This window comes from Actinomycetota bacterium (assembly GCA_030776625.1).
Taxonomy (GTDB): Bacteria; Actinomycetota; CADDZG01; order CADDZG01; family WHSQ01; genus MB1-2.
The window spans coordinates 56,901-111,246 of record JALYHL010000005.1; the positions used below are offsets into that span (position 1 = coordinate 56,901).

The 54,346-nt window shown below is 65.8% G+C and carries 69 protein-coding genes (2 of these 69 only partly in view); 59 read left to right on the top strand and 10 right to left on the bottom strand.

The features are described from left to right. The 38 genes from rpsL to rpsI all read left to right on the top strand — a co-directional run. Positions 1–24, top strand: partial view of a 30S ribosomal protein S12 gene (rpsL, locus tag M3N53_09325; GenBank protein MDP9068522.1) — the end only. The gene continues 351 nt to the left of window position 1, outside the view; 24 of the gene's 375 nt are visible here — the last part of the coding sequence; its start codon lies off the left edge, out of view; it ends in the stop codon at positions 22–24. A 6-nt stretch (positions 25–30) separates the two neighbouring features. After that, the gene (gene rpsG / locus M3N53_09330) at positions 31–501 is read left to right on the top strand and encodes a 30S ribosomal protein S7 (protein MDP9068523.1); all 471 of its coding nucleotides are present in this window, start codon (positions 31–33) and stop codon (positions 499–501) included. A gap of 128 nt (positions 502–629) precedes the next feature. Continuing rightward, positions 630–2,681 carry an elongation factor G gene (fusA, locus tag M3N53_09335; GenBank protein ID MDP9068524.1) on the top strand — a complete coding sequence of 684 codons (2,052 nt, stop codon included), beginning with the start codon at positions 630–632 and terminating at the stop codon, positions 2,679–2,681. Positions 2,682–2,695: 14 nt separating this feature from the next. Next, on the top strand, positions 2,696–3,886 hold the full coding sequence (gene tuf, locus M3N53_09340; GenBank protein MDP9068525.1) for an elongation factor Tu: 1,191 nt from the start codon (positions 2,696–2,698) through the stop codon (positions 3,884–3,886). 29 nt (positions 3,887–3,915) lie between these two features. Further along, positions 3,916–4,227, top strand: coding sequence for a 30S ribosomal protein S10 (rpsJ, locus tag M3N53_09345; protein MDP9068526.1), 312 nt, complete (start codon positions 3,916–3,918; stop codon positions 4,225–4,227). Positions 4,228–4,244: 17 nt separating this feature from the next. Further along, entirely contained in the window at positions 4,245–4,904 is a 660-nt protein-coding gene (gene rplC / locus M3N53_09350) for a 50S ribosomal protein L3 (GenBank protein ID MDP9068527.1), read from the top strand. Further along, positions 4,904–5,548 (top strand): 50S ribosomal protein L4, encoded by a 645-nt coding sequence (rplD, locus tag M3N53_09355; GenBank protein ID MDP9068528.1) that lies wholly within the window; start codon positions 4,904–4,906, stop codon positions 5,546–5,548. Before rplC ends, rplD begins: the two co-directional genes overlap by 1 nt. Continuing rightward, the gene (gene rplW / locus M3N53_09360) at positions 5,545–5,844 is read left to right on the top strand and encodes a 50S ribosomal protein L23 (GenBank protein MDP9068529.1); all 300 of its coding nucleotides are present in this window, start codon (positions 5,545–5,547) and stop codon (positions 5,842–5,844) included. Before rplD ends, rplW begins: the two co-directional genes overlap by 4 nt. A gap of 10 nt (positions 5,845–5,854) precedes the next feature. Then, on the top strand, positions 5,855–6,688 hold the full coding sequence (rplB, locus tag M3N53_09365; GenBank protein MDP9068530.1) for a 50S ribosomal protein L2: 834 nt from the start codon (positions 5,855–5,857) through the stop codon (positions 6,686–6,688). After that, the gene (rpsS, locus tag M3N53_09370) at positions 6,688–6,972 is read left to right on the top strand and encodes a 30S ribosomal protein S19 (protein MDP9068531.1); all 285 of its coding nucleotides are present in this window, start codon (positions 6,688–6,690) and stop codon (positions 6,970–6,972) included. The genes rplB and rpsS overlap by 1 nt, the downstream gene beginning before the upstream one ends. Then, entirely contained in the window at positions 6,972–7,529 is a 558-nt protein-coding gene (gene rplV / locus M3N53_09375) for a 50S ribosomal protein L22 (protein ID MDP9068532.1), read from the top strand. The genes rpsS and rplV overlap by 1 nt, the downstream gene beginning before the upstream one ends. After that, positions 7,529–8,533, top strand: coding sequence for a 30S ribosomal protein S3 (gene rpsC / locus M3N53_09380; GenBank protein MDP9068533.1), 1,005 nt, complete (start codon positions 7,529–7,531; stop codon positions 8,531–8,533). The genes rplV and rpsC overlap by 1 nt, the downstream gene beginning before the upstream one ends. Continuing rightward, the gene (gene rplP, locus M3N53_09385; GenBank protein ID MDP9068534.1) at positions 8,533–8,958 is read left to right on the top strand and encodes a 50S ribosomal protein L16; all 426 of its coding nucleotides are present in this window, start codon (positions 8,533–8,535) and stop codon (positions 8,956–8,958) included. Before rpsC ends, rplP begins: the two co-directional genes overlap by 1 nt. Further along, entirely contained in the window at positions 8,958–9,170 is a 213-nt protein-coding gene (rpmC, locus tag M3N53_09390; GenBank protein MDP9068535.1) for a 50S ribosomal protein L29, read from the top strand. Before rplP ends, rpmC begins: the two co-directional genes overlap by 1 nt. Next, positions 9,167–9,442, top strand: a complete 276-nt coding sequence (gene rpsQ / locus M3N53_09395; GenBank protein ID MDP9068536.1) for a 30S ribosomal protein S17 — start codon at positions 9,167–9,169, stop codon at positions 9,440–9,442. Before rpmC ends, rpsQ begins: the two co-directional genes overlap by 4 nt. After that, positions 9,439–9,807 (top strand): 50S ribosomal protein L14, encoded by a 369-nt coding sequence (rplN, locus tag M3N53_09400; GenBank protein MDP9068537.1) that lies wholly within the window; start codon positions 9,439–9,441, stop codon positions 9,805–9,807. The genes rpsQ and rplN overlap by 4 nt, the downstream gene beginning before the upstream one ends. Next, entirely contained in the window at positions 9,808–10,131 is a 324-nt protein-coding gene (gene rplX, locus M3N53_09405; protein MDP9068538.1) for a 50S ribosomal protein L24, read from the top strand. Continuing rightward, a complete protein-coding gene (gene rplE, locus M3N53_09410) occupies positions 10,132–10,704 on the top strand; it encodes a 50S ribosomal protein L5 (protein MDP9068539.1) in 573 nt (190 codons plus the stop codon). Positions 10,705–10,716: 12 nt separating this feature from the next. Further along, on the top strand, positions 10,717–10,902 hold the full coding sequence (locus M3N53_09415; protein MDP9068540.1) for a type Z 30S ribosomal protein S14: 186 nt from the start codon (positions 10,717–10,719) through the stop codon (positions 10,900–10,902). A gap of 13 nt (positions 10,903–10,915) precedes the next feature. Next, positions 10,916–11,314 (top strand): 30S ribosomal protein S8, encoded by a 399-nt coding sequence (gene rpsH, locus M3N53_09420; protein ID MDP9068541.1) that lies wholly within the window; start codon positions 10,916–10,918, stop codon positions 11,312–11,314. 13 nt (positions 11,315–11,327) lie between these two features. Then, positions 11,328–11,873 carry a 50S ribosomal protein L6 gene (rplF, locus tag M3N53_09425; GenBank protein MDP9068542.1) on the top strand — a complete coding sequence of 182 codons (546 nt, stop codon included), beginning with the start codon at positions 11,328–11,330 and terminating at the stop codon, positions 11,871–11,873. Between the two features lies 1 nt (position 11,874). Further along, entirely contained in the window at positions 11,875–12,231 is a 357-nt protein-coding gene (rplR, locus tag M3N53_09430) for a 50S ribosomal protein L18 (protein MDP9068543.1), read from the top strand. 25 nt (positions 12,232–12,256) lie between these two features. Next, complete coding sequence (gene rpsE, locus M3N53_09435) at positions 12,257–12,814, top strand: 30S ribosomal protein S5 (GenBank protein ID MDP9068544.1); 558 nt, start codon at positions 12,257–12,259, stop codon at positions 12,812–12,814. A 20-nt stretch (positions 12,815–12,834) separates the two neighbouring features. Beyond that, complete coding sequence (gene rpmD, locus M3N53_09440) at positions 12,835–13,014, top strand: 50S ribosomal protein L30 (protein ID MDP9068545.1); 180 nt, start codon at positions 12,835–12,837, stop codon at positions 13,012–13,014. Further along, the gene (gene rplO / locus M3N53_09445; protein MDP9068546.1) at positions 13,014–13,490 is read left to right on the top strand and encodes a 50S ribosomal protein L15; all 477 of its coding nucleotides are present in this window, start codon (positions 13,014–13,016) and stop codon (positions 13,488–13,490) included. The genes rpmD and rplO overlap by 1 nt, the downstream gene beginning before the upstream one ends. Next, the gene (secY, locus tag M3N53_09450; protein MDP9068547.1) at positions 13,487–14,782 is read left to right on the top strand and encodes a preprotein translocase subunit SecY; all 1,296 of its coding nucleotides are present in this window, start codon (positions 13,487–13,489) and stop codon (positions 14,780–14,782) included. Before rplO ends, secY begins: the two co-directional genes overlap by 4 nt. Before the next feature lie 11 nt (positions 14,783–14,793). Continuing rightward, positions 14,794–15,432: an adenylate kinase gene (locus tag M3N53_09455; GenBank protein ID MDP9068548.1), complete on the top strand. Its 639-nt coding sequence runs from the start codon at positions 14,794–14,796 to the stop codon at positions 15,430–15,432. Between the two features lie 16 nt (positions 15,433–15,448). After that, positions 15,449–16,204 carry a type I methionyl aminopeptidase gene (gene map, locus M3N53_09460; protein ID MDP9068549.1) on the top strand — a complete coding sequence of 252 codons (756 nt, stop codon included), beginning with the start codon at positions 15,449–15,451 and terminating at the stop codon, positions 16,202–16,204. A 196-nt stretch (positions 16,205–16,400) separates the two neighbouring features. Then, complete coding sequence (gene infA / locus M3N53_09465; protein ID MDP9068550.1) at positions 16,401–16,628, top strand: translation initiation factor IF-1; 228 nt, start codon at positions 16,401–16,403, stop codon at positions 16,626–16,628. Between the two features lie 11 nt (positions 16,629–16,639). Beyond that, positions 16,640–16,753: a 50S ribosomal protein L36 gene (gene rpmJ, locus M3N53_09470; GenBank protein MDP9068551.1), complete on the top strand. Its 114-nt coding sequence runs from the start codon at positions 16,640–16,642 to the stop codon at positions 16,751–16,753. A gap of 15 nt (positions 16,754–16,768) precedes the next feature. Beyond that, positions 16,769–17,152 (top strand): 30S ribosomal protein S13, encoded by a 384-nt coding sequence (rpsM, locus tag M3N53_09475; protein ID MDP9068552.1) that lies wholly within the window; start codon positions 16,769–16,771, stop codon positions 17,150–17,152. 17 nt (positions 17,153–17,169) lie between these two features. Continuing rightward, complete coding sequence (gene rpsK, locus M3N53_09480; protein ID MDP9068553.1) at positions 17,170–17,565, top strand: 30S ribosomal protein S11; 396 nt, start codon at positions 17,170–17,172, stop codon at positions 17,563–17,565. A gap of 58 nt (positions 17,566–17,623) precedes the next feature. Then, positions 17,624–18,250: a 30S ribosomal protein S4 gene (rpsD, locus tag M3N53_09485; GenBank protein MDP9068554.1), complete on the top strand. Its 627-nt coding sequence runs from the start codon at positions 17,624–17,626 to the stop codon at positions 18,248–18,250. Positions 18,251–18,321: 71 nt separating this feature from the next. Then, positions 18,322–19,254 carry a DNA-directed RNA polymerase subunit alpha gene (locus M3N53_09490; GenBank protein MDP9068555.1) on the top strand — a complete coding sequence of 311 codons (933 nt, stop codon included), beginning with the start codon at positions 18,322–18,324 and terminating at the stop codon, positions 19,252–19,254. Beyond that, the gene (gene rplQ, locus M3N53_09495) at positions 19,254–19,940 is read left to right on the top strand and encodes a 50S ribosomal protein L17 (GenBank protein MDP9068556.1); all 687 of its coding nucleotides are present in this window, start codon (positions 19,254–19,256) and stop codon (positions 19,938–19,940) included. The genes M3N53_09490 and rplQ overlap by 1 nt, the downstream gene beginning before the upstream one ends. A 20-nt stretch (positions 19,941–19,960) precedes the next feature. Further along, positions 19,961–20,740 (top strand): tRNA pseudouridine(38-40) synthase TruA, encoded by a 780-nt coding sequence (gene truA / locus M3N53_09500; protein MDP9068557.1) that lies wholly within the window; start codon positions 19,961–19,963, stop codon positions 20,738–20,740. A gap of 73 nt (positions 20,741–20,813) precedes the next feature. Further along, complete coding sequence (gene rplM, locus M3N53_09505) at positions 20,814–21,299, top strand: 50S ribosomal protein L13 (protein MDP9068558.1); 486 nt, start codon at positions 20,814–20,816, stop codon at positions 21,297–21,299. A 2-nt stretch (positions 21,300–21,301) separates the two neighbouring features. Continuing rightward, positions 21,302–21,694, top strand: a complete 393-nt coding sequence (gene rpsI, locus M3N53_09510; protein ID MDP9068559.1) for a 30S ribosomal protein S9 — start codon at positions 21,302–21,304, stop codon at positions 21,692–21,694. A gap of 79 nt (positions 21,695–21,773) precedes the next feature. Here rpsI and M3N53_09515 read toward each other — a convergent pair whose 3' ends face one another. Genes M3N53_09515 through M3N53_09555 form a run of 9 tightly spaced genes read right to left on the bottom strand, consistent with a single transcriptional unit; the run spans position 21,774 to position 31,615 of the window. Next, positions 21,774–22,622, bottom strand: a complete 849-nt coding sequence (locus M3N53_09515; protein MDP9068560.1) for a maleylpyruvate isomerase N-terminal domain-containing protein — start codon at positions 22,620–22,622, stop codon at positions 21,774–21,776. Then, positions 22,619–23,053: a VOC family protein gene (locus M3N53_09520; protein ID MDP9068561.1), complete on the bottom strand. Its 435-nt coding sequence runs from the start codon at positions 23,051–23,053 to the stop codon at positions 22,619–22,621. The genes M3N53_09515 and M3N53_09520 overlap by 4 nt, the downstream gene beginning before the upstream one ends. Further along, positions 23,053–25,824 carry an aconitate hydratase AcnA gene (acnA, locus tag M3N53_09525; protein ID MDP9068562.1) on the bottom strand — a complete coding sequence of 924 codons (2,772 nt, stop codon included), beginning with the start codon at positions 25,822–25,824 and terminating at the stop codon, positions 23,053–23,055. Before acnA ends, M3N53_09520 begins: the two co-directional genes overlap by 1 nt. A gap of 8 nt (positions 25,825–25,832) precedes the next feature. Further along, positions 25,833–26,951, bottom strand: coding sequence for a hypothetical protein (locus tag M3N53_09530; GenBank protein MDP9068563.1), 1,119 nt, complete (start codon positions 26,949–26,951; stop codon positions 25,833–25,835). Between the two features lie 10 nt (positions 26,952–26,961). Then, complete coding sequence (locus M3N53_09535) at positions 26,962–27,627, bottom strand: chlorite dismutase family protein (protein ID MDP9068564.1); 666 nt, start codon at positions 27,625–27,627, stop codon at positions 26,962–26,964. 30 nt (positions 27,628–27,657) lie between these two features. Next, entirely contained in the window at positions 27,658–29,031 is a 1,374-nt protein-coding gene (gene hemG, locus M3N53_09540) for a protoporphyrinogen oxidase (protein ID MDP9068565.1), read from the bottom strand. Next, positions 29,031–29,942, bottom strand: coding sequence for a ferrochelatase (gene hemH / locus M3N53_09545; GenBank protein ID MDP9068566.1), 912 nt, complete (start codon positions 29,940–29,942; stop codon positions 29,031–29,033). Before hemH ends, hemG begins: the two co-directional genes overlap by 1 nt. Beyond that, on the bottom strand, positions 29,939–30,979 hold the full coding sequence (gene hemE / locus M3N53_09550) for a uroporphyrinogen decarboxylase (GenBank protein MDP9068567.1): 1,041 nt from the start codon (positions 30,977–30,979) through the stop codon (positions 29,939–29,941). The genes hemH and hemE overlap by 4 nt, the downstream gene beginning before the upstream one ends. An 18-nt stretch (positions 30,980–30,997) precedes the next feature. Further along, positions 30,998–31,615, bottom strand: coding sequence for a hypothetical protein (locus tag M3N53_09555; GenBank protein ID MDP9068568.1), 618 nt, complete (start codon positions 31,613–31,615; stop codon positions 30,998–31,000). A gap of 53 nt (positions 31,616–31,668) precedes the next feature. Here M3N53_09555 and glmM point away from each other — a divergent pair, with 53 nt between their 5' ends. From glmM to M3N53_09630, 15 genes are all read left to right on the top strand, one after another. Beyond that, a complete protein-coding gene (gene glmM / locus M3N53_09560) occupies positions 31,669–32,994 on the top strand; it encodes a phosphoglucosamine mutase (protein MDP9068569.1) in 1,326 nt (441 codons plus the stop codon). Positions 32,995–33,288: 294 nt separating this feature from the next. Beyond that, a complete protein-coding gene (gene glmS / locus M3N53_09565; GenBank protein MDP9068570.1) occupies positions 33,289–35,121 on the top strand; it encodes a glutamine--fructose-6-phosphate transaminase (isomerizing) in 1,833 nt (610 codons plus the stop codon). Continuing rightward, the gene (locus M3N53_09570; protein ID MDP9068571.1) at positions 35,118–36,686 is read left to right on the top strand and encodes an NAD(P)H-hydrate dehydratase; all 1,569 of its coding nucleotides are present in this window, start codon (positions 35,118–35,120) and stop codon (positions 36,684–36,686) included. The genes glmS and M3N53_09570 overlap by 4 nt, the downstream gene beginning before the upstream one ends. Beyond that, complete coding sequence (gene alr / locus M3N53_09575) at positions 36,667–37,827, top strand: alanine racemase (GenBank protein ID MDP9068572.1); 1,161 nt, start codon at positions 36,667–36,669, stop codon at positions 37,825–37,827. Before M3N53_09570 ends, alr begins: the two co-directional genes overlap by 20 nt. Then, positions 37,824–38,864: an alpha/beta hydrolase gene (locus M3N53_09580; GenBank protein ID MDP9068573.1), complete on the top strand. Its 1,041-nt coding sequence runs from the start codon at positions 37,824–37,826 to the stop codon at positions 38,862–38,864. The genes alr and M3N53_09580 overlap by 4 nt, the downstream gene beginning before the upstream one ends. Continuing rightward, the gene (locus M3N53_09585) at positions 38,861–39,964 is read left to right on the top strand and encodes an aminopeptidase (GenBank protein MDP9068574.1); all 1,104 of its coding nucleotides are present in this window, start codon (positions 38,861–38,863) and stop codon (positions 39,962–39,964) included. Before M3N53_09580 ends, M3N53_09585 begins: the two co-directional genes overlap by 4 nt. A 60-nt stretch (positions 39,965–40,024) precedes the next feature. Next, positions 40,025–40,675, top strand: a complete 651-nt coding sequence (locus tag M3N53_09590; protein MDP9068575.1) for a uracil-DNA glycosylase — start codon at positions 40,025–40,027, stop codon at positions 40,673–40,675. Then, positions 40,672–41,271 (top strand): tRNA (adenosine(37)-N6)-threonylcarbamoyltransferase complex ATPase subunit type 1 TsaE, encoded by a 600-nt coding sequence (gene tsaE / locus M3N53_09595; GenBank protein MDP9068576.1) that lies wholly within the window; start codon positions 40,672–40,674, stop codon positions 41,269–41,271. The genes M3N53_09590 and tsaE overlap by 4 nt, the downstream gene beginning before the upstream one ends. Next, positions 41,272–41,982 (top strand): tRNA (adenosine(37)-N6)-threonylcarbamoyltransferase complex dimerization subunit type 1 TsaB, encoded by a 711-nt coding sequence (gene tsaB, locus M3N53_09600; protein MDP9068577.1) that lies wholly within the window; start codon positions 41,272–41,274, stop codon positions 41,980–41,982. Then, positions 41,982–42,533 carry a ribosomal protein S18-alanine N-acetyltransferase gene (gene rimI / locus M3N53_09605; protein MDP9068578.1) on the top strand — a complete coding sequence of 184 codons (552 nt, stop codon included), beginning with the start codon at positions 41,982–41,984 and terminating at the stop codon, positions 42,531–42,533. Before tsaB ends, rimI begins: the two co-directional genes overlap by 1 nt. Further along, positions 42,530–43,669, top strand: a complete 1,140-nt coding sequence (tsaD, locus tag M3N53_09610; protein ID MDP9068579.1) for a tRNA (adenosine(37)-N6)-threonylcarbamoyltransferase complex transferase subunit TsaD — start codon at positions 42,530–42,532, stop codon at positions 43,667–43,669. Before rimI ends, tsaD begins: the two co-directional genes overlap by 4 nt. A 96-nt stretch (positions 43,670–43,765) precedes the next feature. After that, positions 43,766–44,248 carry a hypothetical protein gene (locus M3N53_09615; protein ID MDP9068580.1) on the top strand — a complete coding sequence of 161 codons (483 nt, stop codon included), beginning with the start codon at positions 43,766–43,768 and terminating at the stop codon, positions 44,246–44,248. A gap of 156 nt (positions 44,249–44,404) precedes the next feature. Beyond that, the gene (gene groES, locus M3N53_09620; protein MDP9068581.1) at positions 44,405–44,707 is read left to right on the top strand and encodes a co-chaperone GroES; all 303 of its coding nucleotides are present in this window, start codon (positions 44,405–44,407) and stop codon (positions 44,705–44,707) included. A 29-nt stretch (positions 44,708–44,736) separates the two neighbouring features. Then, a complete protein-coding gene (groL, locus tag M3N53_09625; protein ID MDP9068582.1) occupies positions 44,737–46,383 on the top strand; it encodes a chaperonin GroEL in 1,647 nt (548 codons plus the stop codon). 435 nt (positions 46,384–46,818) lie between these two features. Then, positions 46,819–47,670 (top strand): GNAT family N-acetyltransferase, encoded by an 852-nt coding sequence (locus M3N53_09630; GenBank protein ID MDP9068583.1) that lies wholly within the window; start codon positions 46,819–46,821, stop codon positions 47,668–47,670. Here the strand turns inward: M3N53_09630 and M3N53_09635 are convergent. Next, positions 47,667–48,779, bottom strand: a complete 1,113-nt coding sequence (locus M3N53_09635) for a peptidoglycan DD-metalloendopeptidase family protein (GenBank protein MDP9068584.1) — start codon at positions 48,777–48,779, stop codon at positions 47,667–47,669. The genes M3N53_09630 and M3N53_09635 overlap by 4 nt on opposite strands. Before the next feature lie 416 nt (positions 48,780–49,195). Here M3N53_09635 and M3N53_09640 point away from each other — a divergent pair, with 416 nt between their 5' ends. The 6 genes from M3N53_09640 to M3N53_09665 form a co-directional block, all read left to right on the top strand. Continuing rightward, positions 49,196–49,960: a hypothetical protein gene (locus tag M3N53_09640; GenBank protein ID MDP9068585.1), complete on the top strand. Its 765-nt coding sequence runs from the start codon at positions 49,196–49,198 to the stop codon at positions 49,958–49,960. Positions 49,961–50,093: 133 nt separating this feature from the next. Further along, entirely contained in the window at positions 50,094–51,278 is a 1,185-nt protein-coding gene (sat, locus tag M3N53_09645; protein MDP9068586.1) for a sulfate adenylyltransferase, read from the top strand. 2 nt (positions 51,279–51,280) lie between these two features. Next, on the top strand, positions 51,281–52,771 hold the full coding sequence (locus tag M3N53_09650) for an alkaline phosphatase family protein (protein MDP9068587.1): 1,491 nt from the start codon (positions 51,281–51,283) through the stop codon (positions 52,769–52,771). A 60-nt stretch (positions 52,772–52,831) separates the two neighbouring features. Then, positions 52,832–53,377, top strand: coding sequence for an adenylyl-sulfate kinase (gene cysC / locus M3N53_09655; GenBank protein MDP9068588.1), 546 nt, complete (start codon positions 52,832–52,834; stop codon positions 53,375–53,377). Positions 53,378–53,389: 12 nt separating this feature from the next. Then, positions 53,390–54,292, top strand: a complete 903-nt coding sequence (locus tag M3N53_09660; protein ID MDP9068589.1) for a PHP domain-containing protein — start codon at positions 53,390–53,392, stop codon at positions 54,290–54,292. Further along, on the top strand, positions 54,293–54,346 hold the 5' end (the start) of the coding sequence (locus M3N53_09665; GenBank protein ID MDP9068590.1) for a GNAT family N-acetyltransferase. 375 nt of this gene lie beyond the right edge of the window; the window shows 54 of its 429 coding nt (coding positions 1–54); the start codon lies at positions 54,293–54,295; the stop codon falls past the right edge of the window. It begins immediately after the preceding gene.

The window sequence follows — 54,346 nt, forward strand, 5'->3', positions numbered from 1 at the left end:
GGCGCGAAGAAGGCAGGGGGTTGATAACCGATGCCTAGAAAAGGCCCGGCTCCTCGCCGGGAGCTCCTTCCCGACCCGATCTACCAGTCGCTGCTGGTGACGCAGATCCAGAACCGTCTCATGACCAGGGGCAAGCGGAGCCTGGCGGAGGGCATCGTCTACGACGCGCTGAAGAAGGTCGGCGACAAGACCGGCAAGGACCCACTTCCGCTCCTCAAGAAGGCGGTGGACAACATCAAGCCGCTGCTAGAGGTCAAGTCGCGTCGCGTCGGCGGTGCTACCTACCAGGTGCCGGTGGAGGTTCAAGGTCGCCGAGGTACCACGCTCGCGATCCGCTGGTTGGTGACGTTCTCGCGCAAGCGCAGGGAGCGCAGCATGGCCGACCGCCTCGCCGGCGAGATCCTCGACGCTTCGGGCGGCGCCGGCTCCGCGGTCAAGCGCCGTGAAGACATGCACAAGATGGCCGAAGCGAACAAGGCGTTCGCTCATTACCGCTGGTAGGGGACAGATAACAGATGGCTGAAGCAGCACAGAAACAACAAGACAAGGGGCCACAGCTCCGCGAGGTAAAGGGCGGCGCGACCCACATCCGCGAGTACCCGTTGAGCCATACCCGCAACATCGGGATCATGGCCCACATCGACGCGGGCAAGACAACGACGACGGAGCGCATCCTCTATTACACGGGCAAGACCTACAAGATCGGTGAGGTCCACGAAGGTGCTGCGGTCATGGACTGGATGGTCCAGGAGCAGGAGCGCGGGATCACGATCACGTCCGCCGCGACGACCGCCCACTGGAAGGGCTATTGGATCAACATCATCGACACGCCGGGCCACGTCGACTTCACCGTCGAGGTCGAGCGCTCACTCCGCGTTCTGGACGGCGCCGTAGCAGTCTTCGACGCGGTGGCCGGCGTCGAGCCGCAGTCCGAGACGGTTTGGCGCCAGGCCGACCGGTACAACGTGCCGCGCATCTGCTTCGTGAACAAGATGGACCGCACGGGCGCCGACTTCTACCGGACCGTCGGCATGATCGAGGACCGCCTCAACGGGACGCCCGTCGTGATCCAGCTTCCGATCGGCTCCGAGGACAACTTCCACGGCGTCGTCGATCTCGTCACGATGGTGGCGCACTACTGGCCCGACGAGGGCCACGGCGAGCAGTGGGAAGACCGTCCCATCGCCCAGGACATGCAGGCCGATGCGGACAAGTACCGCCACGACCTGATCGAGGCGCTCGCCGACCACGACGAGGAGCTCATGGAGCTCTACGTCGCGGAGGAGGATCCGAGCGTCGAGCAGCTACGCAAGGCCCTGCGGCGCGCGACGGTGGCGGGCGAGATCACCCCGGTGCTGTGTGGAACGGCTTTCAAGAACAAGGGCGTGCAGCCGCTGCTCGACGCGGTCACCTGGTACCTGCCGAGCCCGCTCGACGTGCCCCCCATGCAGGCCACGCGACCGGGCACCGGCGAGATGGTCGAGCGGAAGCCGGACGACATGGCGCCGTTCTCCGCCCTCGCCTTCAAGATCATGAGCGACCCCTTTGTCGGGCGCCTCACCTACCTACGCGTCTACTCCGGAACCCTGAAGAGCGGCGAGAGCATCCTCAATGCGTTGCGCGATCGCAAAGAACGCATCGGCCGCATCCTCCAGATGCACGCGAACCACAGGGAGGACAAGGACGCGGTCTTCGCGGGCGACATCGTGGCCGTCGTCGGGCTGAAGAACACCCTTACGGGCGACACCTTGTGCGACCCGAAGGATCCGGTGCTGCTCGAAGAGATGGTCTTCCCGACCCCGGTGATCGACGTCGCGATCGAGCCGAAGTCGAAGCCCGACTCCGACAAGCTCGGCAACGCGTTGCAGAGGCTCGCGGAGGAGGACCCCACCTTCCGCGTCCACACCGACGAGGAGACGGGCCAGACGATCATCTCGGGGATGGGGGAGCTCCACCTCGACGTGTTGGTCGACCGGCTCATCCGTGAGTTCAAGGTGGGCGCCAACGTCGGCAAGCCGCAGGTCGCCTACCGCGAGACGATCAAGAACCCCGTCGAGAAGGTCCAGGTCAAGTATCAGAAGCAGACCGGCGGCAAAGGCCAGTACGCCGACTGCGTCATCGCCATCGAGCCGACGGGCCCCGGCGGCGGTTATGAGTTCGTCAACAAGATCACCGGTGGGCGCATCCCCTCGGAGTACATCCCGGCGGTCGACCAGGGCGTTCAGGAGGCGATGTCTTCGGGCGTCATGGCCGGGTATCCCGTCGTCGACGTGCGGGTCACCTTGATCGACGGCTCGTACCACGACGTGGACTCGTCCGAGATGGCCTTCAAGATCTGCGGCTCCATGGTTTTCAAAGAGGCCGCGAAGAAGGCGAAGCCGGCGCTGTTGGAGCCCGTCTTCGACATCGAGGTCGTCACGCCCGAGGAGTTCATGGGCGACGTCATCGGCGACATATCGAGCCGCCGCGGCCGCGTCGAGGCGATGGACCAGCGCGGATCGGATCGGATCGTGAAGGCGCAGGTTCCGCTGTCCGAGATGTTCGGCTACGTGACTGAGCTTCGCAGCCGCACGCAGGGTCGCGCCAGCTCGTCGATGCAGTTCAACTCGTACCAGGAAGTACCGCAGTCCATCGCTGAAGAAGTCGTAGCTCAGGTCCGTGGCGAACCGGCAGGTAAGTAGGAGGAGAGAAGGCCATGTCTAAGCAGAAGTTCGAGCGCACGAAGCCTCACGTAAACATCGGCACGATGGGTCACATCGACCACGGCAAGACGACCCTCACCGCCGCCATCACCAAGGTGCTGTCGGAGAACAACCCGAACGTGCAGGCCATGGCCTTCGACCAGATCGACAAGGCTCCGGAGGAGAAGGAGCGAGGTATCACCATCGCCATCGCTCACGTCGAGTACGAGACCGACAACCGTCACTACGCCCACGTCGACATGCCCGGCCATGCCGACTACATCAAGAACATGATCACGGGTGCCGCCCAGATCGACGGCGCCATCCTCGTGGTCTCGGCGGCGGACGGGCCGATGCCGCAGACGCGTGAGCACGTGCTGCTCGCCCGTCAGGTCAACGTCCCGTACATCGTGGTTGCGTTGAACAAGGCCGACATGGTCGACGACGAGGAGCTCCTGGACCTCGTCGAGCTCGAGGTGCGCGAGCTCCTGACCGAGTACGAGTACCCCGGCGACGACACCCCGGTCACCCGGGTATCGGCGCTGAAGGCGCTCGACGGCGACGCCGAGGCCGCAGCTCAGGTTCTCGAGCTGATGAAGACAGTTGACGAGTACATCCCCGAGCCGGAGCGTGACACCGACAAGCCGTTCCTCATGCCGATCGAGGACGTGTTCACGATCACCGGTCGTGGAACCGTCGTCACCGGCCGTGTCGAGCAGGGCCAGCTGAAGGTAGGCGAGGAGATCGAGATCGTCGGCATCGAGGAGAAGACCTCGAAGACCGTCGTGACGGGCATCGAGATGTTCCGCAAGATGCTCGATGAGGCGCAGGCCGGAGACAACGCCGGGATCCTTCTGCGTGGAACGAAGAAGGACGAGGTGCAGCGTGGTCAGGTCCTTGCGAAGCCCGGCTCGGTGACGCCGCACACGAAGTTCAACTCGCAGGTCTACATCCTGAGCAAGGACGAGGGCGGCCGCCACACGCCGTTCTTCAACAACTACCGCCCGCAGTTCTACTTCCGGACCACCGACGTGACCGGCTCGATCAAGCTCCCGGATGGCACGGAGATGGTGATGCCCGGAGACAACACCGAGATGGAAGTCCAGCTCATCCAGCCGATCGCGATGGACGAAGGTCTCCGGTTCGCCATCCGCGAGGGTGGCCGCACCGTCGGCGCGGGTCGCGTCACGAAGATCATCGAGTAACTCACAGCATCTAGAGAAAGACACCAAACATGGCGAACGGGATGAAGATCAGGATCAGGCTGAAGGCGTATGACCACGAGGTCATCGACCAGTCGGCGAAGAAGATCGTCGAGACGGTGACCCGTACCGGCGCCAGCGTGAACGGCCCGATCCCTCTTCCGACCGAACGTTCGGTCTACACGGTCATCCGTTCGCCGCACAAGGACAAGGACTCGCGCGAGCACTTCGAGATGCGCACACACAAGAGGTTGCTCGACATCGTGAATCCGACGCCCAAGACGGTCGACTCGCTCCAGCGTCTCGATCTGCCGGCCGGCGTCGACATCGAGCTCAAGCTCTAGGAAGAAGGCTTACGTAGATGGCAACGGAGACGAAAGGGATCCTCGGTCGCAAGATCGGGATGACTCAGGTCTTCGACGACGCCGGTCGCGCTGTTCCGGTGACGGTCGTCGAGGCCGGGCCCTGTCGCGTCGCGCAGATCAAGCGTCCCGACACCGACGGTTACTCCGCGATCCAGCTTGCCTTCGGGACGCCCAGGAAGACGAACAAGCCGATGGCGGGCCATCTCGGCAAGGCGAACATCGACGCCGCGCGGCATCTCGTCGAGCTGAGGCTCGATGACATGGCGGGCTACGAGCTCGGTACGGAGATCAAGGCGGACGTGTTCGAGGCGGGCGAGAACGTCGATGTGATCGGCGTGACCAAAGGCAAGGGGTTCGCCGGCGGGATGAAACGCCACAACTTCCACGGACAGTCGGCGACCCACGGAACGCAGGCGAAGCACCGTTCGCCGGGGTCGATCGGCCAGGCCTCCACCCCGTCGCGCGTGTTCAAGGGGACGCGCATGGCGGGGCAGATGGGACACCGCAGGGTCACGACGCTGAACCTGAAGGTGATCAAGGCCGACGCAGATCGGAACCTGCTTCTCATCCGCGGCGCGGTCCCCGGGCCGCGCGGGTCGCTGGTGATGGTCCGCTCCGCGGTCCGCCTGCGTCAGCGCAACGAGAGGAGGGGCTAGTGGCCAAGCTCCAAGCCACCGTCATCGACGCGACCGGCGCCTCTACCGGGACCCGGGATCTGCCCGAGGAGATCTTCGGCGGTGCCGTGAACGTCCCCCTGATGCACCAGGTGGTGACCGCGCAGCTCGCCGAGGCGCGCTCGGGCACGGCATCCACCAAGACACGGTCGGAAGTGCGAGGCGGAGGAAAGAAGCCGTGGCGTCAGAAGGGAACCGGCCGCGCCCGTCACGGGTCCACCCGGAGCCCGATCTGGTCCGGCGGTGGTGTGGTCTTCGGCCCGAAGCCGCGCAGCTACTCGGTGAAGGTCAACAAGAAGATGCGTGCCGCTGCGCTGCGCAGCGCGCTTGCCGACAAGGCGAACGCGGGTCAGATATGGATCCTGGACGGCTTCACCGACGCCAAGACGAAGGCTGCCGCCGCGGCGCTGAAGGCGGCCGGCATCGGCGGCCGTGTCCTCCTCGTGCTCGATCCCGAAGACGAGGGGGCCGTAACCGTCGATAGAGCCTTCCGGAACCTCAACAATGCGGCTTTCTCGCTCGTCGGCTCGGTTGGCACCTACGACGTGCTGGTGGCGGAGTCGGTCATCTTCACGGGGTCTTCCTTCGAACGCTTCACGAACAAGACGAAGGAGGGAGCGGCGTGAGCACCAAGGGCGACCCGCGCGATGTGATCCTGGCTCCGGTGGTGAGTGAGAAGTCGTACTCGCTGCTGGACCAGAACGCCTACACCTTCTACGTCCACCCCGACGCGAACAAGGTCGAGATCCGTCAAGCGGTGGAGACGATCTGGGGCGTCAAGGTGATCAACGTCAACACCGTGAATCGCAAGGGCAAGACGAAGCGGTTCCGTTACACGCAGGGGAAGCGACCTGATTCGAAGCGCGCCGTGGTGAAGCTTCGGGCGGGCGACAAGATCGAGATCTTCGAGCAGCAGGGCTAGGGGCAGAGACATGGCGATACGTAAAGCGAAGCCGACCTCACCAGGGCGACGGTTCCAGTCGATCTCCGACTTCTCGGAGCTCACGCGCACCGAGCCCGAGAAGACGCTCGTCGAGCCGAAGCCCAAGAAGGCCGGGCGTAACAACAACGGCCGGATAACGACGCGCCACCAAGGCGGCGGCAACAAGACCCGCTACCGCGTTATCGACTTCAAGCGCAACAAGGACGGCGTTCCCGCGAAGGTTGCGCACGTCGAGTACGACCCGAATCGCAACGCGCGTATCGCTCTCTTGCACTACAAGGATGGTGAGAAGCGCTACATCCTCATGCCGAACCGCGTGAAGGTCGGCGACGTCGTGCAGTCTGGCCCCAGCGCGGATATCCGTCCCGGCAACGCTCTGCCTCTCAGGAACATCCCGGTGGGAACCGTGGTTCACAACGTCGAGCTGAAGCCTGGAGCGGGCGGCAAGATGGCGCGCTCGGCTGGCTCTTCCGTGCAGCTGATCGCCAAAGAGGGGGCTCGAGCAACGCTTCGTCTGCCATCCGGCGAGATGCGGATGGTTCAGATCGAGTGCCGCGCCACCGTCGGCGAGGTGGGCAACGCCGAGGCCGAGCTGATATCTGTCGGCAAGGCCGGCCGAGCGCGCTGGAAGAACAAGAGACCGTCGGTCCGGGGCGTTGCGATGAACCCGGTGGACCACCCCCTTGGAGGTGGCGAGGGCAAGTCGTCGGGTGGACGTCACCCGGTGTCCCCATGGGGGCAGCCGGAGGGGCGCACCCGCAAGAAGAAGGCGTCGGACCAGATGATCGTCCGCCGTCGCCGCACCAAGAAGAGAGGTCGGTAGTGCCTAGATCCTTAAAGAAGGGACCATTCGTCGACGACCACTTGATGATCAAGGTCGTCGAGATGAACAAGCGCAACGACAAGCGCGTCATCAAGACGTGGTCGCGTCGCTCCACCGTGACACCGGAGATGGTCGGCCACACGATCGCGGTGCACGACGGGCGCAAGCACGTGCCGGTGTACGTGACGGAGTCGATGGTCGGGCACAAGCTCGGCGAGTTCGCTCCGACCCGCGCCTTCCGCACCCATGGTGGGTCCGCCGAACGCACCACGAGGGCGAAGTGATGGCGCGCCGTATCGCTGCAGATGCACAAGAGGCGATCGCCACCGCGCGGTTCATACGCATGTCGCCGACGAAAGCGCGCCAGGTCGTCGATCTGATCCGCGGCCGTCACGTGGAAGACGCTCGCCGGGTCCTGAAGTTCACCCCGAGGGGCGCCTCGCCCGTCGTCGGGAAGGTCCTGGAGTCGGCGATCGCGAACGCCGAGCACAACCGCGGGCTGCCGGGTGACGAGCTGGTCGTGGCGCGGGCATGGGTGGACGAGGGGCCGACGTTGAAGCGCTTCCGCCCGCGCGCACAAGGTCGTGCGACCAGGATCCGCAAGCGCACCTGTCACATCTCGGTCGTGGTGGGGCGTCCGGACGAGGTTCTGTTGTCCGAGCGGCCGGCGACGAAGCAGACCGTTCGGCGGGTGCGGAAGGACACGGCGGGGAAGCCGGAGGCTCGTTCTTCTGCGAAGCCTTCCAGCGAGGCGACCGAAGCCTCTCCGGCCAAGACGACCAGGAAGAAGACCACCAGAAAGACGACCAAAGCCAAGAAAAAGACCGAAGGGGACAGCTGATGGGTCAGAAGGTTCATCCTTACGGCTTCCGCCTCGGTATCCACACCGACTGGAAGTCGCGTTGGTTCACCGAGAAGCAGTACCGCGATTACCTCGAGGCCGACCTACGTATCCGCGAGTACCTGCTGGGTCAGCTGCCACACGCGGGCATCAGCCGTATCGACATCGAGCGCACGCGCGAGCGCGTCCGGATCGATGCCCACACGGCTCGGCCGGGCATCGTGATCGGTCGCCGGGGTTCCGAGGCCGAGCGCCTGCGCTCCAAGCTCGAAGAGATGGAGTCCAAGATCTACGGCAAACCCACCGACGTGCGGCTCAACATCATCGAGGTCAAGCAGCCAGAGCTAGATGCGCAGTTGATCGCTCAGGGCGTGGCGGAGCAGCTCGCGAGCCGCGTCTCGTTCCGCCGCGCGATGAAGAAGGCCGTCGGGACTGCCATGCGTCACGGCGCGAAGGGGATCCGCGTGCAGTGCTCCGGCCGCCTCGGTGGCGCGGAGATGAGCCGGACCGAGTGGTACATCGAGGGTCAGATGCCGCTGCACACGCTGCGGGCCGACATCGACTATGGCTTCTCGGAGGCAAAGACGACCTTCGGGCGTATCGGCGTCAAGGTGTGGATCTACCGCGGCCCCTTCCAGGACATCTACGCCTCCGCCCGCGATTCCGCTCGTCTTCGCCGTGAGGCAGCTTTGGCTGCGGGCGAGACCGTGGGCCGCGGTGCCGACGACCGGGCGCGCAAGGCGCGCACGACGAAGGCCGGTGCCACGTCGACGGCAGGCGCCGCTTCCTCTCCTTCGCCCGGCCAGAAGGAGGCCGGGGCAGCCAAGGGATCGGTCGCGACCGGCGCTGCCGTCAAGGGCAAGAAGCAGGGGGACGAGCTCGAGCGCGGCACGGCCCGGACCGAGGGCGGCGACGCCAGCACCCCCGCGGAGACGAGCCGCCCGAGCCCCACCCGCGACGCGACAGCCCCCGGCGGAACTGTCCCCGAGGCAGGTGGTAGCTGATGCTTCAGCCGAAGAAGGTCAAGCACCGCAAGCAGCAGCGCGGGCGGATGCGGGGCAAGGCGAAGGGCGGGACGACGGTCAACTTCGGCGACTACGGCCTGATGGCGGTAGAGCCCGGGTGGATAACCAACCGGCAGATCGAGGCCGCCCGTATCGCGATGACCCGTCACATCCGGCGCGGTGGGAAGGTATGGATCAACGTCTTCCCCGACAAGCCGTACACGAAGAAGCCGGCCGAGACCCGTCAGGGTTCCGGTAAGGGGAACCCCGAGGGGTGGGTCGCGGTCGTGAAGCCCGGGCGCGTCATGTTCGAGATCGCGGGCATCCCCGAGCCGCTCGCGAAGGAGGCGATCCGTCTCGCCGCCCACAAGCTTCCGATCAAGTGCCGGTTCGTGTCTCGCGAGCAACCGCTGGAGGTGCAGTGATGGCGAAGACCTCGGAGATCCGGGATCTGTCGGTTGATGAGCTTCAGACGAGGCTGGGTGAGGTCAAAGAAGAGCTCTTCAACCTTCGCTTCCAGAACGCAACCGGACAGTTGGACAACTACAAGCGTCTGGGCGAGCTGCGACGAGACGTAGCTCGGATAAAGACGGTCCTGCGCGAGCGGGAGCTGAGCGGAGACAGGGAACTGACATGAGCATGAGTGACATCGAGCAGACGAGAGGCAAGCGCAAGGGCGAGATCGGCCGCGTCGTGTCTGACGGTATGGACAAGACCGTGGTGGTCGAGGTCCGTGATGCCGCTTCGCACTCGACCTACAAGAAGATCGTTCGCCGCCACAAGAAGTTGAAGGCGCACGACGAGCGCAACGAGGCTCACGTGGGGGACACGGTTCGGATCGCGGAGACGCGCCCGCTCTCCAAGACCAAGCGCTGGCGCGTCGTCGAGATAGTGGAAAAAGCTGAATGATCCAGCAGGAGACAAGGTGCAGGGTGGCAGACAACACCGGCGCCCGCGAGGTCCTGGTCATCAAGGTGCTGGGCGGGTCCAGACGCCGCTACGCCGGCGTCGGAGACCTCGTCGTGTGCACGGTGAAGGACGCGATCCCGGGCGGCGCCGTGAAGAAGTCGGACGTGGTGAAGGCCGTGGTCGTCCGAACGGCGAAAGAGCGTCGCCGCGGCGACGGCTCCTACATCAAGTTCGACGACAACGCGGTGGTGATCGTGGACGGACAGATGCAGCCCCGCGGGACCCGCATCTTCGGCCCGGTTGCGCGTGAGCTACGAGACAAGCGATTCATGAAGATCGTGTCGCTCGCTCCGGAGGTGTTGTAGGTGCCAGGACTCATGATCAAGAAGGGTGACACCGTCCGTGTCATCGGCGGTAAGGACAAGGGCGCCGATGGGCGCGTACTCGAGGTCATCCCGAAGAAACGGCGCGTCATCGTCGAGGGGGTTAACACCGTCACGCGGCACGAGAAGATCCGGATGTCTCGCCGAGGCTCCCAAGAGGGCGGTATCCAGCACAAGGAGTCGGCGATCGACATCTCGAACGTGGCGCTTGTGTGCCCGACCGACGGTGCGGCTCGAGCGGGTTACCGGATGGAAGAAGGCGGCAGCAAGGTCCGCATCTGCAAGAAGTGTGGAACGGAGATCTAGATGGCGACGAGCACGTACAGGCCCAGGTTGAAGGAGCGCTACCAGCAGGAGCTGCTCCCGCGTCTCAAGGACGATCTCGGTGTGGCCAACGTGATGCAGGTCCCGAAGCCCGAGAAGGTCGTCGTGAACATGGGTGTCGGAGACGCGGCGAAGGACGCGAAGCTGATGGACGGGGCGGTGAAGGACCTCACGAGCATCACCGGCCAGAAGCCTGCGGTTCGCCGGGCGCGGAAGTCGATCGCGACCTTCAAGATCCGCGAGGGGATGCCCGTCGGCGCCAGCGTGACGATGAGGGGCGACCGGATGTGGGACTTCATCGACCGGTTGACCTCGATCGTCCTGCCCCGCATCAGGGACTTCCGCGGGCTGAACCCCAGGTCGTTCGACGGCCGCGGCAACTACAACTTCGGTCTCACCGAGCAGTTGGTGTTCCCCGAGATCGACTACGACGACATCGACCAGACGCGCGGCATGGACATCACGATCGTGACGACGGCGACGAACGACGAGCAGGGAAGAGCGCTTCTGACGGCGCTGGGGTTCCCCTTCAGGCAGCAGGGCGACAGGTCCTAGGAGTGAGAGCAGATGGCTAAAAAAGCATTGATGAACAAAGCGAAATCAAAGCCGAAGTTCAAGGTGCGCCAGTACACGCGCTGCGCACGCTGCGGGCGTCCGCGCGCCGTCTACAAGAGGTTCGGCCTGTGCCGTCTGTGCTTCCGCGAGATGGCGCACAACGGCGAGATCCCCGGCATCACGAAGGCGAGTTGGTAGAGGTGATTAGACGATGACTATGACCGACCCGATCTCCGACATGCTTTCTAGGATCCGCAATGCGTCCACCGCGATGCACGACGATGTCCTGATCCCGGCCTCCAAGATCAAGGAGAACATCGCCAGGATCCTGCTCGACGAGGGATACGTGGACGACCTCGAGGTCATCCAGGAGGGCGTTCACCCCATGATCAAGATCAGGCTGCGCTACTCGTCCGAGCGGGAACGCGCGATCGCCGGTATCCGCAGGATCTCGAAGCCGGGGCGGCGCGTGTACAGGGGGGCTCAGGAGCTACCCCGCGTGCTGGGCGGTCTGGGCGTCGCGATCATCTCGACGTCGCAGGGTGTGATGACCGACAAGCAGGCGCGTCGCCAGAGGGTCGGCGGCGAAGTCCTCGCATACGTCTGGTAGAGGAGTAAAGAAAATGTCACGAGTAGGACAGGCGCCGATCCCGGTCCCGGGCACCGTCTCGGTCAGCATCGTCGGCCGCACGGTGACGGTGAACGGTCCGAAGGGCGAGCTGCAGCGCACGCTCCCGGAGGGCGTGGTGCTGGAGCAGGGCGAAGGCGAGCTCCGCGTCACTCGCGAGAGCGAGGCGCGCGAGGTTCGGGCGTTGCATGGACTGGTTCGAAGCCTCGTGGCGAACATGGTTCAGGGGGTGACCGACGGTTACGAGAAGCGCCTCGAGATCCACGGTGTGGGCTACAGAGCGACGAAGCAGGGCAGCGACCTGGAGTTCTCCGTCGGTTTCTCGCACCCGGTGAAGAAGCCGGCTCCGGACGGTATCGAGTTCGACCTGCCAACTCCGACGCGCGTGACCGTGCGTGGGATCGACAAGGAGCTTGTCGGACAGACGGCTGCCGAGATCCGCGCGATCAAGAAGCCGGAGCCGTACAAGGCGAAGGGCATCCGTTACGAGGGCGAACACATCCGTCGCAAGGGCGGCAAGGCCGCAAAGGCGGGTGGCTAGTATGGCAACAAGATCGTCCGAGAGGTTCCGATCGCTCGACAGGCGTCATCGGCGAGTGCGGAAGAAGGTATCTGGCACGGTCGAGCGGCCGCGGCTGGCGGTCTACCGCTCGAACAAGCACATCTACGCGCAGTTGATCGACGACCTGGCGGGCCGGACGCTGGCCGCTTCGTCGACGACCACCACGACGTCCGAGGCCGCTCCCAAGGAGCGGGCGAGGAACGTGGGGCTGGACCTCGCTGCCAAGGCGAAGGAAGCAGGGATCACGCGGGTGACGTTCGACCGGGGTGGTTTCCGTTATCACGGACGCGTGCAGGCGGTCGCGGAAGGTGCTCGCGAGGGCGGGCTGGAGTTCTGATGGATCACAGAGAGGTGTTGGGCTGATGGCACGAGGTGGAGGACCCGGAAGAGGACGCGACGACGAGCGGTCGCAGTACGAGGAGCGCGTCGTTTCGATCAACCGCGTGGCGAAGGTCGTCAAGGGAGGACGCAGGTTCTCCTTCACGGCGCTCGTCGTTGTCGGTGATGCGGCCGGCCAGGTAGGCGTCGGCTACGGGAAAGCTCGCGAGGTTCCCGCCGCGATCCAGAAGGGCGTCGAGGAGGCGAAGCGGAACTTCTTTAGGGTTCCGTTGATCCAGCAGACGATCCCTCACGAGATCATCGGCGAGGACTCGGGAGGCGTCGTCCTCCTGAAGCCGGCCTCTCCGGGTACGGGAGTCATCGCCGGCGGGCCGGTGCGCGCTGTCCTCGAGTGCTCCGGCATCCGCGACATCCTGTCGAAGTCACTCGGCTCGGATAATCCCATCAACATCGTGCACGCGACGGTGAAGGCGTTGAAGGGCCTGCAGACGGCCGACCAGGTCGCCAAGCGGCGAGGCAAGACCGCCGAGGAAGTAGCGCCGCGCCACCTGCTCCCCAATCACGCCGCGGCGAGCAACTAGCTACTAGGGGCTGAGAAGATATGGCGAAGTTGAAGCTGACCCAGATCAGATCCGCGACCTCCCGCGGCAAGAAGCAGCAGGGGACCATCCGAGCCCTCGGGTTAAAGCGCCTCGGCCACACGGTGGTGCACGAAGACAAGCCCGAGATCAGAGGGATGATCCGCTCCGTGGGACACCTACTCCAAGTTGAGGAGATTTGATGAAACCGCACGAGTTGCAGCCCGCCCCCGGCTCTCACAAGAGGCGCAAGCGGGTCGGTCGCGGCGAGGGATCCGGCAAGGGCAAGACCGCCGGTCGTGGCACCAAGGGGACCCGCGCCCGCGGCGAGGTCCACGTCTTCTTCGAAGGTGGCCAGATGCCTCTCGCTCGGCGCGTACCGAAGCTAAAGGGCTTCACGCCTCCAAACCAGCGCGTCTACGGAGCGGTGAACGTGGGCGAGCTCGACCGCCTCGACGCGAAGGAGCTGGGTCCGGACGAGCTTCGCGGGGCGGGCCTGGTGCATAAGCGAGACAAGTTCATCAAGATCCTCGGCAGCGGTGACATCACCAAGGCCATCACCGTGCGCGCTCATGCGATCAGCGACGTAGCGCGCTCGAAGATCGAGGGTGCCGGCGGGACCTTCGAGCCGATCGACATCCCGACCCGTAAGAAGACCAAGAACAAGGCGGCGAAGTGAATCTCCTGGGCGCGTTCGTAAACGCGTTCAAGGTCCCGGATCTCCGTAAGAAGATCCTGTTCACCCTTCTGATCATCGCGATCTACCGCTTCGGCGCCCACGTTCCTACGCCCGGCATCGACGTCCAGAAGGCGCAGGAGTTCGCTGCCGGCGCGCAGGGCGGCGTCTTCCAGTTCATCAACCTGTTCTCCGGCGGCGCCTTGACGCAGCTCGCCGTTTTCGCGCTCGGGATCATGCCGTACATCACGTCGTCGATCATCATGCAGCTGCTGACGGTGGTCATCCCGAAGCTCGAGGCCTGGTCGAAGGAGGGTGAGCAGGGCACCAAGAAGATCACGCAGTGGACGCGCTATCTGACAGTGGTCCTGGCGGTTCTGCAGTCGACGGGACTCGCGTTCCTGTTCCATCGCGGGCAGATCCAGAACGCGCAGGGCGCGCCGGTGGACCTGATCCCCAACTTCACGCCGGGCCGCGTCGCGATCGTTGTCATCTCGCTGACGGCGGGTACCGCGCTGATCATGTGGTTGGGCGAGCTGATCACGCAGCGCGGGATCGGGAACGGCATGTCGATCCTGATCTTCGCCTCGATCATCTCGACGCTACCGTCCGAAGGCAAGGCGATCCTCGACCAGAAGGGGCTCGGGTTCTTCCTCGGCATGTGCCTGATCGGCATCGGCGTCATCGTCGCGATCGTGATCATGGAGCAGGGCCAGAGAAGGATCCCGGTTCAGTACGCGAAGCGCGTCGTCGGAAGGCGCATGTACGGCGGGAGCTCCACCTACATCCCGCTGAAGGTGAACCAGGCCGGCATCATCCCGATCATCTTCGCCTCCAGCGTCCTGTACATCCCGAGCCTCTTGCAGAACGTGATCCAGAACCGCACGATCCAGAACTTCATCTCGACTCACCTGGTCAATTCCGCGAGCCTGACCTACATGGTTCTGTACGGGACCATGGTCGTGTTCTTCGCCTACTTCTACACGGCGATCTCGTTCAATCCCGTTGACGTCGCGGACAACATGAAGAAGTACGGCGGCTTCGTCCCCGGCATCCGGCCCGGCCGCCAGACGGCGGACTACCTCGACCGGATCCTGACCCGGATCACGCTGCCGGGCGCCCTGTTCATCGCGGCGATCGCTCTGCTGCCTTCGATCGTGCTCGCGGTCTACAACGTGCAGGCGTTGCCGTTCGGCGGCACCTCGGTTCTGATCACTGTCGGAGTGACGTTGGAGACGATGAAGCAGATCGAGTCTCAGCTGATGATGCGTCACTACGAAGGCTTCCTAAAGTAGAGAAGCGACGTATGAGACTGGTGATCTTCGGTCCACAGGGGGCCGGCAAGGGGACGCAGGGCGCGCTCATCGCGGAGAAGTACGGCATCCCCTCGATCTCGACGGGCGAGATCTTCCGCTGGGCGATCAAGGGCAAGACCGCTCTCGGTCTCAAGGTCCTGGAGTATGTCGACGCGGGCCGGCTGGTCCCGGATGACCTGACCATCGAGGTGGTCACCGATCGTCTTACCGCGGCCGACTGCATGGACGGGTTCCTCCTAGACGGTTTTCCGCGGAACGTCGGGCAGGCGAGGGCGCTGGACGCCCTGCTGGCGGACCGCGACGCCGCTCTGGATGCTGCGCTCGTGGTGGAGGTGCCGGAGGAGGTGTCGCTGCGGCGCATCCTCGGCCGTCGCGCCTGCTCCAACTGCGGGCGCAACTATCACGTCGATGCACCGCCTCAGGTCGACTGGACCTGCGACGCCTGCGGGGGTGAGGTCGTGGAACGAACAGACGACCACGAGGAAGAGACGGTGCGGAACCGGCTGAAGCTTTATCACGAGCAGACCGAGCCCCTGAAGAACTATTACTCCGACAAGGGTCTGCTAAGGGAGATCCAAGGCGAGGGCTCGCCGGACGAGGTCTTCTCGCGGATCGTCGCGTCGATCTGAACGTAGCGCCGCCGCCGTGATCTACAAGAAGTCCCCCGAAGAGATCGCTTCGATGCGGCGAGGCGGTGACATCCTCGTTGCTGCCTTCGAGCGACTGGAGGGTGCGCTCCGACCCGGTGTCACGACGCAGCAGCTGGACGCGATAGCCGAAGAGACCATCACCTCGGCCGGAGCTACGCCGTCGTTCAAGGGTTACCGCGGTTTCCCCGCCTCGATCTGCTCATCGCCGAATGAGGTCATCGTGCACGGGATACCCGGCCCCCACGTGCTACACGAAGGCGACATCATCTCGATCGACGTAGGCGTGTACTTCGAGGGCTTCCACGTCGACTCCGCCTGGACCTTTCCCGTGGGAGAGGTAACCGCCGGGGCCGCCGAGCTGTTGAAGGTGACGGAGGCATCTCTGGATGCGGCGATCTCGCGGTGCCGGCCGGGCGCCCGCCTCGGCGACGTGGGGCATGCCGTCGAGCAGACGGCGGAGCAGGCGGGCTTCGCGATAGTGCGTGAGTACGTGGGCCACGGCGTCGGACGGTCGCTGCACGAGGACCCGCAGATCCCCAACTACGGGCCGCCGGGGCGCCGCGAGGTGCTGGCGCCGGGCATGACTCTCGCCATCGAGCCGATGGTGAACGCCGGCGGCGCGGGGACCAAGGCGCTGGCCGACGGCTGGACCGTCGTGACCGCCGACGGCTCCCTCTCCGCGCACTTCGAGCACACCGTGGCGATCACGCCGGACGGGCACGAGGTCATCACCAAGCGGGGGCCTAGATGAGGTGTTTCGCCGCTCACGACCAGCACAAACGGGTCGGGTCGGTTCGCTCTAGGAGGCCCCGTCTGGTATCCTCATCCGTCGGCCCGACCCCAGGTTCTGCCGCGCCCCTGAGGGGGCGCTTCTCATGGGCGGGCCTCGTCGAGACGATCTAGCTCATAGGACACTGCGCGTGGCGAAAGCTAAGAACAAGGACAAGATGTCCTCTTCCGGCAAGGAAGAGGGGATCCAGGTCGAGGGGACGGTCCTCGAGCCGCTTCCGAACGCCATGTTCAAGGTCGAGTTGGACAACGGGCACCAGGTACTCGCCCACATCTCCGGAAAGATGCGGATGCACTACATCCGGATCCTGCCCGGGGACCGCGTCCTGATCGAGCTGTCGCCCTACGACCTCACCAGGGGTCGTGTGGTCTACCGCTACAAGTAGGAGCAGGAAAGATGAAGGTGCGTCCGAGCGTTAAGAAGATCTGTGACAAGTGCAAGGTGATCCGTCGCCATGGGCGCGTGATGATCATCTGTTCGAACCCCCGCCACAAACAACGCCAAGGTTAGGGAGGGTCCCTTTTAATGGCACGTATCGCTGGAGTCGACATCCCCCGGGAGAAGCGTCTCGACGTCGCGCTGACCTACATCTACGGGATCGGCCGCACGAAGTCGATGGAGACGTGCATCTCGGCGCGGGTGAGTCCGGCGACGCGGGTCCGTGACCTGACCGACGACGAGATCATCCGGATCCGCGAGTGGATCGGCGCCAACTACCGCGTCGAGGGCGACCTCCGGCGCGAGGTCAACCAGCACATCAAGCGCAAGGTCGAGATCGGCAGCTACCAGGGCCTCCGGCACCGCCGCGGCCTTCCCGTTCACGGCCAGAGGACCCACACCAACGCGCGTACCCGCAAGGGGCCGAAGAAGACGGTGGCGGGCAAGAAGAAAGCCACCGGGAAGAAGTAGGGAGGGGAAGAGCTAGCTTGGCATCACCGAAGAAGAAGACCAAGACCCGCCGCAGGGAAAAGAAGAACGTCGTCCACGGCGTGGCGCATATCAAGTCCACGTTCAACAACACGATCATCTCGATCAGTGACATGGACGGCAACGTCTTGTCCTGGGCGTCCGCCGGCAACGTCGGCTTCAAGGGCTCCCGCAAGTCGACCCCGTTCGCAGCGCAGCTCGCTGCAGAAGCGGCCTCGCGCAAGGCGCAGGAGCACGGAGTCCGCCGGGTCGATGTCGAGGTGAAGGGCCCCGGCTCGGGCCGCGAGACCGCGATCCGCTCACTGCAGGCTTCCGGGCTCGAGATCATCGGCATCAAAGACGTCACTCCGGTGCCCCACAACGGCTGCCGCCCCCGCAAGAGGCGGCGCGTCTAAATGCTTGCACTCGACGTTGATTTGTCCGCCCGCCCGCCCCTGAAAAGCGGTGATCTGAGTGGCTAGATATACAGGTCCCGTCTGCCGGCTCTGCCGGCGCGAGAAGACGAAGCTGTTCCTCAAGGGAACCCGCTGCGAGTCCCCCAAGTGCCCGATCGAGAAGGGGCGCCCGCCTCCCGGCGAGCACGGCCGCGGTCGCGTGCGCGAGTCCGAGTACCTCCTGCAGCTACGCGAGAAACAGAAGGCGAAGCGCTTCTACGGGATCCTCGAGAAGCAGTTCCGGGGCTACTACACGGAGGCTGCTAGATCCAAGGGCATCACCGGCGAAGAGCTTCTGCGCATCTGCGAGACGCGTCTCGACAACGTCGTGTACCGGGCGGGCTTCGCCATGAACCGGCCGATGGCGCGTCAGCTCGTCTCGCACGGTCACTTTCAGGTGAACGGCCGCAAGGTGAACATCCCCTCGTACCGGGTGAAGCCCGGAGACGTCGTCACGGTGAAGAGCCGCTCGCAGAAGATCGGGCGGATCATCGAGAACACGTCCTATGCCGAGGGCCGGGAGATCCCGGACTGGCTCGGTTCGAACCTGAAGCAGATGGCGGTGGAGGTTCGCGCTCTTCCGGAACGTACGCAGATGGACGTTCCCGTGCAGGAGCAGCTCATCGTCGAGTACTACTCGAAGTAGCGCACAGAACGCTCTTCGGGCACCACACGAAGTAGTACCCCCGCGGGGGAGAGGAGAGGAGTCACATGGATCTGCTTATCGTCCAACGTCCACAGATCTCAGACGAAGAGATCTCCGACGTTCGTCGGAAGTTCACTATCGAGCCGCTGGAGCCCGGCTTCGGCTACACGTTGGGGAACTCGCTGCGACGGACGCTTCTCTCCTCGATCCTGGGTGCGGCCGTCACGCAGGTGAAGATCGACGGCGTGCTGCACGAGTTCTCGACGATCGACGGAGTGACCGAGGACGTCACAGATGTCGTGCTGAACCTCAAGAGCTTGGTGATCAGCAGCGAGAACGAAGAGGCGACGAACGTAAGGCTGCGTGTCAGCGGCCCCGCGGAGGTCACCGCCGGCGACATCGAGCTTCCCGCCGGGATCGAGATCTTGAACCCGGATCACCACATCGCGACCTTGAACAAGAACGCGACCCTGTCGATGGAGCTGCGGGTCGAGCAAGGACGCGGGTACGTCGCTGCTACCACCGCTCCGAAAGAGGCGATCGGGAGCATTCCGCTGGACGCGAACTTCTCGCCGGTGCGTCGCGTGACCTACCAGGTGGAGCCCACGCGCGTCGAGCAGATGACGAACTACGACCGGCTGATCCTGGACGTGGAGACCGATGGCTCGATCTCGCCCTCGGACGCGCTGTCGTCCGCCGGCGATACGCTCGTCAACCTCTTCAGCTTGTTCGCCGGTGTCGGTGAGGGCACGGGGTTGGACCTCGGGCCCGAGCCCGGTGAGGACGAGGTCTCGGGTGTCCTGGCGAAGCCGATCGAGGACATGGACCTGACGGTGCGCTCCTACAACTGCCTGAAGCGCGAGGGCGTCACGACGCTGGGGGAGCTCGTCCAGAAGTCCGAAGACGACCTGCTGGAGATCCGTAACTTCGGCCAGAAGTCCATCGATGAGGTCAAGGCGAAGCTGGAAGAGATCGGCCTCGGCCTCCGGAACAAAGAGTTCTGATGCCAACTCCGAAGAAAGGTCCGAGGCTGGGCGCGGACTCCGCGCACCAGCGCCAGATGCTGTCGAACCTCGCTCTGTCGCTCTTCGACCACGAGCGGATAAAGACGACGCAGGCCAAAGCCAAGCTGCTCAGGCCCTTCGCGGAGCGGCTGATCACCAAGGCGAAGAAGGGCAGCATCCACGACCGGCGCCAGGTGCTTTCGGTGATCGAGGACCGCGAGATCGTCCACAAGCTGTTCAGCGACATCGGGCCTCGCTTCGAGGATCGCAACGGCGGCTACACCCGGATCTTGAAGCTCGGGCCGCGCAACGGGGACAACGCGCCCATGGTTCTCGTCGAGCTCGTGGACGAGGGGCGGGCCACGGTCGTTACCGACGACGAAGGCGACGGCGGCAGGAAGCGCCGCCTGCGCGCACCGCGGAGGCGGAGAGGCGCTGAGGAGAACCTTCCGCAGGACAAGCCCGCGCGGTCGCAGGGGGCACAGGCGGCGGCCGCCGGCACGGGGCCGGGGCCGGACATCCAGCATGCTCCGGGAGTCGCGGCCGACACCGCCGCAGCGCAGCAGCAGGCGCAGGACACCTCGACGGAGGACTCCGAAGCCGAGCAGGTCGCGGGAGGGCCGGACGGGCCCCACGACATCTCGGCCGGCGGCGTGCCCGAGGGGAACCTCACCGACAACAAGTAGCACCGGCTCTCGCTCGTCGTTTGAACCTGCGTCTCGATATCGCCTACAACGGCGCCCCTTTCCGCGGTTACGCCCGCCAGCCTGAGGTGCGGACGATCCAGGGTGAGATCGAGTCCGCGCTCGCGAAGCTGCTGGGGGCCGAGGCGCGAACGAACGTTGCCGGACGCACCGACGCCGGCGTGCACGCGCTCGGACAGGTGATGAGCGTGCACGACCTCTCCGAAGATGTGGACCCGAAGCGCATCCGAGACGCCCTCAACGCGATCCTGGCGCCGCACATCTCCATATGGGCGGCCGCGCGCGCGGCGGAGGACTTCCACGCCCGGTTCAGCGCTCGCTCCAGGACGTACGTCTACGCGATCTTGCAAGCAGACGCGCCGGACCCGTTCCTGGCCGCGACCACGCTGCACCACCCAGGCCGCCTCGATCTGGCGGCGATGAGCGAGGCCGCAGGCCACTTGCTCGGCCCCCATGACTTCACCTCTTTCGGGCGCGTTCCGGAGCCAGATTCGTCGGCCGAACGCAACCTCTACGAGCTCAGCTGCCGGCGCGCCGGAGAGATCGTCCGCATCCGGGCGCGGGCGAACGCTTTCATCCAGCAGATGGTGCGTTCGCTCGTCGGGACGTTGATCCAGGTCGGAGAAGGGAAGGCTTCACCGGACTCCGTCCCGCAGATCCTCGCCGCCCGGGACCGAGCCGCGGCGGGACCGGTGGCGCCGCCGCATGGGCTGTGCCTCGTATCGGTGGAGTACGACGACGGCTGGAAGAGGCCGTACCAGGCCGCCACCGCGGGCTCTTGAAGGGCGGCAACGATGGGTTATCCTGCACTTTCTCTGGAACACGGGGCTCTTTAGAGCCCGGATTGAGGATGGAATGAACACCCACTCAACGAAACCTAGCGAGATAACGCGCGACTGGTGGCTGGTCGACGCCGAGGGAGTGGTCCTCGGCAGACTGGCCTCTGAGGTCGCGAAGCGCCTGCGCGGCAAGCACAAGACGAACTTCGCGCCGCATCTCGACACAGGTGACCACGTGATCGTGATCAACGCGTCCAAGGTGGTCCTCACCGGGAACAAGCTCCTTCAGAAGCAGGCGCACCGCCACTCGGGCTACCCGGGCGGCCTCCGGTCGGTCCCTTACTCGAAGCTGATGGCAACACGCCCCGAGATGGCGATCGAGAAGGCCGTGAAGGGGATGCTTCCGAGCAATCGGCTGGGGCGGGCGATGCTGAAGAAGTTGAAGGTGTACGCGGGCCCCGAGCACACACATTCCGCGCAGAACCCGAAGCCGCTCGACCTGCGCGACGTCGCAGCGCCGCACAACCCAGATCAAGCCCACACCGTGGAAGAGGTGTTGTAGAGATGGCGGACCTGCTTACCCGCGCCACGGGCCGCCGCAAAGAGGCCGTCTGCCGCGCCAGGATCCTGACCGGCACCGGCCGCTGGGAGATCAACGGCCGCCCCCTGGAGGACTACTTCCCGAGCGCGACGCACCGCATGATCATCGCGGAGCCGCTCCGTCTCACCGACACGGAGGGTCGCTACGACATCATCGCCAAGATCGAGGGCGGCGGCCCGAGTGGCCAGGCCGGCGCGCTGCGCCACGCGATCTCCAAGGCGCTCGCCGACATGGACCCGGACCTTCGCCCCGCGCTGAAGAAGGCCGGTTTCTTGACCCGGGACGCGCGCGAGAAGGAGCGGCGCAAGTACGGGTTGAAGAAGGCGCGCAAGGCTCCTCAGTACTCCAAGCGCTAGCCCCCGCCCCCGTCCCTGAGATCGCTTTTGTAGAAATCTTGCGTTAAACGCAGGTTTTGCGCGCCGGCGCGAGGTCAGCTCAGGGAGAAGCGATCAGGTTCGGCAGCTTCAGGGCGAGCCACGGCTTCCGGCCCCACGCCACGACCTTCCCGGTGAGCGCCGCGCGGATCTGCCCGAGCCGGTTGTAGCCGATCAACATGAACGAGTAGGCGTCGGCGGACACGATGCAGTCCGGCGTTCGCCCCTCGGTCGACACCGTCAACGAGCCATTCCGGAACGTGAGGAGCCTACGCTCGCCCCCGCGCGGGCGGAGCTCGTAAACCGCCGAGAACCCCGCCGCGCTCTGTGGGTTCACGTAGTGAGGCAGCAGGTCGGCCAGGTTGATCAGGGTCGCGGCTGCGTGGGCGGGGTCCGGTTTGAACGAGCGGTCTTCGGCGGTAGCGATGTCGTGCGCGTGGATCATCCCGTCGCTAAGCGGGACTGCGACGAAGGTTCTCAGGCCCAGGTCGATACCGCCGTGCCAGGTGACGCGTTCGTCGGGGCGCCGCGTCGCCAGCATCTCGGAGAGCTCGAGGGCGCTCGAAGCGATGCGATCCGCTGCCTCCTCCACCTGCATGTCTCTTCCCGCCGCCACCACCTCCGCGTTGTGCGCGGTGATCTGCATCGGATCGGCGAACAGGGGTCCGTCTCCCATCAGGTAGCGCGGGTAGTTCGTGAAGACGTCAGCGAGGTGCACGGCGACGTCGCGGATCGACCACTCGCCGATCGCGGTCGCGTTCGGGTTCCGCACCGACCGCAATAGCCCCACCAGCTGTCCCGCCGTCTCGTCGACCGCCTGCCGCAACAGGCTCCAACTGGTGGTGTCCGATGCCGCCGCCGGCCACGGCACCGCTGCTCCGAAAGGGTCTGAGTCGCTGCGTCTGCTCACGAGTTCCTCGTGATGTCTCGATCTGCTTGAGTGCGGGACGAGCTGGTGTCGTCGCCCGCCTGCGCGCGCAGGACGCAGAACTCGTTGCCCTCAGGGTCCGCCAGCACCACCCAGGTGACGTCTCCTTGTCCGATGTCCACGCGGCGCGCTCCGAGCTGCTCGAGCCGGTTGACCTCCGCGTTCTGATCACCGGGGCGCAGGTCGAGATGGAGCCGGTTCTTCACCTTCTTCTCGTCCATCACTAGGAGGAACAAGAGACGGGGGCCGTGGCCCGTCTGTGGAGCGATCACGACCTCGCGCTCGCTACCATCGTTCTCGAAGTCCTGGTTCGAGTCGTATTCGATCTTGTAGTCGAGCGCGTCCGCCCAGAAGCGCGCTAGTTTCTCCGGGTCGTGCGCGTCTACGGCGACCCAATCGATGATCAGCCCCATTAGTCCGACTCCTTCAACATGCGCCGTAGGACCATCTGCAGAACCCCTCCGTTCCGGTAGTAGTCGAGCTCTACGGCCGAATCGATCCGGCACTCCACCTTGAACTCTTTCGTGGGTCCGTCGTTCCCGCGGGCGGTGACCGTGAGTTCGGCATGCGGCTCTAGTCCGTCGGCGATGCCGGTGATGTCGAAGGTCTCCTCGCCGGTCAGCCCGAGCGATTCGGGGTTCTCGTTGTTGATGAACTGGAGCGGCAAGATCCCCATCCCGACGAGGTTGCTGCGGTGGATCCGCTCGAAGCTCTCCGCGATCGCGGCCTTCACCCCCAGCAGGTTCGGCCCCTTCGCGGCCCAGTCGCGAGAGCTGCCGGAGCCGTACTCCTTGCCCGCGATCACGACCAGCGGCGTTCCTTCCTCGGCGTACTTCATAGCGGCGTCGTAGATGCGCATCTCTCCACCGTCCGGGAGGTGGCGCGTCCAGGCCCCCTCCTTGCCTCCGGCGAGCTTGTTGCGGAAACGGATGCTGGCGAACGTGCCTCTGACCATGACTTCGTGATTGCCCCTGCGCGAGCCATAGCTGTTGAACTGTTGGGGCTCGACGCCATGGGATTGGAGGTACTCGCCCGCAGAGGACGCGGGCGGTATCGCTCCGGCCGGCGAGATGTGGTCGGTCGTCACGGAGTCCCCGACGACAGCCAGAGCGCGGGCGCCCGTGATGTCGGTGGGCGGAGCGGGCTCTTCGGCTAGGTCTTGGAAGAACGGGGGCTCCTTCACATACGTGGACTCCGGGTCCCACTCGTACAGCGCGCCTTCGGGGGAAGGTAGCTGTCGCCAGTTCTCCTCACCCTCGAAGACCTTCGCGTACTCCTTGCGGAACATCTCCGAGGTCAGCGACGCCAGCGCGTCCGTCACCTCCTGCGGCGTCGGCCACAGATCCTTCAGATACACCGCGTTGCCATCGGCGTCTTCTCCCAGCGGCTCCTGCGTGAGGTCCTTCTCGACCGTGCCTGCGAGCGCGTAGGCGACCACGAGAGGTGGCGAGCCGAGGTAGCTGGCCTTCACCTGCGGGTGGATCCGCCCTTCGAAGTTGCGGTTGCCCGAGAGCACCGACGCGACGACCAGGTTGTTCCCGTCGATCGCTTCCGCCACCGCCGCCGGCAGGGGGCCGGAGTTCCCGATGCACGTCGTGCAGCCATAGCCGACGACGTGGAAGCCGAGCTGCTCCAGGTAGGGGATCAACCCCGCCGCTTCCAGGTACTCGGTCACTACGCGCGAGCCCGGGGCGAGGCTGGTCTTCACCCAGGGCTTCGACGCGAGCCCTCGCTCCACGGCTTTCTTGGCCAGCAAACCTGCAGCCAGCATCACCGTCGGGTTCGACGTGTTCGTGCAGCTGGTGATTGCCGCGATCACGACTGCGCCGTGCTTGAGCTGAACCGTTTCCCCCTCGCGGTCCGCAACCGCGCCGGCTTCGGGGGCGGGGCCGTCCGCGGTCGTGTCCGGCACCGGCTGCTGGTCGGGCGAGGCGGGCTGTGCGTCGATCCGGATCCGCACGCCTGTGTTGTTCGCCGCTTCATCGGCGTAGATGTCGGTGAAGCTCTTCCACACCTCCGGCAGAGCGGCTCTGTCCTGCGGACGACGCGGCCCCGCGAGGCTGGGAACGACGGTGGAGAGATCGAGGTCCAGCTTTTCGGTGAACACCGGATCCGGTGTCTCGTCCGTCCGCCACATCCCCTGCGCCTTCGCGTATCTCTCCACCAGATCGATACGGTCGCCGGATCGCCCCGTCAGCTTCAGGTAGCTCAGCGTCTGCTCGTCGATCGGGAACAGCGACGCGGTCGCGCCGAACTCCGGGGACATGTTGGACAGCGTCGCTCTGTCCGCAACGGTGAGACCGGACAGCCCTTCGCCGTAGAACTCGACGAACTTGCCCACGACGCCGTGCTTGCGGAGCATCTCCGTCACCGTGAGAACGAGGTCGGTTGCGGTCACGCCTGTCTCGAGTGATCCCGAGAAACGGAAGCCCACCACCTTCGGCGTCACCAGCGGGATGGGCTGGCCGAGTACCGCCGCCTCGGCCTCGATGCCGCCAACGCCCCACCCGAGCACGCTCAGGCCGTTGATCATCGGCGTGTGCGAATCCGTTCCCACGAGTGTGTCCGGGATCGCCACGGGACGGTCGCCGTCCAGCGTTCGCACGACCTGCCCGAGGTACTCCACGTTGACCTGATGAACGATCCCCATGCCGGGGGGGACGACGCGAAAGCCGTTGAACGCTTGCTGTGCCCACTTCAGTAACGAGTACCGCTCCGCGTTGCGCTCGTACTCCCGCTCGACGTTGAACTTGAACGCCCACCGGGACGCGAATGCGTCGACCTGGACGGAGTGATCGACGACGAGGTCCACCGGGACCAGCGGGTCCACCCGTGAGGGATCCCCCCCGGCGCGCTCGATCGCGGAGCGCATCGCGGCGAGATCCACCACCGATGGAACGCCGGTGAAGTCCTGCAGGATCACGCGAGCCGGCGTGAAGGAGAACTCCTTGTCCTCCAGGGGCTTCAACCCCCACATGGCGAGCAGCTCGACGTCTTCCTCCGAGGCGAACCGTGTCCCCGCCGTCCGCAACAGGTTCTCGAGGAAGACCTTGACGGTCATCGGGATCTTCGTGAGGTCGGAGCCGAAGCGATCCTCGAGCACCGCGAGTCGGTAGATGTCGACGTCGCCGGAGCTCGTCTCCAGCCCTGACCTCGCGCCCAGAGCGTCCGTCAGCCTCGTCATAGTCCCTCCTAGGGTTGCAGCTCGGGGCACTCCTGCGCGAACTGTTGGATCACCTCGGGCGGTGCGCCTTCGAGGTCTTTGCAGTCGAACTCCGCGCCGATGTCGTTGCCGGGCGCCGCGGGGGCGCTCTGCGACGCAGAGCCGCTCGCGCCCATGAACAAACCTCCGAGCACCGAGAAGATCTGCTGTGGGTCGATGGCAACGGCGCCCTCCGGCGCCTCCACGTCGTCGGTGAACTCGTCGATCTGAGCGCGGAAAGCCAGTTGCTCTACGCCGTCGGGCACTTCTTCGCCCTCGACGATGTCGGCTATCTGAAGGAAGTCGAACTCCACCTGGGTTACGCGGTCGTCCTCCACCCAAACGTCGATGCGGATGTCTTCCTCCGGCACCTCGCTGATGTCGGGGAGCTCCCCGACCGGCAGCAGCGCGCCTAGGTTCGCGAAGTCATCGAGGAACTGCTCGTATGTCGCCTGCAGCGGGACGGATACGACCAGGTGCTCTCCCGCGTCCTCTCCGCCCTCGGATGTGACTGTCGCGTTCTTCTCGAAGGAGTCCGTTAGCTCCCTCATCAGCTCCTGCTGTTCCGGAACCGGAGGTGGGCTTTGGCCCGTCAGTTGCTGCTGGGCCTGATCGAACCCCTCGATCGAGATCCACTCGCCCTCTACGGCCGGTCGCACGAAGGTCAAACCTTGCGCCTCTGCTTGCTGGACGCCGGCGGCTACCTCGGTGGGATCGCCCCCGAAGGTCTCGATCAGCCCTTCCACATCGGCGCGCAGGTAGAGCGTGTTGTCGACGGCCCTCATCTCGAAGTCGTCTTCACCCGCGACGTTGACCACCATCTCGAACGATCCCTCGGCGCCTTCGCCTTTGCTCCTGAAGGTGACCGACGATCCCAGGAGCTTGTCGGCATCCTCCGGCTCCATCCCGGTTCCGCCCTCATCCCGCGCAAGCGCGTCCAGCGATTCCGGAGTCGACTGGATCGAGAGCGTGAGGGACAGCCCCTCCGAACTGGAGGTCTGCTCCATCGCGGCGAGCAGCGCCTGCTTCGGGTCCTCGGACTTCGATCCCCCGGCGCAGCCCGTCCCGACGAGCGCGAGCGCCAGCGCGAGGGCAGCGACTCTCTTCATGCGGTTCCTCCTAGGTGAGGTCGTGGATCGCGGCGGCGACATCCTTGCGGATCCCCGTGTAGAAGGGGATCTCGACCTTGGTGTAGCGCCGGGCCTCCGTGGCGCGGAGCCGGCGGATCAGCTCGACGATGCGCTCCGGCGCGTCCGCCTCGAAACACAGCATCCACTCGAAGTCACCCAGCCCGAATGCGCTCGTGGTGTTCGCCAGCACGTCGGGGAACTCGCGCCCCGCCTCGCCATGCTCCCGAAGCAGCCTGCCGCGCTCCTGCGGGTCGAGCAGGTACCACTCCGGCGTTCGGACGAAGGGATAGACGGTCATGTACTTCTTCGGGTCGGTGCCTTTGACGAAGGCAGGCCGGTGATCCTTCGCGAACTCAGCGGGTTGAACGACGCCCAGGAAGGTGTCCACCGGAACCAGCCGCTGGCCGAGAGAGCTCCGCTTGAGCTCGACCAGCAAGTCGTGGATGCGATCTACCGAAGACGAGGTGAACCAGAACATGATGTCGGCTCGGGCGGTGAAGGCGGCGGTCGAGTAGACGCCGCGCACGTGCACGTTGTCTTGCGCCTTGGTGAAGATCTCCTCGAGCTCCGAAGAGAGCTGCTCAGGACCGGCGTCCGATGCGACGCCGGAAGCCGCTTTGAACACGGCGTAGTTGGCGAACGCGAGATCGGACACACCTGTTCCTTTCGTTATTTACCCCGCGCCTCAGCCTAACGCCCGGGGTGCTCCTGTCACGATAGAGACGGCGCGTTCGGCTTGCGCGATGCAGTCCGGGATCCCCGAGCCTCTGTAGCTGGCGCCTGCGACCGCGATTCCCCGCATCGCGCTCAGCCCGGCCTCGATCCGCGTCAGCCGGTCGAGGTGACCGACCTTGTAGACGGGCATCCCACGGTCCCACCGCATCACGTGTGCCGCTTCCGGCTCCGCGTTTACAGGAAGCACCCGGGCGAGGTCTTGTAGGACCACGCCCGTCAGGTCCCGGTCCGCGAGCTCTAGGGCTGGATCTCGCCCCCCGCGACCCACGAAACAACGGATCGTGATGCGCCCGCTCGGCGCCGCGTGATGAGGCCACTTCGTCGAGAACCACGTGCAACCCGTCAAGGTCATGCGCTCTGTCCTCGGTATCAGGACACCGCTTCCGCTCCCCGGCGTCCCGATCGCGCCGCGCGGGAACAGCAGGTTGATGACGGCCGACGAGGCATGTTGGATCCCGCCCAGTTCGTCGGCGACGTCGGGCGCGAGGGGCCGCAGCAACTCGGCGGCCGCATCTGACGGTGTGGCCACGATGACCCCATCCGCTCGAAGCGTCTCGTCCGCCAGCTCGATGTCGAAGGCGGTCGCCGACCGGCTAAGCGCCTGCACGGCGGCCGACCGGCGGATGTCGACCGCGGGCATCGCGTCCTCGAGAGCCTCGATGATCCGGTGCATGCCCGCCCGCGGAGCGACGAAAGCGGGTGTTGCGTGGGCGGCAGCGGGCATCGTCCGCTGCAATCCGCGGATGATGCTGCGACTGCAGCGCGCTGCGGTATCGACGGGGGGGATCGCGGCCGCGAGGCTCATCTCCTCGGTGTCACCCGCCCGCGTCCCGGCCAGGATCGGGTCCACCAGCCGATCCAGCACCTGCGCGCCGAGCTGCCGGCGGGTGAAGGTCGCGACCGACACGTCCGGCCCCGTGAGACGTCCGGGTGAGACGAGATCCAGCCCCGCGCGCAGCTTCCCTCTCGTCGTCAGCAGGTCGTTCCGCATCAGTTGACCGATCGAGGTTGGGAAGCCGAGAACGGTTCCGGACGGGAATCGTTGCAGGCGGCCCCCGCTATAGGCCCACGCGCCGAAGTCCGCCGGAGAGGCGAGTTCTTCCGCTAGACCGATCTCGCGGCACAGCCGCAGGGGCCGGTCATCGCGAGGGAGGAACGAGTCCGCGCTCAGCTCGATCCGCGCGTCCTCGAGACGGATCGTGTCGATCTTCCCGCCGACCCCACCGCGAGCTTCTAACAGCGTGACCTCTGTACCCGGCTGCTGCGATGCCCTGAATGCAGCGACGAGCCCGGTTATCCCGCCGCCGATGACGACGAGGTGCATCAGCCGGCTGCTGCGAGACAGCGGCGCACGACGGCGGCGACCGCGTCCAGGAACTCTGGGTCCTGGTTCGGCGCGCGCGTCCGCGCAAGAACCATCCCCGCGCGATCTGCGGCGGCGGCGGCCTCGATGTCGATGTCGTAGAGAACCTCGAGGTGGTCGGCGACGAATCCGCAGGGACAGACGACGATCGCGTTCGTTCCGAGCGCCGACTCCGCCTCGATGATCTCCAAGATGTCGGGGCCCAACCAAGCCTCCGGCGTGCGGCCCGCGCTCTGCCAGCCGGTGCGCCAGCGTGCAACGGAGGCCGCGCGCGCGACGGCCTCTGCGGTCTCTGCGAGTTGTCTCGGGTAGGGATCGTCCTTTTGCAGGATCCGCTGGGGAAGGCTGTGCGCGCTGAAGACGACGAGCGCGTCCCGCTGCACCTCCGACGGCAATGAGCTCAGCGTCTCCCTCACTCTCTCCGCCAGCCACTCGATGTATCCGGGCTCGATGTGCCAGCTCTCCACCATCGTGAGCGTGCCTGTCCATCCGATCGCGTCGGCCGCGATCCGGGCTCTGCGCTCGTAGTCGCCGACGCTCATGGTGGAGAAGTGAGGCGCGAGGACGAGCCCGATCGCGTGTTCGATGCCGTCGCGCTGCAGCTCCGCCATGGCATCCGCGACGAATGGTGGGGAGTGCTTCTGGCCCACGTATGCGGGCATGCCGACCCTCTCGGAGATCCCTCTCGCCTGAGCGCGCGTGATCTCCAGCAGCGGCGATCGGCCGCCGATCGCGCGGTAACGACCCGTCAGCTCTTGCAGCAGCTCCGGCGGTGGCCTCACTCCGCGTCTGATGTCGGTGTAGTAGCGGTCGACGTCGTCAAGGTCGATGGGTGTCCCGTACGCCATCGCGAGCACGGCCGCTCGCGTCATCCCGGCACCTCCCACGAGTGCACGAGCTCGACGAGCGCCGTGAGCACGCCCGGGTCGGTCTCGGGCAGGACCCCGTGTCCCAGGTTGAAGATGTGTCCCCGGCCCCCACCGCGTTCGAGTACGTCGGTCGCGGCCCGCTCCAGCACCTCTCGCGGCGCGAGGCACACCGCTGGATCGAGGTTCCCCTGGACGGGCATCGCGTGCGGCACCCGCCGCCGCGCCTGGTCGAGCGGCACCCGCCAGTCGACGCCCATGACGTGGGCGCCCGTTCGGCTCATGTGGCTGAGAAGCTCGCCGGTGACGATGCCGAAGTGGATCGTGGGCACGTCGAGGTCGCGCAGCCCCTCGAAGATCGTCTTGACCCACGGCATCACGTGGCGCTCGTAGGCGTGCGGGTCGAGGTGTCCGACCCAGCTGTCGAACAGCTGGACCGCCTGGGCCCCGGCCTCCACCTGCGCCCGGAGGTACAGGAGCACGCTGCGGGACAACAGGTCCATGAGCGCTTCCCACGCATCCGGCTCCCCGAGCATCATCGCCTTCGTGCGCGCGTGGTTCTTCGACGGACCGCCCTCGATGAGGTAGCTCGCCAGCGTGAAAGGTGCTCCCGCGAAGCCGATCAACGGGACCTCGAGCTCCTTGCGCAGCAGCCTGATCGCCTCCAGCACGTAGTCCACGTCGGACTCGGGCTCGAGCAGCCGCATCGACGCCACGTCGGTGCGGGAGCGGACGGGACCTTCGATCACCGGGCCGACACCGGCTTTGATCTCCAGCGGGATGCCCATCGCCTGCAACGGCACGACGATGTCGGAGAAGAGGATCGCAGCGTCGACGCCGAGGCGACGCACCGGCTGCAGTGTCACCTCCGCCGCCAGCTCCGGGTGCCGGCACAGCTCCAGGATCGTGTAGCGGTCCTTCAGCGCCCGGTACTCGGGAAGGCTCCTGCCGGCCTGGCGCATGAACCACACCGGCACGGCGTCGACCGGCTCGCCGCGGCATGCGTGAAGGAATCGGTTCGTTGCGTTCGACAGCGCGATCAGGGGGGCCTTTCCTCGGAGCTAGCGGGGGACTTCGCGGGGCGCAGCCGGGATCTTCAGACCCAGCGACGCTAGTTCCAGCCTCGCCAGGGGCTCGTAGTCACCATTCTGCAACGCGGCCGCGGGATCGGCGCATACCCGCTTCAGCTCGTAGAGAGGCTGGCGGCTGACCGCCCTCAGCGCGAACAGATGGAGGTCATCGGCGTCTATCCGGAGGCTATCCGCCGCGGACGCCTCCCGCACCCACCGCAGTCGATCCGGCAGGTACTTGTACGCGACATAGGAGATCGGGATGACCGCCAGAAGCGTCCCCAGCCACAGCGCGAGCGCGTGCACCACGTCTTGCTGGGCCTCGCCCGCCCGTTGCAGCGCGGCCCCCGCTTCTCCGGCGGCGCCGAACGGCGCCTGCAGTGAGGGCCCCACGAGAGGGACCTCCGCGACCTTGGCGCTGATCTCCAGCAGCGTGCCCGCGAAACCTTCCCCGGCGCGCTCGACCGCCCTCCCCGGCTCCGCCAGGCGGTCCACCAGAGCCCGCACATGGAAGCCGATGCGAACCCACAACAAGACCCAGGCGACGAGCGAGAGGTCCTGGAGGATCTGGCGGTTCCGGAAGCGCGGCACCTCGGCGTACAGCTTCACGCTCGCTTTCTACCGCGGCACCGCCGCGACGGCGACCTGCGAAGATGCGTCACATGCCGAAGCTCTTCGGAACCGACGGGATCAGGGGCGTCGCCAACCGGGACCTGACGCCGGATCTTCTCCTTGCGCTGGGTCGCGCCGCCGGCGTGGTGCTCGCCGAGCGTGGCCCCGTCGTGGTTGGCCGGGACACCCGGCTGTCCGGCCCGATGCTGCAGTCCGCTCTGGTCGCGGGGCTGTGTTCGGCGGGCGCCGAGGCGCGTCTCGCGGGGATCATCCCGACACCCGCGGTCGCCTTCTTGACGACCGCGGAGAAGGCCCGCGCCGGCGCCGTCATCTCCGCGTCGCACAACCCGGTCGCCGACAACGGGATCAAGTTCTTCTCCGATCTCGGCTACAAGGTCGGCGAGGACGTCGAAGACGCGATCGAACACGCCCTGGTGGACGTCCCGACGGAGCTGCCCGAGGGACGAGATATAGGCACCGCCTCGCCTCTCGAAGATGGAGTGGAGCGGTATCTGGAGCATCTGCTCGGCGCCGTCGACGAGCCTCTGTCGGGGTTGCGCGTGGTGCTGGACTGCGCGTTCGGAGCCGCCTACGCGGTAGCGCCGCGCGCCTTCAAAGGGGCCGGAGCGACGGTGTCGGTGCTGAACGCAGAGCCGGATGGCTCCAGGATCAACGTGAGCTGTGGCTCTACCGATCTTGCACAGGTATCACGGGAGGTGGTCTCGACCGGGGCCGACATCGGGTTCGCCTTCGACGGCGACGGCGACCGTGTGCTCGCTGTAGACGAAGAGGGGCGGGAGGTCGACGGGGACCGGATCCTCGCGCTGTCGGCGCTGCGGCTCAAAGAGAAGGGAGAGCTAGCTCACAACCTGGTCGTCGGGACCGTCATGTCCAACCTAGGCTTCCGCCGCGCTCTGGCCGAACGTGGGATCGAGGTGAGCACGCCTCCGGTAGGCGACAGACACGTCGTTCAGGAGATGCTGGACACGGGCGCCGTCATCGGGGGCGAGCAATCGGGTCACATCGTCTTCGCACAGCACAGCACGACCGGTGACGGCGTCCTGACCGCGCTGCAGGTTGCGTCTGCCGTCGCCGCGTCCGACCAGAAGCTGTCGAGCCTCGCCCACGTCTTCGAGCCGTTCCCTCAGATACTGATCAACGTGCCGGTGCGGTCGCGCGACGCGCTGGAGGGGGCCGACGCGCTGTGGCAGCAGGTCGCAGAAGCCGAAGCGCGCCTCGGCGAGGACGGCCGGGTGCTGCTTCGGGCGTCGGGGACGGAGCAGTTGATCCGAGTGATGGTCGAAGCCGCCGATGGCACCGTCGCTCGCCAGACCGCAGAAAGCCTGGCGGGCGCCGTCACTAGCCACCTCGGTTAGCCGCGCCGACGGACCGTTCCTGGGTATCCTGGTGGCGAGAGGAGTAGTGCAGGACCGGATCTAGCGCCAGGGCTCACCGTTGGAGGCGGTGAGTCGACGAGGTAGGGGATCTCGGAGGACCGGCGGGAACTGGAGCCGGCCCACTCGGCGGGTGACCCTCGGCCGGCCACGGTCGTGACGGTGCCGACAAACCCCGGGAGCGATCCCGGGTCACAAACCGGCATCGGGGTGGCCCTCTCTGATACTGCTGAAGCGCGTGCTTGCTCGCGCCTACATAAAGAGAGGTGACGCCCGATGTGCGGCATCGTTGGTTACGTGGGTGACCGATCCGCGCTCCCGATCCTGATCGAGGGGATGGAGCGTCTGGAGTACAGAGGGTATGACTCCGCCGGGGTCGCGGTGATGAACGGCGGCGTGTCCGTGGCGCGCAAGGCGGGTCGGTTGAGCCAGCTGGAGGCCGAGCTCGAGGGCCGGGATCTTCCGGGGTCGCTCGGGATCGGCCACACGCGTTGGGCGACGCACGGCGCGCCCACGGATCAGAACGCTCATCCCCACCAGGATTGCAGCGGCAAGATCGCGCTGGTCCACAACGGGATCATCGAAAACCATGACGTCTTGAGGGCTCGGCTCGTCTCGGAAGGCCACAGCTTCGAATCCGAGACCGACACCGAGGTGGCCGCTCACCTGATCGAGTCGATCATCCAGAAGGAGTCTTGCTCTTTGCTGGAGGCGGTGCTGGAAGCGGTCAACGTGCTGGAGGGAGCTTTCGCACTCGTGTGCATCAATTCCGACGAGCCCGACCGAATCATCGTGGCGCGCCAGGAGCCGCCGATCATCGTGGGGGCGGCGAACGGAGTGGGACTGGTCGCGTCTGACATCCCCGCGTTGCTGAAGCACACGCGCGACGTGATCCCTCTCGACAACCGTCAAGTAGCGGAGGTGACGCGCGGGTCGGTTCGCATCTTCACGTTCGCGGGCGATGAAGTGACCGCGGAGCCCGTGCATGTCGAGTGGAACATGGAGGCGGCCGAGAAGGGTGGCTACGAAGACTTCATGTTGAAGGAGATCTTCGAGCAGCCCGACGTGGTCCGCGACACCCTGCGCGGCCGCGTCGATGATCAAGGCCGCGTCAAGCTGGACGAGGTGCACTGGGACGATGACACGCTGCGAAGGGTCTCTAAGGTCGTCGTCGTGGCATGCGGCACGTCGTTCCACTCCGGGATGGCGGCGAAGCACTCGATCGAGCACTACACGCGCATCCCTGTGGAGCTCGATCTCGCGTCGGAGTTCCGCTATCGCGACCCGGTGCTGGACGAGACCTGCCTGGTGATCGGCATCGCGCAGTCGGGGGAGACCGCGGACACGCTGGCGGCTATCCGGTTCGCGAAGGAGATGGGCGCCAAGGTCGTCGCGATCACTAACGTGGTGGGCTCGTCCATCACCCGCGACGCCGATGCGGTTCTCTTCACACACGCTGGGCCAGAGATCGGCGTCGCGGCGACCAAGACCTTCCTGGCGCAGCTGGTTGCGCTGAATCTGTTCGCTCTGTACCTCGCGCAGCAACGCCAGAGCATGGAGGCGGAGAAGGTGGGTGAGACGCTGGCCGCGCTGGAGGCGCTTCCGGATCAGGTGGAGGAGGTGCTTCGGATCCAGGGTGAGGTGCAGCGGGCCGCGAAGCGATACGCGGACGCGTCGGACGTGATCTTCATCGGGCGAGGCGTCGGTACCGCCGTTGCGCTCGAGGGCGCGCTGAAGCTCAAGGAGATCTCGTACATCCACGCGGAGGGTTATCCCGCAGGAGAGTTGAAGCACGGTGCGATCGCGCTGCTCGAGCCGGGGGTGCCTGTGGTCGCGGTGCTGACCGGTGCGAAGCTCTACGACAAGATGCTCGCGAACGTCGAGGAGGTCCGGGCCCGCGGAGCAGAAACGATCCTGGTGGCGCCACAGGGGGACGAGCGGGCGAGGGCACTGGCGAATGAGATCTTCGAGGTGCCGGCTACGAAGCCGCTGCTGAGCCCCGTACTGGACACGGTTCCGCTCCAGCTGTTCGCATACTTCATCGCGAAGGAGCGGGGACTGTCGCCGGACAAACCACGGAACCTGGCTAAGAGCGTCACGGTCGAGTGAGACCTCTGGTCACGCCGGCCGAGATGCGGCGGGCGGACGAGGAGGCGATCTCTGGCGGGACTGCGGCGACGGTGCTGATGGACCGCGCCGGACGGGCCGTGGCGCGTGTCGTCTTGCGAGAGACGCGTGGGCGCTACGGCAAGAGGGTCACGATCGTCTGCGGGAAAGGCAACAACGGCGGTGATGGTCTGGTCGCGGCGCGCGTGCTTCATCGCGAGGGGCTGCGCGTGGTGTGCTGCATTCTTTTCGATCCCCGGGAAGCCACGGGTGCAGCTAAGTTCCATCTGGATCTTCTGAGGGCGAGCGGTTGTCGTGTGACGGTGTTCGACGCCCGACACCTGCAGAGCGACGTCATCGTCGACGCGGTGTTCGGGACCGGGTTCAGAGGCGAGATCACCGGAGCCCCGCGCGAGGCGCTCGACGCGGTCGCGCAGATGGCGCGGAAGACAGCCGGCGAGCGGCGTCCGCGCGTCGTCTCCGTGGACGTTCCGTCTGCGGGACTCGTGCCGGCGGACGTCACGGTCGCGCTGGGCGCCGAGAAGTTGCAGACGTTCTTCGACGACGGCGCTCGCGAAAGCGAGGTCGTCGTTGCGGACATCGGCATCCCGGTCCGGGGCGGGACCGTATTCGTGGTCGACCCGGAGGACATCCAGGCCGCGCTGCCGCGACTCGATCCCGACGACCACAAGACCTCGCACGGGACCGTCGTGGTGCTGGCGGGCTCCGATCGAACGACCGGTGCCGCGTTGCTCGCGGCGCGGGCCGCGGCCCGGATGGGCGCGGGCTACGTCACTCTCGCCTCGACGCAGAGGGTGATCGATGCTGCGCATGTCACGTTGCCCGAGGTGCTGAAGGAAGCCGTGGCGCCGCGAGAGGTTCTGGGGCCGGACGCACTCGACCATGCCGCCGCCGCTCTGGATCGATCGGATGCAGTGGCTCTGGGCCCGGGCCTGGGCACCGGCGACCAGCAGAGGCAGCTGGTGGAGCGGGCGCTGCGCGAGGTCGCGCAGCCGCTGGTCCTGGATGCGGACGCCCTCAACGTGCTGGCGGGACGGAGCGACATCTTGGCGGAGCGGGATGCGCCGCTGGTGCTGACCCCACATTCGGCGGAGCTGGGCGGGCTGCTCGGGAGGAGTACCGCGGAGGTCGTCGCGGACCGGGTGACGGTCGTGCTCGAGGCGGCGGAGCGGTTCGGCTGCGCGGTCGTCTTGAAGGGTCGCAACACGTTGGTCGCAACGAGATCCACAGTCACCGCCGTGGCCGCGGCACAGGGGCCGGCAACTGCCTACGCGATCCCAGCGGGAGGACCCGAGCTCGCGACGGCGGGGACCGGAGACGTCCTCACCGGCGCGCTCGCGGCGCTCCTCGCGCGGCACCGAGAGGCGCCGGCAACGACCGTGACCGCGGCAGCCTGTTACGTCCACGGCGTAGCCGGGTCCGTAGCGGCGGAGCGGGTCGGAGCGACGGGTGTTATGGCGTGGGACGTGTGCGAGGCGCTGCCGGAAGCCGTCCGGCGCCTACGCGCCACCTACGCTCCTTACCACCATGTCTTTGACGAAAGCTGAGATCGAAGCTCGCGGGCATCCGGTGTGGGCGGAGGTCGACCTCGATGCGATCCGTCACAACGTGCGCACGCTCGCTGCCGCGGCCCCCGGCGCCGAGCTGATGGGCGTGGTGAAGGGCTATGCGTACGGCCACGGCAACCCGCAGTCGGCGATCGCGATGCTGGAGGCGGGGGCGACGCGGCTCGGGGTGGCCCGGGTGGCCGAGGGCCTTCACCTCCGGGAGGCGGGAGTCGACGCCCCGATCCACGTCTTCACCGAGCCTCCGCCCGAAGCTATCCCCGCGATGCTCGATCGCCACCTCACGCCAACCGTGTACACGGAGCCGTTCGCACGAGCGGTATCCGGTGCGGCGATCGAGCGGGGTTCCCGCGTCGGGGTCCATCTCAAGATAGACACGGGCATGCACCGCGTCGGGATCCCTGCAGAAGACGCCCTCGCGGCCGTGCGATCGCTCGCCACTCTCGATGGGGTAGAGGTCGAAGGCGCCTGGAGCCACCTTGCGGTTGCCGACATCGCCGACCACCCGTTCACCCGCATGCAGCTAGAGCTTTTCGAACAGGTGACCGAGGAAGTGGAAAAGGCGGGGGTGAAGCTTCGATACCGCCATCTCGCGAACTCGGCCGCCACCATGAGCGACCCGAACACACACTTCGACCTGGTGCGGTGCGGGGTCGCGACCTACGGCTTGTGGCCAAGCCGCGATCTATTCGGGGTGCTGGAGCTGCGACCGGCGCTGTCGCTCCGCGCGCGCATCAACATGACCAAGATGCTGGAAGCCGGTGCCGGTGTCTCTTACGGATTGCGCTACTCGTTGGAGGAGCGGAGCCGGGTCGCTACGATCACGGCGGGTTATGCCGATGGTTACGACCGCCGGCTGTCGGGACGAGCCGACGTTCTGATCGCGGCCCGGCGGTACCGCGTCTCAGGCACCGTTTGCATGGACCAGTTCATGTCGGACGTGGGCTCGGACGACGTGGCCGTCGGCGACATCGCTACCCTCATCGGCGCAGACGGCGACGACGCCGTGACCGCAGAGGAGCTCGCCGTGCACATAGGCACGATCAACTACGAGGTGACGACGAGGATCCCGTCCCGCGTCCCGCGCATCTTCTTGAACGAACGCAAGGGCGAGGCCGGATGAGAAAGAAGGGGCTGCTAGCGCTTGCGGGCACCGCCGTCGGCCTCGGAGCCGGAGCCGTCGCGCAGCGGTCCGTGGTTAGCCGCCGTCGACGCAACGACCCGGAGGCGGGTGAGCCCTTCGGCACCAGACGGGGCGATCGACAGCGGCTGATCCACCGTCCCGACGGAGCCGACCTCTTCGTAGAAGAGGCGGGCCCGGAGACTCCCCGAGGAGCTGTGTTCGTCCACGGCTCTGCCCTCCGAACCGATCTGTGGCACTACCAGATGAACGGCGTCGGCGAGCATCGCCTCGTGTTCTTCGATCTCCGCGGCCACGGCCGCTCCCAGCCGAAGGGTGACGCCGAGTTCTCGATCGAGAACCTGGCGCGCGACCTAGAGGCGGTCATCGACGACTCCGAGCTCGAGGAGGCCGTCATCGTCGGACACTCGATCGGCGGCATGATCGCCCTGCAGCTGTGCTGCGTGCGGCACGAGTGGCTGGGGGGCCGGATCAAGGGGCTCGTTCTGTCCAACACGACCTACCGCCCCGCCTACGACACCTCGATCGGCGGCGCCGTCGTTTCCAAGGTCGAGCGGGTGATCCGCAACCCCTTGGACATGCTGGGGAGCTATCACGGCGGCGTCGACCGACTGCGCAAGATCGTGAGGCCGACAGATTCGCTGTTCCTCGCCGTCTCGTTCGCGGCTTTCGGCCCCCACGCCTCGGCGAAGCAGATCGACTTCACCTACGACATGCTGGCCGACACGCCGTCGGATGTCCTTTTCGATCTCGTGAAGTCCTATCGCGACTACGACGTGACGGATCTACTCGGGGGCGTGACGGTGCCGGTTCTCGTCATCACCGGGACTCACGACAGGCTCACCGTTCCGAAGGCGTCGGAGTATCTCGCGCGACACCTGCCGAAGGCGGAGCTGCAGGTGCTCGAGGGGTGTGGCCACATGACCATGCTGGAGCGGCACGACGACTTCAATGACATGCTGCAGAGGTTCATGAGCGACGTACTCGGTCCGGAGCCGGCGGCGAGAAGAGCCATATGAGGGACCAACGCGTCGAGACGGTGGCAGACATCCTCGTCGACTACTCGGTGGCGGTGCGCGAGAACGACCTTGTATCGATCCGCGGCTCCTATGCCGCAGAACCTCTCATGCTGGCTCTGTACCGGCGTTGCCTCGAACGTGGCGCCCACCCGATCCTTCGCGCGACGCTGCCGGCCGCGCAGCCTCTGCTGTACAGGTTTGCGAAGGATCACCAGCTCGAGTACGTGTGGGAGCCGGAGAAGTGGTACGTGGAGAACCTCGACGTCGAGTTCTCCATCATCAGCGACACCAACACCCGACACCTGTCGAAGGTCGACCCCGCCCGCCAGGTCATGGCGGCGAAGGCGCGTCGTCCCATCTTTGACCGCCGCATGGAACGCGGCGCGGCGGGCGAGCTCAGGTGGAACGTGACGCTGTTCCCGACGGAGGCCATCGCGATGGACGCCGAGATGAGCCTCGAGGAGTACGAGGACTTCTACTACGGCGCCTGCCTCGTAGACGCGGACGACCCCGTCGGTGAATGGAAGAAGGTAGCCGAGCGGCATGTTCGCCTGCTCGAGTGGGTGAAGGGACGTCGGGAGGTGCACCTGGAGGGGGAGGGAACCGACCTCTACCTCGACATCACCGACCGCACCTTCATCCCCGCTGATGGGACCTCGAACTTCCCCGACGGCGAGATCTTCACGGGGCCGGTCGAGAGCGGGACCAACGGCATCGTTTCGTTCACGTACCCCGCGCTCTACGGAGGCCAACTGGTAGAGGGGATCCGGCTCGAGTTCGCCGACGGCAAGGTCGTCGCCGCGAGCGCCGAGAAGAACGAGGAGTTCCTGATCAAAACGCTCGACACCGATGCGGGGGCCAGAACCCTGGGCGAGCTCGGTATCGGGACCAACTTCGGGATCACCGCCTTCACCGGCGAGATCCTGCTGGACGAGAAGATCGGCGGCACCGTCCATCTCGCGGTCGGCGCCTCTTATCCGGAGACCGGCGGGACCAACCACTCCGCGGTCCACTGGGACATGGTCTGCGACCTGCGCAGAGGCGGGCGCATCACGGCCGACGGCGAGACGCTCGTCGAGAACGGGAAGTTGGCGGTCTAGTCCCGCAGCGCCGTCCGCCGAGAACCGTCGCCGGAGCCGCCGGTTCTGTACTGTCACTGCATGCCGCAGCTCTCGGGGGATCGGGTCGAGATCGAGTCGGTGCGAAGCCGGGCGCTGAGTTGCACCAGATGCCGTCTCTCGGAGAGCCGGACCCAGGTCGTGTGGGCCGGCGGCAACCTCGACTCCGACGTGATGCTGATCGGCGAGGGTCCGGGGTTCCACGAAGACCGCGAAGGAGAGCCGTTCGTAGGAGCCTCGGGACAGCTCCTGGACCGTCTGCTGGCGGAGGTTGGCCTCGATCGTTCCTCGGTTGCCATAGTCAACGTTGTCAAGTGCCGGCCGCCGGGCAACCGCGACCCGCTGCCGGACGAGATCGACGCGTGCCGCCCTTACCTGGAGGCTCAGCTCGAGTACATGCGACCCGACGTGATCGTCACGCTCGGGAACTTCGCCACGCGGTTCATGATCGGGGAGCCGATCGGGATCACCCGGGCCCGCGGGCGGCTGTTCCGGTACCGCGGTGCGACCGTGGTCCCCACGTTCCATCCGGCCGCGGCGCTTCGCGGCGGCAGCGACCGAGGCATCCCGAGGATCGACGCGATCCGCCAGGATCTGGCGACGGTCAAGGTGCTGGTGCAGCAGGCTCGGTCCCGTCATGTCGCGCACGCGCCGCAACCTGCGAGCGCGCACCAGCTGGGGTTGTTCGAGTGACGCAGCGCGCGCTTGTCTGCACCACCTATTCGGCGGAAGAGACTCGCATCGTTGGGGCGTCGCTGTCGCCGGTTCTCCTGCCGGGTGACGTGATCAGCCTGAGCGGTGACCTCGGCGCGGGGAAGACCGCCTTCGTCCAGGGGGTGGCCATCGCTCTGGGGGTCCAGAGGGGCGTCACCAGCCCAACCTTCACGATCGTTCACGAGTACCAGGCCAGGTACCCGATCATCCATCTCGACGTGTACCGGTTGAACTCGTTCCAAGAGGTCATCGACCTCGGGTTCGAGGAGTACCTCGACCCGGAAGCGATCGTCCTGATCGAGTGGGGCGAGGCGATCGCGCCGATGCTTCCTCGTCGGCATCTGGAGGTGGACCTCCGGCGGGCGGCGGATCCGTCGGCCGAGGAGGAGCGGTGTCTGATCTTCAGGCCGCACGGCCCCGAGTGGGTGCGGAAGGTCCAAGCGATGCGATCGACCGCCGAGACGTTGCTGAACGCGGCCGCGGCCGGGACCCGCACCGGCCCGCGCTTCGTCGTCACCGCGGATCCCCTGCCACGCGACGATAGGGACCTCATCCGCGACGACGGGGAGAGCTAGATGCTGGTCCTGGGTATCGAAACCTCGACTCCACAGGCGAGCGTGGCCATCGGTTCGGAACAAGGTGTGGTCGCGAGCGCCATGGTGTCGCGCGGCGCGAACTACAACGAGTTCCTGTTGCCGGCGATCCGGTTCTGTCTCGAGGAGGCGCGGCTGGGATACCGCAACCTGGGGGCGGTGGCGGTCAGTCTCGGTCCCGGGTTGTTCTCGGGTATGCGTGTGGGCGTGGCGACGGCGAAGGCGATCGCTCAGACGCTGTCGTTGCCGATGGTTGGTATGGCCAGCCTGGACCTCGTGGCGTACGAGCTCCGTTACTCCTCGAAGACCATCTGCGCGGTGCTCGACGCGCGTCGCAACGAGGTCTTCCACGCCTTCTATCGCTCGTCGCCGGGTGGCATCCAGCGCATGACCGAGTACAGGGTCGAGAAGCCGGGTCAGTTGGCGATCGGGATCGCCTCGCGTCCCGAAGAGGTGCTGCTCGTGGGCAACGGCGCCTTGCTTTACCGGGAGATGTTCGAAGACCTGGGAAGCGTCTGCGAGGTCGGGACGATGAGCCACGCCTTCCCGAACGCCCGCTCGCTCGTGGAGCTGAGCCTGCCGCGGTTGTTCCGGGAGGACTTTGACTCTCCCTACGACCTGAAGCCGCTCTACTTGCGCCAGTCGGCGAGGCGCATCCAGTGGGACCGCATCCGCACGGAGAGGTCGGCCTGATGGCGCAAGCCCGGCAACCGGAGCCGCCGCCGGATCCCGTCGTCGACGTAGAGCTCACCCGCATGCGACGCCGGCATCTGCGCAAGGTGCTGACGATAGAAGCTCGCGTCTACCCGCGCCCGTGGAGCCCGTCGTTGTTCCTCTCGGAGCTGGCGCAGCGGTCGTCGCGCTCCTACCTCGTCGCCAGACATGAGGGAGAAGTCGTCGGCTACAGCGGGATGATGTTCATGGGGCGCGAGGCCCACGTCACGAACATCGCGGTGGATCCCGATTTCCATGGGCGCAGGATCGGGACCCGGCTCCTGCTGACGGTCATCACCGAGGCGATCGCGCGCGGCGCGGAGGTGGTGTCGCTGGAGGTACGGGTGTCGAATCACGTCGCGCAGGCGATGTACGTGAAGTTCGGTTTCTCTGTTGTGGGCACCAGGAAGGGTTACTACATCGAGACGAACGAGGACGCCTTCATCATGGAGGCTCCCGACGTCGGTTCGACCAACTACCGGCTGCGCTTGCGGCAGATCAGAGACGAGCTCGAGAGCAGCGCGCGATGAACGACGTCCCGCGCGACCCGATGGGAAGGCCACTCACCGGTGTGGATCTGCCGCCGATGAGCGAGGAATCAACCCTCACTGCACCACGCACCGCGGTGCAAGATCTCCCGGTCGAAGAGTGGGACGAGAGCACGTTGGTGCTCGGGATCGAGACCTCGTGCGACGAGACCTCCGCGGCGGTCGTGAAGGGAGGGCGAGAGATTCTCTCGAACGTGATCATCTCGCAGGGCGACCTGCATGGCGAGTATGGCGGCATAGTCCCCGAGATCGCCGCGCGCGCACATGTGGAGGCCCTGACTCCAGTCATCGGTGAGGCGCTGCTGCGCGCCGACGCCACGTTCTGGGACCTCGATGCCGTGGCCGCGACCCTCGGCCCTGGCCTGATCGGCTCGCTCCTCGTCGGTGTCGCCGAGGCGAAGTCGATCGCGGCGGTCCTCGAGATCCCATTCGTGGGCGTGAACCACCTCGAGGCGCACCTGTACTCGAACCTCCTGGTAGATCCCGAGGCGAGGTTCCCCGCGCTCGCGCTGGTGATATCGGGCGGACACACGATGATCGTTCACGCGCTCGCCGACGGCGACTACGAGATCCTCGGAACGACGATCGACGACGCGGCCGGCGAGGCCTTCGACAAGGTCGCCCGCTTCCTGGGGCTCGATTACCCCGGCGGCCCCGAGATCGACCGGCTCTCCCTGCTGGGGAACCCGGCGGCGGTCAAGTTCCCGCGCGCTATGGCGACCGAGCCCGGCTTCGACGTGTCCTATTCGGGATTGAAGACCGCGGTGATCAACCACGTCCGCAGGCTGGAGGCGGCCGGGGATCCGGTGGTGATCGAGGACATCGCTGCCTCCTTCCAGCAGGCAGTCGTCGACATCCAGGTGGCCAAGACGCTTGCCGCGGCGGAGCAGGTGGCCGCGGAGCGGGTGTTCCTGTGCGGGGGCGTCGCCGCGAACTCCGGGCTGCGGCAGGGACTTGCCGACGGCTGCGCCCGCAGGGGCATCAAGGTGACGGTCCCTCCGATGGAGCTGTGCACGGACAACGCTGCCATGGTGGCCGCGTGTGCCACCGCCATGATCCGCAGGGGCCGAACCACCTCCCTGGACGCGGCTCCGGACCCGAACCTCCCGCTGGTCTAGCCGGCGACAACGCCGGATATGGCCACCTCCGGCAGGACATCGCCCGCTTCCGCCGAACCTCCTGGCAGTGGACGGTTCCTCTACAAGGAGAGCACGATGAGGTCCAAGTACATCCTGATGGCGCTGGTCATGGCGCTCGTCGCATCATCGATGACACCGGCGCTTGCCGGGAAGAAGAAGCCCAAGCCCTACAAGAGTCCCGACGGCGTCATCGCGGTCGCGCACACGATGTTGTTCGCCTCCACCGGAGAGGTGAACTCGGTCACGGCGAACGAGTTCGAGGCCCGCTGCGAGATCCCCGCCACGAATGGTCTCGACGCGTACGTCTACGAGGTCCCCAAGGCATACCAGAAGATCCAGTCGAACATCCTGGCGACCGCGGACTCGCAGGTCGGCCACGACCTCTATGCCTTCTTCTACGACAAGGACTGTGTCCTGCTGCCGACGTCGGTCCAAGCCGGCGCCGTTGTGGGAGAGAAGAACGACGCCGAGGGCATCATGCCTGCGGGCGTCAGCTGGGTACTGCTGGCGAACTTCGCCGGCGACCCCGCCGTGGTGCGCTTCGAACTGAAGCCCTAGCCCGCGGCGCCTCGAATCGAGGCATGATTTCGATCTGAACCAGCGGCCCCTCCGGGGGCCGCTACCGCGTTTGACCATCTTGGGCACGCGGGGCTATCCTTAGCACTCGCACCTTTGGAGTGCTAAACCCGCAGGACAACCCGCAGGAGGTAAAGCATGGCCACTGCCACCAAGACGATCAAGCCGCTGGAGGACCGCATCCTGGTCCGTCCCGACGAGGGCGACGAGACGCTGCCGTCGGGCCTCGTCATCCCCGACACCGCCAAGGAGAAGCCCCAGGAGGGCACCGTCCTCGCCGTCGGCCCCGGGAAGCGCAGCGACACCGGCGACCTGATCCCGGTCGACGTCAAGGAGGGCGACAAGGTCCTGTACTCGAAGTACGGCGGCACCGACATCAAGGTCGAGGGTGAGGACCTCCTCATCCTGTCGGCACGCGACGTGCTCGCGATCGTCGGCTAAGCGATCCCCAACAGAAACGGAGAGTCTGAATGTCAAAGCTAGTCAAGTTCGATGAGGAGGCGCGGCGCGGCCTCGAGGCGGGCGTAAACCGCCTCGCCAACGCGGTCCGCGTGACGCTCGGCCCTCGGGGCCGCAACGTGGTGCTGGACAAGAAGTGGGGCGCCCCGACGATCACGAACGACGGGGTAACGATCGCCAAGGAGATCGAGCTGGAGGACCCGTGGGAGAACATGGGCGCGCAGCTCGTGAAAGAGGTCGCGACCAAGACCAACGACGTCGCGGGTGACGGCACCACCACCGCCACCGTGCTCGCTCAGGCGATGATCAAGTCCGGGCTTCAGAACGTCGCGGCCGGCGCTAACCCGATGTCGCTGAAGCGCGGTATCGAGCAGGCCGTCGAGGCCGCGATCGGCTCGATCAAGAGCCAGTCGCGCGACGTCGAGGGCCGCGAGGAGATCGCGCACGTCGCTTCGATCTCCGCGAACAACGACCCCGAGATCGGCGAGATGGTCGCCGAGGCGATGGACAAGGTCGGCAAGGACGGCGTGATCACGGTCGAGGAGTCGAACACCTTCGGGATGGAGCTCGAGCTCGTCGAGGGTATGCAGTTCGACAAGGGTTACATCTCGCCGTACTTCATCACCGACCAGGACCGTATGGAGGCCGTGCTCGAGGATGCCTACATCCTCTTGGCGCAGAGCAAGATCTCGACGGTCCGGGACCTGCTGCCGGTCCTCGAGAAGGTCATGCAGTCGGGCAAGCCGCTCGTCATCGTCGCCGAGGACGTAGAGGGCGAGGCGCTCGCCACGCTGGTCGTCAACAAGATCCGCGGCACGTTCACCTCGATCGCCGTCAAGGCCCCCGGCTTCGGTGATCGCCGCAAGGCGATGCTGCAGGACATCGCTATCCTCACCGGCGGCCAGGTGATCTCGGAGGAGATCGGTCTGAAGCTGGAGACCGTGGGCCTCGAGATGCTGGGGCGCGCCCGCAAGGTCGTCGTGACGAAGGACAACACAACGATCGTCGAGGGCGACGGCAACGCCGACGAGATCAAGGGCCGCATCGAGCAGATCAAAGCCGAGATCGACCGCACCGACTCCGACTGGGACCGCGAGAAGCTTCAGGAGCGTCTCGCCAAGCTGTCCGGCGGCGTCGCCGTTCTGAAGGTCGGGGCGGCCACCGAGGTGGAGCTGAAAGAGAAGAAGCACCGCATCGAGGATTCCGTCTCCGCCACGCGTGCCGCGGTCGAAGAGGGCATCGTCCCCGGTGGTGGCGCAACGCTGGTTCGCTCGAGGGAGGCCATCGAGGCGCTCGACCTGCAGGGCGATGAGTGGGCCGGTGCCCGGGCCGTGATCGAGGCGCTGGACGCGCCGCTGCGGTGGATCGCGCAGAACGCCGGTCTGGAGGGTGGGGTCGTCGTGGACCGGGTCCGCAACGAGAAGCCGGGCCACGGACTGAACGCTCAGACCGGCGAGTACGTCGACCTGCTCGCGGCAGGCATCATCGACCCCGCGCGCGTCACGCGTTCCGCTCTGCAGAACGCCGCGTCGATCGCCGGCCTCTTCCTCACCACCGAGGCCACGATCGTCGACAAGCCGGAGGAGAACGGCGGCGCTGCCGCCGGCGGCCACGACCACGGTATGGGCGGTATGGGCGGCATGGGCGGCATGATGTAGTCGACCGGTCACGCCTTCGGCGTGAACGGTCGCGTGCTGGGTCAGGGCCTAAAGGCCCTGCCGCAGTAGGCAATGAGAGAAAGCGGCTTCGCCGCTGATCCCATTTCATCGCTGCGGTAAGTGCAAAACCCGCACTAACCGCAGTGCCGGTCAGCCTTCCGATTGATCGGTTCAGAACCAGAGGGCCCGGTCGAAGAGACCGGGCCCTTTAGATTTGGCCCCGCAGCGGCGAGCCGCATCGCCCTACGGGGCCGACGCTCGCTTCGCTCGGGTAGAAGACACGTCCCCCACGGGCGACGACGTCCCACCGCTGCTCGTCTAGGAAGGAGAGTGTCGTTGACCGGTTTACCTCCCGAGTTCTCGGTGCGGCCGGCTCGTCTTGAGGACGCGGCTGCTCTCGCTGCTCTTATGGCGGCCGCGGATAGGAGCGAAGGCTTGGAGCCTTGGCTTTCCCAGACCGATATCCGCGAGGACCTGGAGGATCCGCATCTCGACCTCGAGACCGATACATGGGTGGTCGAGGATGCGGGAGAGGTGGTCGGTTACGGCGGCCTCTGGGACCTCCGTGAGGAGGAAGCCGAGGCGTTCGACGCGCAGTGCTATACGTCCCCCACGCACCTCGGCAGGGGCATCGGCTCCTTCTTGATCGATCGCACGGAGGGGGCGGCAGATGAGGCCGCCGGGCGCGTGCGCCGGAGGCCGCTGCTACTTCGGAACTTCGTGTCGGCGAAGAATGACACTGCGCGCGCCATGCTCGAAACGCGAGGATACCGATGTGTCCGGCATTACTTCCATATGGCCATCGCGCTCGATGACGTTGGGGAACCGCCTGCCGTTCCGGAGGGCTTGCTCCTGCGAACGTTCGAGCCCAAGAAGGATGCCGAGGCTGTTCACGAGCTGATCGTGGATGCGTTCAGCGAACACTGGAACTGGACGCCGCTTCCGTTCGAGTCCTTCCGGAAGCGGGTGCAGGAGAGCGACGACTTCGAGCCGGAGTTCACCCCGCTGATCTTCGAGGGAGACCGGCTCATCGGGGTCTCGCTGAACGGCAAGAAGGTGGGGATGGGTTGGGTCGAAGACCTCGCGGTTCGCAAGGACAGGCGCGGCCGGGGCCTGGGTGAGCTACTGCTGCGGGAGACCTTCGCGCGCTTCAAAGCGAAGGGGTGGGACAAGGTTGGGCTTGGGGTGGACTCCAGCAACGCCACCGGCGCCGTTCGGCTCTACGAGCGCGTGGGGATGCACATCACGCGTCAGTTCGACGCCTACGAGAGGGTGATAGCCCCTTAGGGCAGGTAACCCATCGGGTCGACCGGCTCGCCGTTCACACGCACCTCGAAGTGCAGGTGGTCGCCGGTGCAGGAGCCGGTGCAGCCGACGTTGCCGACGATCTCGCCCTGCGGCACCTGCTGGCCCTCCGACACTGCGAACGACGACATATGGGCGTACAGCGTCTGCACTCCTCCGTGGTCGATGATGACCGCGTTGCCGTACCCCGAGTACGACGAGGCGAGGATCACTGTTCCCGCCTTCGAGGCCACGATCGGCTGCCCCGTCGACCCGTCGATGTCGAGGCCGGTGTGCATCCGCCCCCAGCGGGGTCCGTAGTAGGAGGTGACGTTTCCGTTCAGCGGCCAGATGTAACCCTGCGAGGAACGGCCGAGAGCGGCGACCGAAGTCAGCGTGATCTTCTTCAGGAGGTCGTATTCCAACTCCTGGATCCCGGCCTCCAGGTTGCCCTCGTGCGCGTACTTCTTGCCGAGGCTCTTCTCGAGTCGCTCGAGCAGCTTCTTGAGCTTCGCTTCCCTCTCGTCGAGGCTCGCGCGGATGGATGCGTTGCGGTCCCGCGCCCCCTCCAGCTCTTCCTTGCGGTCGAAGAGCTCCTGATGGGCGGCCTCGACCTCCACCTGCAGGCGGCTGTACTCGACCAGAGCACCCGTGTTCTGCTGCGCCGCCATCCCGAGCATCTCGACCCGGTTGTCCAGTTCCGATAGAGACTTCGCGTTCAGGAGGGCGTCCAGCGTTTCGGTGGCGCCCGACTTGTAGAGAGAAACCGCCTGGCGGGTCGCGATGTTCTTGATCTTGTCGATCTCCGCCTGGGCGGCGTCGATGCGGGCCTGCGCCGTTCTCACGGCGGATTCGATCAGCGCGATCTCGGCGTTCAGCTTCGTCAACTCGTCGCGCAGCCGGATCATGCTTGCGTTGATCGCGGCTACTTCTTCCTCGAGTGACCCTGCTTTGGCCTCGTCTGCGGCGATCTCTGCCTGAAGCTTCTCGAGATCTTGCTTCTTCTTCTGGAGCTCATCGCGAGGGCCGGCGGCGAGGCTTCCGACGGCGGGGATGAGAAGGGTGCTGAGGAGGGTCAGCGCGATCCACGCGCGTCTTCCTCGGACAAACATCCTGTTTCAGCTCCTTTGTCGGCTGGTCCTTCTAGGCCCGCGAAGACCTTGATGCCATCCCTCGACCGATCCCGTTCTCCGCCGTATCGGGCGGATGGCCGGGGGCATCCTGCCACAGCTTCCGCTAGGGGGCAATCTCTCACCCTTTCGAGGGTTTCGCGACTTCTCCTCCCGGTGTCCTGGCGTTTTTCTGTGTACAGGCGGCAGAGCGCGAAGAAATCGGGCAGAGCGCGAACAATCCTGCTGTTCGGGTCTTGCGGCACGCCGCCGCGCTGACTAGATTCCGTGATGCACCCGTTGAGTCGTAAACCGGTTTCGGCCGGGAAGAAGGCTCGGCGGGTGCATCTTTTTTCCCTGCGCAGTGCCCCTGCGGGGCACTTATAGTGACTTCCACGACTAAAGCCGCTGGGGGAGCGATGAGTCAGCTGGGTCTAGAAGATCTCGAAGCGAGGATCAAGGAGCTGCCGGGTGTCCTCGGCTGCGTGATCCTGAGAAGCAGCGACGGGAGCCCGTCGGAGATCCAAGCTTTCACGCAGATAGGGACCGATCGCGACGTGATCCAGTCTCGGATCCTCGATCAGATGGCGAGCCTCGACCTTGGTTCGCCGGTGAGCCAGGTCTTCGTGTTCGAGCTGGAGGCCGAGTCCTACTTCGGCGACCTGGAGTCCCTCGAGAGAGCGGCCGAGTTCGCCGAGCAAGAGGCCGTGAGCAAGGGTCCGCTCAGCGCGGGAGGCGCGGACCAGGACCAGGGGGCAACCGCCGTTCCCTCCCTCGTTCCCGATGTGCGTCAGCCTCGAACGGACCAGGCGCCCCGACCGGCTCTGAGGCGGGTGGCGCTGACGTCGAGCAGCTGGACATCGCAGGCGGAGGTCGCTCTGGGGGGGCCGGGCAACGAGGTCGTGGGGAAGTCGTCATCCGAGAAGACCCCCCACGGTCTGAAGGTGCTCGCCGAGGCGACCTTGGAGGCCGTGCGCTCTCTGGTGACCGAGGTGGAGTTCAAGCTCCAGACCGCCGCTTTGGTCACCGTCGGGGGGCAGGAGGCCGTGCTGGTGGTAGTGCAGGAGGAGAGCAAGTTCGAGGTCCTGGGCGCCGCCTTGACCCGGGGCGGCCCCGTGACCGAGACCTGCGTCCGGGCCACGCTCGACGCGGTCAATCGCCGACTCGCCAACGTCGCGACCTAGTCACCGGGTGGCGGCCCCGGGTCGAGTTTGATAGGGTCAAGAGTGTTATAGGAGTGCGCTGGGAGTGTGCAACGGCTTGGTTGCATCTCTCGCCTCCACCCCGCACGACCCCGTCTAGCGATTGGAGACAGCTATGACCACGCTCAAAGACGTCCCCGGCATCGAGCCGCACGGCGGCGCTCTCGAGCTTCGTATGGCGGCCGCCGAGGAGTCGGCTCGTCTGAAGGAGGAGGCGGCCTCGCTCCCGACCATCGAGGCCCGGTCGCGGCGGATCCTCTCTGACCTGGAGCTGCTCGCCGTGGGCGCCGTTTCCCCGAACCGCGGCTTCATGAACCAGGCCGACTACACGTCGGTCGTGAACGACATGCGGCTCGCGAATGGACTTCCTTGGAGCCTTCCGATCACGCTGTCGGCAACCGAGGAGGAGCTCGGGAACCTGTCGGCGGGGACGCGAGCGGCGATCGTCCACGAAGGCCAGCCGGTCGCGATCATCGACATCGAGGACATCTACTCCTACGACCCGCAGGACGAGGCGCAGAAGTGCTACAAGACGGCGGAGGACAAGCACCCCGGGGTCGCGCACATCTACTCGCAGGGCCCGAAATACGTCGGCGGTGAGGTCACCGTGCTCGAGAACGTGTTCGCCCACGAGTTCTCCGAGTACCGGCTGACCCCGCTGCAGGTTCGCGAGGAGATCGCCAAGCGCGGCTGGAAGACCCTCGTCGCCTTCCAGACGCGCAATCCGATCCACCGCGCGCACGAATACCTGACGAAGGTCGCGCTGGAGGGAGTCGACGGCCTGTTGATCCACCCGCTCGTCGGCGGGACCAAGGGGGACGACATCCCCGCCGAGGTCCGCATGAAGTGCTACGAGGTCCTGATGGAGAACTACTACCCTCACGACCGCGTCATCCTGTCCGTGTTCCCGGCCGCCATGCGCTACGGCGGGCCTCGCGAGGCGATCTGGCACGCCCTTCTGCGTAAGAACTACGGCGTCACTCACTTCATCGTCGGACGTGACCACGCCGGCGTCGGCGACTACTACGGCACCTACGAGGCGCAGGAGATGTTCGACAGCTTCGACGAGCAAGAGCTCGGGGTCCGTCCGCTGAAGTTCGAGCACACCTTCTTCTGCAAGGAATGCGAGGGGATGGCCTCGGCCAAGACGTGCCCGCACGACAGGAGCCACCACGTGCACCTGTCGGGAACACAGGTGCGCGAGATGCTGGCCGCCGGCCAGGAGCCGCCGCACGAGTTCTCCCGGCCCGAGGTAGCGCGCATCCTGATCGACGCCGAGCGCGCGAAGGCATCGGCCTAACGATGGGGCTCTTCGACAAGATCAAGAAGAAGACCGAGGACGCGGCCTCGTCCGCGGCGCAGGTCGTCGGCGACAAGAAAGAGGCGCTGTCTTCCCGGAAGAAGGGCGACCGGCGCGTGATGGTCATCGGCCTCGACTGCGCACCACCGGAGCACATCTTCGACGAGTACGCGGGGGACATCCCGAACCTCACCAAGCTGCGCGAGAACGGCGTCTATGGCCCTCTTGCTTCGATCGTCCCGCCCATCACGGTCCCCGCGTGGGCGTGCATGATGACGTCAAAGGACCCCGGCACGTTGGGGATCTACGGCTTCCGCAACCGCAAGGACCACACCTATGACGGGCTGGAGTTCGCCACCTCTTTCAAGGTGAAGGAGCCGGCGGTGTGGGACATCCTCTCCGACAACGACAAGGAGTGCATCGTCATGTCGGTGCCGCCGATGTATCCGCCGAAGCCCGTGAACGGGATCCAGATCGGTTGCTTCCTGACGCCGAACAACCAGGCGGAGTACACGTACCCGAAAGAGCTCAAGCAGGAGATAGAGAGCAATGTCGGCGAGTTCATCTTCGACATCCGCAACTTCAGGACGGACAACACGCAGTACATCCTGGATGAGGCCTACAAGATGACCGACATGAAGTTCAAGACCGCCGACTACCTGCTGACGAACAAGCCGTGGGACTTCTTCATGATGGTCGAGATGGGGCCCGACCGTTTGAACCACGGGATCTGGAGCTTCATCGACCCGAACCACCCGCGCTACGAGCCCGACAACCCGTACAAGGAATCGCTGCGCGAGTACTACCGGTTCCTCGACGGCAAGATCGGCGACATCCTGAAGCACGCCGACGAGGACACCACGGTGCTCGTCGTGTCGGACCACGGTGCGAAGGCGATGGTCGGCGGCGTCTGCTTCAACGAATGGCTCCAGCAGGAGGGCTATCTCTCCTTCACGAACGAGCCGGACGGCGTGACCGCTATCAACAAGATGGACATCGACTGGTCCAAGACGCGCGCCTGGGGCGATGGTGGCTATTACGGGCGCCTCTTCCTGAACGTCGAGGGGCGGGAGCCGGAGGGCATCATCCCCGCCGCGGATTACGAGAACGTGCGCGACGCGTTGGTCGCCAAGATCGAGGCGATGGTGGATCACGAGGGGAACCCGATGGGCAACAAGGCCCTGAAGCCCGAGGAGATCTACAAGAACCAGAAGGGCGTAGCGCCCGACCTGATCGTGATCTTCGGCGAGCTCCGGTGGAGGAGTGTCGGCTCCCTCGGTCACGGCTCGCTGTACACGTTCGAGAACGACACGGGTCCCGACGAGGCGAACCACGCCGAGAACGGCATCTTCATCATGAACAACGCCCCGGGTCAGAACGGCGGCGGCTACAAGGAAGGGCTCCACCTCTGGGACGTGCACTCGACGATCCTGGATCTCTTCGGACTGGACCCCGCGCCCGGAGCGCTGGGCACCTCCGCCCTCAAGAAATAACGCTGTCCCAAATGAGCTGAGAGTACGCGTAGCTCACCCCACGTCAGAACGGAGGAATACATGAAGCAAGCCAACAGAGAGCGTGGCGCGGTGTTGTGGTTCACGGGCCTCTCCGGCTCCGGCAAGACCACGATCGCGCACGAGGTCGAAGAGAAGCTGCTGGAGGCGGGCGTTCCCGTCGAGATCCTCGACGGCGACGTCGTGCGCGAGAACCTTTCCAAGGGCCTCGGCTTCTCGGAGGAGGACCGCAACACCAACATCCGCCGCATCGCGTTCGTCGCCCACCTACTCCAGCGCAACGGCGTCTTCGTCATCACGGCAGCGATCTCGCCCTACAAGGCGATCCGCGACGAGGCCCGCGCCATGATCAAGGACTTCATAGAGATCTACGCGGACGCTCCGCTGGAGGTCTGCGAGGAGCGCGACACGAAGGGTCTTTACAAGAAGGCCCGTGCGGGCGAGATCAAGGGTTTCACCGGGATCGACGATCCTTACGAGGCTCCCGAGAACCCCGAGGTCGTTTGCAAGACGGAGACCGAAGAGGTCTCGGAGTCGGCCCAGAAGGTCATCGACAAACTGATCGAGCTCAAGTACCTGGAGGCCTAGCTACACCGAACCATGATCGATCTGCATGCTCATACGACCGTTTCGGACGGGGGCGATGCCCCAGCCGAGCTGGTTCGAAAAGCAGCGGCTGCTGGGCTCACCGCGATCGCGGTCACCGATCACGACAACGATGCCGGGTGTGCCGAGGCCATCGCGGCCGGGCAGCAGCTTGGCGTAGAGGTTGTTCCGGGCGTCGAGATCTCCTGCGATGTCGAGGACTTCGTCGCCCGCGGCTGGACGCCGTCGGCACGGCCGACGATGCACCTGCTCGGGTACTTCATCCCGCAGAGCGATAACCCGCTGACGGCAGCCCTCGCCGAGTTGCAGTACGCCCGTGCGAACCGCAACCGGCTGATGGTCGACAAGCTCAACGAGCTGGGGATCGACATCACGTTCGAGGAGGTCGAGAGCGAGGCAGGGGGGCCGGGCGCACAGATCGGTCGTCCTCATTTCGCGGCCGTGCTGGTGCGTCACGGCGTCGTTCCCGATTACCAGACGGCGTTCGACGAATATCTGGCGAAAGGCGCCAAGGCTTACCTGAATCGGAAGCTCTACAGACCGGTCGAGGCCGTCGAGCTAATGGTCTCCGCGGGGGTCGTCCCCATCCTGGCGCACCCGTTCACGCTCAACCTGTCGTTCGAGCAACTGGACGAGTTCACCGACGACCTCGTTGGCGCCGGTCTCGCGGGGATCGAGGGGTACCACGGCGATCTTCCGGAGATCGAACAGGAGCCGTTCCGGGCGCTCGGGCGGTCAAAGGACCTGATCGTGTCCGGAGGCAGCGACTATCACGGCGATATGCGGCCGGACCGCGGGCTGCCGGGCGGGAAGCACCAGGTGCTCGTTCCGGAGGAAGTGCTCGAGCAGCTACGTTCTAAAGCCGCAGACCTGCAGCGCGAAGGATCGCCTAGATAGATGTTCATCACGAGAGCTACGCGGCACGACAAGAGCGACCTCGAAGAGTTCTTC

Coding starts and splice junctions, on each gene's coding strand:
- rpsG (MDP9068523.1), top strand. CDS start 31: ATGCCTAGAAAAGGCCCGGCTCCTCGCCGGGAGCTCCTTCCCGACCCG.
- fusA (MDP9068524.1), top strand. CDS start 630: ATGGCCCACATCGACGCGGGCAAGACAACGACGACGGAGCGCATCCTC.
- tuf (MDP9068525.1), top strand. CDS start 2,696: ATGTCTAAGCAGAAGTTCGAGCGCACGAAGCCTCACGTAAACATCGGC.
- rpsJ (MDP9068526.1), top strand. CDS start 3,916: ATGGCGAACGGGATGAAGATCAGGATCAGGCTGAAGGCGTATGACCAC.
- rplC (MDP9068527.1), top strand. CDS start 4,245: ATGGCAACGGAGACGAAAGGGATCCTCGGTCGCAAGATCGGGATGACT.
- rplB (MDP9068530.1), top strand. CDS start 5,855: ATGGCGATACGTAAAGCGAAGCCGACCTCACCAGGGCGACGGTTCCAG.
- rplV (MDP9068532.1), top strand. CDS start 6,972: ATGGCGCGCCGTATCGCTGCAGATGCACAAGAGGCGATCGCCACCGCG.
- rpsC (MDP9068533.1), top strand. CDS start 7,529: ATGGGTCAGAAGGTTCATCCTTACGGCTTCCGCCTCGGTATCCACACC.
- rplP (MDP9068534.1), top strand. CDS start 8,533: ATGCTTCAGCCGAAGAAGGTCAAGCACCGCAAGCAGCAGCGCGGGCGG.
- rpmC (MDP9068535.1), top strand. CDS start 8,958: ATGGCGAAGACCTCGGAGATCCGGGATCTGTCGGTTGATGAGCTTCAG.
- rpsQ (MDP9068536.1), top strand. CDS start 9,167: ATGAGCATGAGTGACATCGAGCAGACGAGAGGCAAGCGCAAGGGCGAG.
- rplN (MDP9068537.1), top strand. CDS start 9,439: ATGATCCAGCAGGAGACAAGGTGCAGGGTGGCAGACAACACCGGCGCC.
- rplE (MDP9068539.1), top strand. CDS start 10,132: ATGGCGACGAGCACGTACAGGCCCAGGTTGAAGGAGCGCTACCAGCAG.
- M3N53_09415 (MDP9068540.1), top strand. CDS start 10,717: ATGGCTAAAAAAGCATTGATGAACAAAGCGAAATCAAAGCCGAAGTTC.
- rpsH (MDP9068541.1), top strand. CDS start 10,916: ATGACTATGACCGACCCGATCTCCGACATGCTTTCTAGGATCCGCAAT.
- rplF (MDP9068542.1), top strand. CDS start 11,328: ATGTCACGAGTAGGACAGGCGCCGATCCCGGTCCCGGGCACCGTCTCG.
- rplR (MDP9068543.1), top strand. CDS start 11,875: ATGGCAACAAGATCGTCCGAGAGGTTCCGATCGCTCGACAGGCGTCAT.
- rpsE (MDP9068544.1), top strand. CDS start 12,257: ATGGCACGAGGTGGAGGACCCGGAAGAGGACGCGACGACGAGCGGTCG.
- rpmD (MDP9068545.1), top strand. CDS start 12,835: ATGGCGAAGTTGAAGCTGACCCAGATCAGATCCGCGACCTCCCGCGGC.
- rplO (MDP9068546.1), top strand. CDS start 13,014: ATGAAACCGCACGAGTTGCAGCCCGCCCCCGGCTCTCACAAGAGGCGC.
- M3N53_09455 (MDP9068548.1), top strand. CDS start 14,794: ATGAGACTGGTGATCTTCGGTCCACAGGGGGCCGGCAAGGGGACGCAG.
- infA (MDP9068550.1), top strand. CDS start 16,401: ATGTCCTCTTCCGGCAAGGAAGAGGGGATCCAGGTCGAGGGGACGGTC.
- rpmJ (MDP9068551.1), top strand. CDS start 16,640: ATGAAGGTGCGTCCGAGCGTTAAGAAGATCTGTGACAAGTGCAAGGTG.
- rpsM (MDP9068552.1), top strand. CDS start 16,769: ATGGCACGTATCGCTGGAGTCGACATCCCCCGGGAGAAGCGTCTCGAC.
- rplQ (MDP9068556.1), top strand. CDS start 19,254: ATGCCAACTCCGAAGAAAGGTCCGAGGCTGGGCGCGGACTCCGCGCAC.
- rplM (MDP9068558.1), top strand. CDS start 20,814: ATGAACACCCACTCAACGAAACCTAGCGAGATAACGCGCGACTGGTGG.
- rpsI (MDP9068559.1), top strand. CDS start 21,302: ATGGCGGACCTGCTTACCCGCGCCACGGGCCGCCGCAAAGAGGCCGTC.
- M3N53_09520 (MDP9068561.1), bottom strand. CDS start 23,053: ATGGGGCTGATCATCGATTGGGTCGCCGTAGACGCGCACGACCCGGAG.
- acnA (MDP9068562.1), bottom strand. CDS start 25,824: ATGACGAGGCTGACGGACGCTCTGGGCGCGAGGTCAGGGCTGGAGACG.
- M3N53_09530 (MDP9068563.1), bottom strand. CDS start 26,951: ATGAAGAGAGTCGCTGCCCTCGCGCTGGCGCTCGCGCTCGTCGGGACG.
- hemG (MDP9068565.1), bottom strand. CDS start 29,031: ATGCACCTCGTCGTCATCGGCGGCGGGATAACCGGGCTCGTCGCTGCA.
- hemH (MDP9068566.1), bottom strand. CDS start 29,942: ATGACGCGAGCGGCCGTGCTCGCGATGGCGTACGGGACACCCATCGAC.
- glmM (MDP9068569.1), top strand. CDS start 31,669: ATGCCGAAGCTCTTCGGAACCGACGGGATCAGGGGCGTCGCCAACCGG.
- glmS (MDP9068570.1), top strand. CDS start 33,289: ATGTGCGGCATCGTTGGTTACGTGGGTGACCGATCCGCGCTCCCGATC.
- alr (MDP9068572.1), top strand. CDS start 36,667: ATGTCTTTGACGAAAGCTGAGATCGAAGCTCGCGGGCATCCGGTGTGG.
- M3N53_09580 (MDP9068573.1), top strand. CDS start 37,824: ATGAGAAAGAAGGGGCTGCTAGCGCTTGCGGGCACCGCCGTCGGCCTC.
- M3N53_09585 (MDP9068574.1), top strand. CDS start 38,861: ATGAGGGACCAACGCGTCGAGACGGTGGCAGACATCCTCGTCGACTAC.
- M3N53_09590 (MDP9068575.1), top strand. CDS start 40,025: ATGCCGCAGCTCTCGGGGGATCGGGTCGAGATCGAGTCGGTGCGAAGC.
- tsaB (MDP9068577.1), top strand. CDS start 41,272: ATGCTGGTCCTGGGTATCGAAACCTCGACTCCACAGGCGAGCGTGGCC.
- rimI (MDP9068578.1), top strand. CDS start 41,982: ATGGCGCAAGCCCGGCAACCGGAGCCGCCGCCGGATCCCGTCGTCGAC.
- tsaD (MDP9068579.1), top strand. CDS start 42,530: ATGAACGACGTCCCGCGCGACCCGATGGGAAGGCCACTCACCGGTGTG.
- M3N53_09615 (MDP9068580.1), top strand. CDS start 43,766: ATGAGGTCCAAGTACATCCTGATGGCGCTGGTCATGGCGCTCGTCGCA.
- groES (MDP9068581.1), top strand. CDS start 44,405: ATGGCCACTGCCACCAAGACGATCAAGCCGCTGGAGGACCGCATCCTG.
- groL (MDP9068582.1), top strand. CDS start 44,737: ATGTCAAAGCTAGTCAAGTTCGATGAGGAGGCGCGGCGCGGCCTCGAG.
- M3N53_09635 (MDP9068584.1), bottom strand. CDS start 48,779: ATGTTTGTCCGAGGAAGACGCGCGTGGATCGCGCTGACCCTCCTCAGC.
- M3N53_09640 (MDP9068585.1), top strand. CDS start 49,196: ATGAGTCAGCTGGGTCTAGAAGATCTCGAAGCGAGGATCAAGGAGCTG.
- sat (MDP9068586.1), top strand. CDS start 50,094: ATGACCACGCTCAAAGACGTCCCCGGCATCGAGCCGCACGGCGGCGCT.
- M3N53_09650 (MDP9068587.1), top strand. CDS start 51,281: ATGGGGCTCTTCGACAAGATCAAGAAGAAGACCGAGGACGCGGCCTCG.
- cysC (MDP9068588.1), top strand. CDS start 52,832: ATGAAGCAAGCCAACAGAGAGCGTGGCGCGGTGTTGTGGTTCACGGGC.
- M3N53_09660 (MDP9068589.1), top strand. CDS start 53,390: ATGATCGATCTGCATGCTCATACGACCGTTTCGGACGGGGGCGATGCC.